This window comes from Pseudomonas sp. RIT-PI-a (assembly GCF_001187875.1).
GTDB classification, from domain to species: Bacteria; Pseudomonadota; Gammaproteobacteria; order Pseudomonadales; family Pseudomonadaceae; genus Aquipseudomonas; species Aquipseudomonas coleopterorum.
Genome location: NZ_LGIR01000032.1, coordinates 115344 through 172075, shown reverse-complemented (window position 1 = coordinate 172075; position 56732 = coordinate 115344). Strand labels below are relative to the sequence as shown.

Genomic DNA, 56732 nt, shown 5'->3' with positions numbered 1-56732 from the left:
ATCGAAGCGCTGTGGCCAGTCACCAAGTACTTCCCCTCGCCCGGCGGCAGCGATGAATACGTGCATCTGTACCTGGGCCGCTGCAGCAGCGAAGGCGCGGGCGGCCTGCATGGGCTGGAGGAGGAGGGCGAGGACATCCGCGTCAAGGTCTGGGCGTTCGACGATGCCCTGCAGGCCGTGCGCGACGGTCGGATCATCAACGCGGCAGCGATCATCGCCATTCAATGGCTGGCGCTGAACCGCGACGAAGTCAGGGGGCTGTGGTCGTGAGTCCGTTGCGCGAGCGCTACCGCGTCGATCTGGTTGGCTTGCAAGCCGCCTGCGAGGCCAATTATGCGCGACTCATGCGGCTGTTGCCGGACATGCGCAGCCAGCAGTTGTCGCGCCGCATCGCCATGACCCAGGCCGACCAGATGCTCGGCGTGCTGACCCTTGAGGTGATGCTGGCCTGTCCGTACACCACCACCCTGCGCGTGCGCCAGGAACACAGCCTGCCCTGGCTGCCCGTGCCGCAGATGGAAGTGCAGGTGTACCACGATGCGCGCATGGCCGAGGTCATCAGCGCCGAGCATGCGCGTCGTTTCCGCAGCGTCTATCCCTATCCCAACGAGGCCATGCACCAACCCGACGAAAAGGCCCAGCTCAACCTGTTTCTCGGCGAATGGCTCAGCCACTGCCTGGCCTGCGGCCACGAGTACGAAGCGGTGCGCTGAGCGCCGACCGGCCCCTGGCGCTGGCCCCTGCATTGCCCTCGTCATCCGGGCTGCGCATAATTCCTCGATCAACCCCTGCCTGGAGACGGCCTTGTCGAGCCCATCTGATCGCGCTGTCGATGCCCCGGTGCTGCTCGTGCAGCTGTCCGACAGCCACCTGGTGGCCGAAGCCGACGGAGCCATGTTCGGCCTGAATACCCGGCAGAGCCTGGCGCAGGTCGTCAGCCAGGTGCAATTGGAACAGCCGCACATCGATTTGCTGGTCGCCACCGGCGACCTGTCTCAGGACGGCACGCTGGCTTCCTACCAGGCGTTTGCCCAGGCTACAGCGGGCATTGCCGCGCCGATGCGCTGGCTGCCCGGGAATCACGACGAACCGGCGGTCATGCAGCAGGCCGCGCAGGGCACGCAGTGGCTGGAGCCGGTGGTGGACATCGGTGCCTGGCGAGTGACACTGCTCGATTCCGCCATCGCAGGTTCGGCGGCGGGTCATCTGGCCGACGAGCAGTTGCAGTTACTCGAACGGTCGCTTGCCGAGGCACCGCACAAGCATCACCTGGTGTGTCTGCACCATCATCCGGTGTCCATCGATAGCTCCTGGATGGAGCCCATCGGCTTGCGCAACCGGCATGCCCTGTTCGAACTGCTCGCCCGCTTTGCGCAGGTGCGGGGCGTGCTCTGGGGGCACGTGCATCAGGAGATCGACCGGCAGGCTCATGGCGTGCGCCTGTTGGCATCGCCCTCGACCTGCATCCAGTTTCTGCCGTGCAGCGAGGACTTCGCCCTGGATGACCGTGCGCCGGGCTACCGCTGGCTGCGTCTGATGCCGGACGGACAGATCGAAACCGGCGTCTCGCGCCTGGCGGACTTCAGCTTCACCCCGGATCTGGACGCGGCGGGTTATTGATTCAGGGGCGGTAGCGTGGCCTTCGCGGGCAGAGCCCGCTTCCACAGGGTTTCGTGCCAGGATTGTGGCTTGCCGGAGCGGAGCGGGCGGCGAGCCTTCTGGTTACGAAGGCCGCACCGCCCATATACCGACGCACCAACACCCCAACAGCATCCCCGACAAGGTAAACTGCGCGCCATCTCTATGCCCGGAGGCCCCCATGCCCGGTTCGATCCTCTACATTCATGGTCTGAACAGCTCGCCGGATTCGCAGAAAGCCCGCCAGTTGAGTGCGCTGATGCAACGCATCGGCCTGGCTGATCAACTGCGCGCGCCCGCCTTGCACCACCATCCGCGCCAGGCCATCGCCCAACTCGAAGCGGCACTGGCGCAGCTCGACGCACCCTTGCTGGTGGGAAGCTCACTGGGCGGCTACTATGCGACACACCTGGCCCAGCGCTTTGGGCTCAAGGCAGTGCTGATCAACCCGGTGGTCAACCCGCACCGCCTGTTCGATGGCTACCTGGGCGAACAGACCAACCATTACACGGGCGAGCGCTGGCAGCTGACCCACGACCACGTCACGGCCCTGGCCGAGCTGGAAGTGCCGGCCCCCACGGACCGCGAGCGGCTCCAGGTGTGGCTGCAGACCGGCGACGAGACCCTCGACTATCGCCAGGCGGCGGCCTTCTACCAAGCTTGCAGCGTGCACATCGAAAACGGCGGCGACCACGGCTTCCAGGGCTTTGCGCAGAAGTTGCCGGCGCTGCTGGCATTCGCCGGCATCGACGCCGAGCGCCTGGATGGCATCGACCTTGCCCAGCTTTGATCACTCATTTCACGAACGACTGACGACGAGACCCCATGGCCAATCCCAGCGCTAGCTCCTATAACGCAGACGCCATCGAAGTCCTCTCGGGCCTCGACCCGGTGCGCAAGCGCCCGGGCATGTACACCGACACCAGTCGGCCCAACCACCTGGCCCAGGAAGTCATCGACAACAGTGTCGACGAAGCCCTGGCGGGCCACGCACGGTCGATCCAGGTCATCCTGCACGCCGACCACTCCCTGGAAGTGTCCGACGACGGCCGCGGCATGCCTGTGGACATCCATCCTGAGGAAGGCGTCAGCGGCGTCGAGCTGATCCTTACCAAGCTGCACGCCGGTGGCAAGTTCTCCAACAAGAACTACCAGTTCTCCGGCGGCCTGCACGGGGTCGGTATCTCCGTGGTCAACGCCCTGTCCAATCAGGTGCGGGTCAGGGTCAAGCGCGAAGGCAACGAGTATCAGATGACCTTCGCCGATGGCTTCAAGGCCACCGACCTGGAAGTCATCGGTACGGTCGGCAAGCGCAACACCGGCACCAGCGTGTACTTCGCCCCGGACCCGAAATACTTCGATTCCCCCAAGTTTTCCGTCAGCCGCCTCAAGCATGTGCTCAAGGCCAAAGCGGTGCTCTGTCCCGGCCTGCTGGTCAGCTTCGAGGACAAGGGCAGCGGCGAGAAGGTCGAGTGGCATTATGAAGACGGCCTGCGTTCGTACCTGATCGATGCGGTCACCGAATTCGCCCGCCTGCCGGACGAGCCGTTCTGCGGCAGCCTGGCGGGCAACAAGGAAGCCGTGGACTGGGCGCTGCTGTGGTTGCCCGAAGGCGGCGACAGCGTTCAGGAAAGCTACGTCAACCTGATTCCGACGGCCCAGGGCGGTACCCACGTCAACGGCCTGCGCCAGGGCTTGCTCGATGCCATGCGCGAGTTCTGCGAGTTCCGCAACCTGCTGCCGCGTGGGCTGAAGCTGGCGCCCGAAGACATCTGGGAACGCATCGCCTTCGTCCTGTCGATGAAGATGCAGGATGCGCAGTTCTCCGGCCAGACCAAGGAGCGGCTGTCCTCGCGTGAAGCCGCAGCGTTCGTGTCCGGCGTGGTCAAGGATGCCTTCAGCCTGTGGCTCAACGCGCATCCTGAATTGGGCATGCAGCTGGCCGAGCTGGCGATCAGCAACGCCGGGCGCCGCCTCAAGGCAAGCAAGAAAGTCGAGCGCAAGCGCATCACCCAAGGCCCGGCATTGCCCGGCAAACTGGCCGACTGTGCCGGCCAGGACCCGGCCCGCTCCGAGCTGTTCCTGGTCGAAGGTGACTCGGCAGGTGGCTCGGCCAAACAGGCGCGGGACAAGGAATTCCAGGCGATCCTGCCGTTGCGCGGCAAGATCCTCAACACCTGGGAAGTGGACGGCAGCGAGGTCCTGGCCAGCCAGGAAGTGCACAACATCGCCGTGGCCATCGGCGTTGATCCCGGTGCCGCCGATATCAGCCAGCTTCGCTACGGCAAGGTGTGCATCCTCGCCGACGCCGACTCCGACGGCCTGCACATCGCGACTCTTCTCTGCGCGCTGTTCGTCCAGCACTTCCGTCCCCTGGTGGACGCCGGGCACGTCTATGTCGCCATGCCGCCGCTGTACCGCATCGACTTGGGCAAGGAGATCTTCTACGCCCTGGACGAGGCCGAGCGCGATGGCATCCTCGACCGCCTGGTGGCCGAAAAGAAACGCGGCAAGCCGCAGGTCACGCGCTTCAAGGGCCTGGGGGAGATGAACCCACCGCAGCTGCGCGAAACCACCATGGACCCCAACACCCGCCGCCTGGTGCAACTGACCCTGGACGACTTCGCCGGCACCACCGAGATCATGGACATGCTGCTGGCCAAGAAACGTGCGGGCGACCGCAAGGCGTGGCTCGAGTCCAAGGGTAATCTGGCCGAGGTGCTGGCTTGATCGCAGCGCTGCTGACAGCCCTGTTCGCCCTGGCCCTGCCGACGCTGGCCGAGGCGTCGGCGCAGCCCGCTGTGCCCGAATTGACGTTGATCGGCGAGCATGCGGTCGATGGCATGCCCGCGGGCAATCTGTCCGGTCTGGCGCTGTGCGGCAAGGCGTTGTGGGCCGTGTCCGACCGCGAAGACGGGACGGTCTATCGCCTCGATACCTCGACGCCCGTCTGGCAGGCGAGGGCGGTGACGTTCAAGGCACCGCCGGTCCCGCCCAGCGGGCTGCCCGCTCGTCTGCGCATGAGCAGTTGGGCCGCGTCTTTCGTGCGCGGCGGCGATCTGGATTTCGAAGGCATCAGCTGTGATGCCCAAGGCAACCAATACCTGGTCAGCGAAGCCCACGTCGCGGTCTTGCAGATTCCCGTTTCAGGCGAGCCGAAATGGTTGCCTCTGGATCCGACGCTGGTCAGTCAGGCGCGCGCCAGCCACTTGCTGTTGCACTTCAATGCCCTGTTCGAAGGGCTGACCGTCACCCCGGCCGGCGACCGCCTGTGGCTGGCCGCCGAACGTCAGCAGCGCGGTCTGTTGGCTGTTCGCAAGCGGCCGGTGAGCTGGAGCTGCGAGGGGCGTTGCGTGCTGCTCGCCGAAGGCGGTGCGGAAACGCTGCCGGTGCAGGTGCCTCGCACCAGGACCATGCCGCGCGACTTCGCTGACCTGGCCTACTTCGACGGCAAGCTGTTCACCCTGGAACGCAATGCCTACCGCATCTGCCGCCGAGACGCCGATACGGCGAAGCGGGAACGTTGCTGGTCGTTCGCCGCCGAAGCCCTGTTGCCCGCGCGCCGCTATGATGCGCCCTACGGCCTGACCGAAGCGCTGAGCGTGGACGCCGACGGCGCCTGGATCGGCACCGACAACAACCAATGGGCCCGCGCCGATGGCGAACGCCGTCCGGTGGTCTGGCGCTTCGCAGCCCCGGCCGGTGGCTGGAGTGCGGCACCATGAGCCAGGCGGCACCCGGCAAGCGGGCGGGCAAACTGCTGATGCTGCTGGCCTGGGCCGCGGCGTTGTACCTGGCCACGCAGTTCTTCGGCGACTGGGAACAGCGTCGGGAAAATCCCAATGCCGTGCCGGTGTCCCAGCACGGCGACGGCTATGTGGAAGTGCAGCTGGCCGGCAATGGCCAGGGACACTTCGTCAGTGGCGGCTTCATCAACGGCCAGCCGGTGCAGTTCATGCTCGACACCGGCGCCACCGATGTGGCGATGCCCGAAGCCGTGGCGCGCAAGCTTGAATTGACGCGCGGGGCACCGGTGCTGCTCACCACCGCCAATGGCAAGACCCAAGGCTATCGCACCGAGATCGCCAGCCTGCAATTGGGCGACATTCGTCTGAGCAATGTCCGCGCCCTTGTAGTGCCGGGCTTCGAAGGCAACCAGGTGCTGCTGGGCATGAGCGCCTTGAAACAACTTGAATTCACTCAGCGCGGCGGCAACTTGTTGCTGCGCCAGACCACGAAACGATGAGGCTTGCATGAGCGACTCCCTCGATCTCAGTCTCGACGGCGTAGAACGCCGCTCCCTGGCTGACTTCACCGAACAGGCCTACCTCAACTACTCCATGTACGTGATCATGGACCGCGCCTTGCCGCACATCGGCGATGGCCTCAAGCCGGTCCAGCGACGCATCGTCTATGCCATGAGCGAGTTGGGGCTCGACGCCGACGCCAAGCACAAGAAATCCGCGCGCACCGTGGGTGACGTGCTCGGCAAGTTCCACCCCCATGGCGACTCGGCCTGCTACGAAGCCATGGTGCTGATGGCGCAGCCGTTCAGCTATCGCTACACCCTGGTCGATGGTCAGGGCAACTGGGGCGCGCCGGACGATCCCAAATCCTTCGCTGCCATGCGCTACACCGAAGCGCGCCTGTCGCGCTATTCCGAAGTGCTGCTCACCGAACTGGGCCAGGGCACTGCCGACTGGGTACCGAACTTCGACGGCACCCTGGACGAGCCTGCGGTGCTGCCGGCGCGCTTGCCCAACATCCTGCTCAACGGCACCACCGGCATTGCCGTGGGCATGGCCACCGACGTGCCACCGCATAACCTGCGCGAAGTGGCCAGCGCCTGCGTCCGCCTGCTCGACGAGCCCAAGGCCACGGTCGAGCAGTTGTGCGAGCACATCCAGGGTCCGGATTATCCGACCGAAGCGGAAATCATCACGCCGCGCGCCGAGCTGCTGAAGATCTACCAGACCGGTCGCGGTTCGGTGCGCATGCGCGCGGTGTATCGTCTGGAAGACGGCGACGTGGTCGTCACCGCTCTGCCGCACCAGGTGTCCGGTGCCAAGGTGCTGGAACAGATCGCCGCGCAGATGCAGGCCAAGAAGCTGCCGATGGTGGCCGACCTGCGTGACGAATCCGACCACGAGCATCCGTGCCGCATCGTCATCATTCCGCGCTCCAATCGGGTCGAAGTCGACGAACTGATGCAGCATCTGTTCGCCACCACGGATCTGGAGTCGACCTACCGGGTCAACGTCAACATCATCGGCCTCGACGGCCGCCCGCAGCTGAAGAACCTGCGCGCGTTGCTGGTCGAGTGGCTGGAGTTCCGCGTCAACACCGTGCGCCGCCGCCTGCAATTCCGCCTGGACAAGGTCGAGCGCCGCCTGCACCTGTTGGACGGCTTGCTGATTGCCTTCCTCAACCTGGACGAAGTGATCCACATCATCCGCACCGAGGACCATCCCAAGGCACGCCTGATCGAGCGTTTCGCGCTGACCGAGATCCAGGCCGACTACATTCTCGATACGCGCCTGCGCCAGCTCGCGCGTCTGGAAGAAATGAAGATCCGTGGCGAACAGGAAGAACTGGCCAAGGAACGCGCCAAGCTGCAGGCCCTTTTGGGCAGCGAGGCCAAGCTGAAGAAACTGGTGCGTGCCGAGCTGATCAAGGACGCCGAAACCTATGGCGACGATCGCCGCTCGCCGATCGTGGCGCGCAGCGAAGCCCGTGCGCTGTCGGAAAACGAGCTGATGCCCACCGAGCCGGTGACGGTAGTGCTGTCCGAGAAGGGCTGGGTGCGCTGTGGCAAAGGCCACGACATCGATGCCACCGGGCTGTCCTACAAGGCCGGTGACGGCTACAAGACGGCAGCGACCGGGCGCTCGAATCAGTTCGCGGTGTTCATCGACTCCACCGGGCGCAGCTACTCGGTGGCTGCCCACACGCTGCCCTCGGCCCGTGGCCAGGGCGAGCCGCTGACAGGCCGCCTGACGCCGCCACCGGGTGCGACGTTCGAATGCGTGATGCTGCCCGACGACGACGCGCTGTATGTCATCGCGTCGGACGCCGGCTACGGTTTCGTGGTCAAGGGCGAAGACCTGCAAGCCAAGAACAAGGCCGGCAAGGCGCTGCTCAGCCTGCCCAAGGGCGCCAAGGTGATCAACCCCCGCGCCGTGCCGGACCGTGAGCAGAACTGGCTGGCCGCCGTGACCACCGAAGGACGTCTGCTGGTGTTCAAGATCAGCGACCTGCCGCAGTTGGGCAAGGGCAAGGGCAACAAGATCATCGGCATTCCCGGCGATCGAGTCGCCAGCCGTGAAGAATTCGTCACCGACCTTGCGGTCGTTGCCGAAGGCTCGACGTTGGTGTTGCAGGCAGGCAAGCGCACGTTGTCGCTCAAGCCCGACGACCTCGAGCACTACCGTGGCGAGCGTGGCCGCCGTGGCAACAAGCTGCCTCGCGGTTTCCAGCGCGTCGACGCTCTGGTCGTGGAAACCCCCTGACTGCGAACCGCGTGCGGACGGCGGCATGGCTGCCGTTCGACGCAAGCACTGGAGTCAGGGCGCGGATTCACGGATGATAGGCCCTTTCGCGGCGCCGCCAAGCGGCAGCGTCCAGACGACTCGGTCAAGTATTGCTGTGGTTGCCGTGTGGCAGCCGCCTGGATGAAATGATGAAACTGTTGCGTCTTCCCGTGATTTTATTGCTCGGCGGCGTGCTGGGCCTGGCCGGATGCAGCACGCATCAACCCGTGGCCTTGTACCAGCTCGACAGCGGCAACCCCGGCCTGCCCAAGGAAAGCCGCGGCATGGCCGTGCTGCTGGGGCCGGTGTCGGTGGCCGACTACCTGCAGCGCGAAACGCTGCTGCAGCGCCAGGCCGACGGCAGCTTGAGAGCGTCCACCGACGGCCGTTGGGCCGGCAGCCTTTCCGCCGACATCGACCAACTGCTGTTGCGCCAGATGGCCTGGCGCCTGGACAGCCAGCGCGTGGTACTGGCGCCCACGCCCGCCAACTTCACGCCCGATGCTCAGGTGCTGCTGTCGATCACCCGGCTCGATTCAGGCAGCCGCCAGCCTGCGATCCTGGATGCCCAGTGGCGCGTCCTGGACCGTCGCGGACAAGTGCGCGACAACCGCATCGTCCACCTCGAAGAAAAGCACGACGGCGGCACCGCCGCTCAAGTCCAGGCGCAAGGGGTGCTGTTGCAGCGTCTGGCTGCGCAGTTGACCGCGGCGCTCAAACCGCTGGCCAACCAACCGGCACTGGTCGAAGAGCGCAAGCCAGCGCCGGCGCAGGTGCGCCGGGAAGAAGAAAAACCACAGATTCCGCTGGCGACCCCCATCCGTACCGACCTGGAAGTGTTCCGCTTCTAGAGCGACACCCAACAAAAAGCCCGCACTGGATGCGGGCTTTTTGTTGGGTGTTCAGCCGTAGTGGTAGCGACAGGCAAGCACCGTAAGCACATCATTGTCGTAGAAGTAGACCAGCCGGTGCTCCTTGTCGATGCGCCGCGACCAGTATCCGGTGAGGTCACCTTTCAGTGGTTCGGGGCGACCTATTCCCTTGAAGGGATCACGCAGGATATGGGAAATGAGGTTATCGACAGCTTCATGTTTACCGGGGTCATTCTCGGACCAGTGCTGATAGTCAGCCCAACCATTGGCAGTGAATGAAACGGCGACACTGGTGCGAGCTTTAGTCTTGTTCTGCTGCTTCTTGCTCTGCGACATTCAAGGAGATCTCCTTGGTGACGGCTCCCCCGGCCTTATGCTGAGCAATGGATTCGCGCAGGCGCTTGGCGTTCTCCGCTGAACCAAGCAGGTACAGGGTTTCCTCCATGGCGTTGTAGTCTTCCAGCGATAGGATGACTACGTGTTCACCACGCTGGCGGGTGATGACTGCCGGCTCGTGATCACGGCACACATCATCCATTGTCTGCTTCAAACCGGCACGGGCCTGGCTAAAGGTAAGTACATTCATGGATATCGATTCCTTCCCGGGAACATCCCAAGGGAGAACGCCAAGGCAGTGCATAGCATACCCCTGACGAGATCAGCCGCATCTGCGGCGAAACGGAAAGAGGCTGCGGCACAGCCGGCAGCCTCGTTCGGTCGAGCTGAAAATGTACAATGCTTTGTACAATGACGTCAAGTCGGCTGCCAGTCAGCCGATGCGTGCCAACTGCCGTTCCAGCAGCGACGGGTAGGGCTCCAGCAGGCGTTCGACGCAGCAGGCGCCTTCGGGGCTGGCGATCGAGCGGATGCGCGCGCGCTGGCGGATCAGCGGGTCTTCGCCGATCTCGCGTACCACCAGCAACAGGTTGCGGCTGTGCTGCGAGAGCGCCAGTGCATCCTGCGCCGATTCGGTCAGCAGCAGGTCGATGGAGTTCAGGCCATGGACCTCGTCGCTGAGCACCAGACCCAACTGCAATTGCAGGGTGATACCGCTGTCGGCGACCTGGATCTGCAAGGCATGACCCAGGGCGCGCAACAGTTCGCCACAGCAGATCGCATTGGTCAGGTAGTCATCGCCGCTGGTTTCGCTGTGGAACAGCATCAAGGTGCTGCCATCCTGGAGCATGTGCACTTCGCTCTCATAGAGCGAGGCGGCCTGCTGCAGGCAGTCGTGGTAGCGCTCCAGCAACTCTGCCAGGCGAGCCTTGGGCAGGCGCCGCAGTTGTTCCTGAGCACCCAGCTGCACCGCCAGCACGGCGCTGTCGGTGTGCACCTTGGCCACGGCAGTGACGGGTTGTTTGATCACCGCCACCGGAGTTTCGCGCAGATCCGCGAACGGATCGTCGCCGAAGTCTTCCTCGTCCTCGTCGGCCTGGATCTGACGCATGACCGGTTTCGCTGGCTTTGCGGCCAACGGCGGGAATGGGCCGGGCTTGCTGGCGGTGCGCACGGGCAAGGCTGGCTGCGGCTCATCGTCTTCGTCGATGTCGTCGGGTTCGACTTCGGGCTCACGGGGCTCTGGAGCCAACTGCGCGTGCAGCTGGCGCGCCAGATCGCCGATCTCGTCGGTGCGCTGGGTCGCCGGCGTGTACTCGTCGGGGTTGCGCAGCCAGACCCGCAACTGCAGCAGCGGCGTCGAGATGTAGCGACCCAGGCGCAGGCTCAGCGCCAACGCAAGCACCAGCAGGATCCCGGCCAGCACGCCCATGCTCTGCAGGCTGATGGTCAGCGGCTGCTGGAACTGATTCATGTCCAGGCTGATGCGAAGCTGTCCGGCCAGGGCGTCCTGGAAGTTGATCTTGGTCTCGTACAGCCCCTGGCTTTGCCCAAGCAGGCCACTTTTGGGGCGCTGGCCGGCTTCGGCAAGGATGCGGTTGTCCGGGCTGAAGATCGCCGCGTGTGCCACCAGTGGGTTTTTCACCAGGTTGTTGAGCAGCACGTTGAGGCTGAGGATGTCGTTGGACACCAGCAGCTCGGTGGCGGACGTGGCCGTCTGCGTGGTCAGGCTCTGGCCCACTGCATCGGCTTGCTCGTGCATGGCCTGCTTGAACTGCAGACCCATCACGCAGGCGTAGATCACCAGGGCGATGGCAACCAGCACGATGTTGGTGAACGCGATGCGCAAAGCCAGCGGCACTCGACGGTGACGCACGGCTCGGAAGATCAGCAGGAAGAAGTTGTCGGTTTTGACTGGCGTAGGCCGGTTCACTGAGCGCGGCTCTTTGTCCGTGAAGTTGGCGCGCAGTATAACGACCGCCCCCCGAGCGGCAAAGCGCTGCCTGTGCCCGATGGTCACCGAAAATGGTTAGAATGCGTTTTTTTTCATGAAACGGGGTGCCTCTTGCGCGAAATCGTCCTGATCAACATCACCGCTCAGGAGCAGTCGGGCATCGTCGATGCACTGGGCGACGTCCTGACCGCCGAGACCACCTTCAGCACCGCCCAGCACGCTGAGCCGGCAGACCACGTGGTCAGCGTGATGGGGCGCCAGGTCGGCTACCCGGCGCTGCGGCAGGTGATCACGCTGCTGGCCGAGCATGGCTTGTCGCTTTCGAGCCTGGAGCGCCTGTCAGCGGCCACGGGTGGCAATGCCTGTTTCGAGCTGTGCCTGAATGGCCCGTTGGAGCAGCCACTGCCATTGCGTGCCCAGGTACTCGAACTCAGCGCCGCGCTGGGTCTGGACATCGTCTACCAGCCCGAGTCGGCACAGCGCCGCCATCCGCGCCTGGCCGTGTTCGACATGGATTCGACACTGATCGAAGCCGAGGTGATCGACGAACTGGCCAAGGCGGCCGGCATCGGCGAACGTGTCGCGGCGATCACCGAACAGGCCATGCGCGGCGAGATCGATTTTCGCGCCAGCTTCAAGGCCCGTCTGGCGTTGCTCGACGGCCTCGACGTTGCGGTGCTCGATGACATTGGTGCGCAACTGCGCCTGAGCGAAGGCGCGGAGCGCCTGTTCGCCGAACTCAATCGCATGGGGGTAAAAACCGCCATTCTGTCCGGCGGCTTCACCTATTTCGCCAAGCAGTTGCAGAAGCGTCTGGGCATCACTTATGTCTTCGCCAACGAACTGCAGGTGGTCGACGGTAAATGCACCGGAGTGGCGGTCGAGCCCATCGTCGACGCCCAACGCAAAGCCGACCTGCTGCAGCAGTTGGCCCGTGAGCACGGTATCGACTTGAGCGAAACCATCGCAGTGGGTGACGGGGCCAACGACCTGGCCATGCTGGCCATTGCAGGGCTGGGCGTGGCGTTCCGTGCCAAGCCGCTGGTCCGCCAGTCGGCGCGTCAGGCCATCAGTGTGCTTGGGTTGGATGCGGTGCTGTACCTGCTCGGTCGCCGCGACTGAGCAACGATTCGTCTACAGATCTTTCCAGAGCGAAGCGAAGTCTTCTTCGGGCGCAACATCTTCGGCACCGGTCGACGTCGGTTTGGCCACCTCCAGCAGGTGGTATTCGAACTGATTGAAACTGCCGGTGCCGGCCATCCGCGTGCCCAGGCCCGCAGGCTGTTCCTCACCCTGGTTGTTGATGATGACCTTGTTGCCTTCCTGAAAAGGCATGCGCGGGGCGAGCAGGGAGGCAGGAATGTCGATGGCGCGTATCTCCGGCAGCAACAGGCCGCGCAGGAACTGGCTGTTCTGCTCGCTGACGCGCACCAGTTGCAGGCCGCACGGCTGGGCGTGCGGTGCCACCAGCTCGATGCCCATCTGCGTGCCGCCACTGCGCACCTGGCGAATCCAGCGCACCACGGCCACGCTCCAGCCCTGGGCCTGAGTGTCCTGGATGCCGACCATCTCACCGGCCTGCAGTTGCGGCGGAACCTCCTTGGGCCACGCCAGGCAGTAGCCACCGGGGCTGTGATTGACGATCTGCAGGGCATAGGTCGGGAAGTGCTGATCGTGATTGGAGGCATTGCCAGCGCTGCTGCCGTCGCCGCGCGGCAGGTCGTACTGGATCTCCTCGTAGTCGCCGTGGCGATCGCCCTCGGTCGGCCTGCTCCACGATTGCGTGGCAGCGCCCGGTACGAACTGTGCGCTCTGCGAAGGGCCAGGGCGCTTGAGGATCTCGCTGAAGGAGCGCTCGCCGCCAATGTAGTAATGCAGCGCGCTCATGCCGATGCACAGGCTCAGGTTGCCTTGGCCGGGCGTTCGGGTAAAAGTGCGTTCCGCCACATCGCCCCAGGCGGCGGCTACGTGCTGGAGCAGATCGATACTGAAGTTGCTGGGGATCAGCCGCGACTGCGCGCGCTGCTCGACCGGCAAGTCCAGGTAGGCCTTGATGGCCTGAACCAGGTCGCTCGGGTCGAGCCCGATCAGGTGCGGCAGTTGGTCGTCGCCATACAGGGTCTTGTAGCGGGGGCCGCTGTCTTCACCGGGCGCTATAGCGAACAGGCTCGAAGCCAGGCTGGCCGGCTGCACACGGACCAGGGGGCTCCACGCATCCAGCACTTCGGCCAGACGCAGGATCGCCTGCTGACGCATCTGGTTGCAGCGAGAGCTGCCCAGCAGCAACGAGGCGGCATAGCTTTGCTGAACGGTCGAGCTGTGGCCTGGGGGAGTCAGCGGATCGTTGATGGGAACGTTCTGCAACTGATGCGCCAGGGCTGCCTGATACAACTGATGCAATTCCAGCCAGACTCCATCGGGCACCGGACAGTACAGCAGACTGGCGCGCAGCACAGGCCCGTTCAGGCAGTGCAGGGCACGCTGTGCAGCGGTGGCCAGAAGGGTGGCCCGCTCCTTGGCAACACGATCCTTGGCAGCGGTTGCGGAGATACGCAGCACGATCTGCTTGTAGCCGATCGCCAGATGGTTCTGCAGGGCCTGGCACAGGTTGGCGACCTTGCGCGAGCGTTCGTCGAGCACGATGGACTGGTTGAGGAAGTGTCGTTCCAGGTGCTTGCAGACGAAATACACCTCGGGCCTGAGCAGCTCGAGCAGTTGCAGGCGATTGTCGCTGGGCGTGAGCAGCTGGTTGAGCTCGCCCAGGCCCTGGTACAGCAACCGGGCGGTTTCCCCCAGATTGGCCTTGGGCAGCGTGGCAATCCAGCGTTTGAGGTCGCGCGGGGTCGCTTCGCAGAAGGTCAGGCTCAACTGCGATGGCGTCGGAGCGCGCAACAACAGATGGGGGCGTGGCGACATCGGTCGTTTCCTGGTTCGACTCAGGTCATCGTGCGACAGCGTGAACGATGACGAAAGACAGGCCATTCATTTGGCCGTATGCGAAGACTCTAACAGCATTGGATAACGGTCGCAGCCTCGATGTCGCCAAGGCTGCGCCGTGCCAGCCGCAAGCGGCTCAGATATCAGACAACAGTTGCAGGTGTCGCTGGCGCCACGTCCTGCGCAATGGCCGGGCGCCCCAGGCCTTGACCCATGTTCACGGGTGACAGGTTGGCCAGGTGGTGAGCCCACTCGACCTGTTCCGGGCCGAACAGCATGACCACGGTCGAACCCAGTTTGAAACGGCCCATCTCGGCGCCTTTTTCCAGATGGATCGGCGCCCGTGCCGCTTCGTCGTAGCGAAAGGTCTTGAGTTCGCGCTTGGGCGGCGTTACCAGACCGGCCCAGACGGTTTCGATCGAGGCGACGATCATCGCACCCACCAGCACCATGGCCATCGGCCCGCGCTCGGTGTCGAAGATGCACACCACGCGCTCGTTGCGCGCGAACAGCTCGGGGACGTTCTCGGCGGTGGTCTGGTTGACCGAGAAGATACGCCCTGGCACGTAGATCATTTCGCGCAGGGTGCCGGCCAGCGGCATGTGCACTCGATGGTAGTCACGTGGCGACAGGTAGATGGTGGCGAACTTGCCACCCATGAAGGGCGCTGCGTTGGCTGGATCGCCGCCCAGCAGCTCGAGCACGCTGAAGCTGTGGCCCTTGGCCTGGAAGATGCGACCGTGTTCGATGGTACCCAGCTGACTGACGGCTCCGTCGGCTGGGGAGAGGATCGCACCGGGCGTTGGGTCCAGTGGACGTGCGTCGGGTTTCAGGGCGCGGGTGAAGAACGCGTTGAAATTCTCGTAGGCGCTCAGGTCCTCGACCTCGGCCAGGGACATGTCGACATCGTAGCGCTTGGCGAACCAGCGGGTGAACGCATCCTTGAACCAGCGCGAACGACATTCGGCCACACAGCCGGCCAGGCGCGAGAGCAGGTGATGGGGCAGCAGGTACTGACTGATGATGAACAAGCGATCTTTCATTGAGTGTCCTTAAACTTCGATAGGGGTGTCGGGGTGGTTGCCCCATTCGCCCCAGGAACCGGCATAGCCCTTGACGCGTGGATAGCCCAGCGCCTTGGCCACCAGATAGGTGAAACCAGAGCGGTGATGTGTCTGGCAGTGCGTGATGATTTCCTTGTCGGCGGTGATGCCCAGGCCATCGAGCATAGGTGCGACGTCGCTGCGAATGCGCAACTGACGCGCCGGATCCATGGCCGCGGTCCACTCCAGGTTGATTGCGCCGGGAACGTGCCCTGCCTTGGCTGCCAGTACCTTTTCACCGGTGTATTCCAGCGGGCCGCGGGCATCCCAGATGGCCAGGTCGGCGGCGCCCAGACGGCTCTGCAGATACTCGCGGGTGGCGATGGGCTCGTCGTGCAGGGTGAGCGGTACCGGACCGCCTGCGCTGGCCGGTGTGTCCTGGCTCAGCGGCAGGCCGGCGGCCTCCCAGGCCAGGATGCCGCCGTCGAGGTAGTGATAGCGTTCATGGCCGATGACGTCGAGCAGCCAGATGAAGCGCCCGGCCCAGCCGCCGCCTTCATCGTCGTAGACCACATAGGTCGCCTCGGGCGTATGCCCCAGCTCACCGAACAGCTGTTCCAGGGACGACAATCCAGGCAGCAGCCCCGGCGCCGGCGGCTGGCCCAGCTGGGTACGCTTGGGATCGACGAAATGCGCCCCGCGAATGTGCCCGGACGCGTAGCGTGCTGCGCTGGTCAAGTCGACCACGATCAGGTTGACGGCATCGAGCCGGGCGTTCAGCTCATCGGGCTCGATCACCAGGGGCAGGCCGGAAAAGTCAGGCATTCGGGTCTCCAGACGAAACGGAACGGCGATTGTAGCGCAAGCCTCAGCGGCTGCGGTTGGTAAAGGTGTCCAGGGCGCGCTCGATGCACTGCGCACTCTTGCCGAAGCCCTGCACGCTGATCTCGGAGAACGGGCGCCCGCCCTGGTCGGCCACCAGCAGCGTATGCACTCGCCCATCGACACCCAGCGAGCGCAGCAGCAGGTGCTCACCGCGGAACAGCGCGCGCAGGGTCGCCGGCAACAGGGCCTGCAACTGCGCGCTGTTGGCGGTGCCCATGCGCAGTTGCGTCGGTTGCGCGAGCAGCCGCTGCAGCAGGCCGTTGTGCTCGATGCCTAGGCTCAGCGCCGCGACTTCCTTGGGCAGCCCGGCGCTCTGGTGCACGCGCAGGCTGCCGTGATTGCGGTCGACCATCAGCAGCAGCACGCGCTGCATGCCGCACGCCAGCAGGGCATCGCGCGCGCAAGTGGTCAGGTGCAAGGCATTGTTGAACGGGGTCGGCGTGGTCAGCAGTTGCGTGCACAGCTGCCGCCAATGCGCCAGCGCCTCTTCGCTCGGTGCCGGGGCTGGATCGGTGTCGGGCGCCGGACCCTTGTGTGGTGGCGGCCACAGCAGGTTGCGTGCCGGATGCCACAGGTCGGCGGCGCAGTGCACCCGCGCACTGTGCACCGCGTGTTGATGGACCTGCTGCTGAACCTGTTCCAGCGGCACTTGCAGATACAGGCAGCTCAGGTACTGCCAGCGCTGCAGGTGCGGCGTGAACCAGCCCTGTTGCGCGGCCAGGGCCAGGCCGTTGGCCATCAGAATGGTGTTGGCGGGCTGGTTCAACCAGCGCCGCAAGGCCGGCTCGTCGTCCAACTGCTGTTGCTGGCGCAAGCGATGCTGATTGTCGCGGGCAATGTGCAGCGCCTGCACCAGCGCCCGACGTTCCGCCAGCAGCAGCCGATAGCCATGCAGCACCCAGGCGGGCAGGCGCCATTTCTGCGCCAGTGCCTGACACAGCACCAGCAACGGCACACCGAACAGCTCCTGCTCGACCTTGACCGCCGCTTCGCCTTCACCGGTGACGCGCCGCTGCCATTCATCGAGCAGCTCGGGGTAGGTCGCCGCCAACGGCCACAGCGGCGAAAGAAACAGCAGGCTGCCCCAGTGGATTTCCTGCCACAGCCGCGCCAGCCTTGCGGCGAACAGACCATTGGCCTGCTGGCTGGCGTGCTGGCTGATCATCTGCAGTTGGCGCAAGGTCAGGGGCATCTGCTGCGGCTCCTGGGCCGGCAGGCGCATCAGCAACTCTTCGGCCCGCGACAGGCCCAGCCGGTTCAGTGCCACTTCAAGGCTTTCCGCCGGCTCCGTCAGGCTGTTGCTGGCATGCCGGTTGGCCTCGCGCATCACGCTCAGGACCAGCGCCGGACTGTGTTGCATCAGGTCGGCGATGTCGCGCAGCGAACGGCGTCGATCCTTGATCGCAGCGCGAACCTTGTCGTGGTACAGCTTAGGAATGGGCAGACGCACGCCGTCGAGCAGTGCGAGCCAGGTGTCTAGGGTTTGAGGCTTGGCGTTGGACACTATGCTTATCCTGATGCATGCCTGAATGCAGGCCGACTACACGAACGGACCAAACTGGCTTTTGAAAACCGCTGCCTATAGTCTGGCGCAGTTCTGCCGATAAGGAGAACAACAGATTCCACACCACCTTTTTCGTCCTTGAACCCGACTTCTGAAGTGTTTTTTATCCATGGCTAAAATCATTGGCATCATTGTCGTGTTCGCGAGCGTGCTGGGCGGATACGTTCTTTCACATGGTCAACTGGCCGCCCTGGTCCAACCCTTCGAGGTGATGATCATCGGCGGTGCGGCCCTGGGCGCGTTTCTGCAGGCCAACCCCGGCAGCACCACCATGATCGTGCTGAAGAAGTCGTTGAAGATGTTCAAGTCGCGCTTCAGCCATGCCTACTATCTGGAAGTGCTGAGCCTGCTGTTCGAGATTCTCAACAAGAGTCGTCGCGAGGGCATGATGTCCATCGAGGCCGACATCGAAGATGTCGCCGCCAGCCCGATCTTCGCCAAGTACCCCACCATCCTCAAGGACGAGCAGATGATCGCGTTCATCTGCGATTACCTGCGCATCATGTCGTCGGGCAACATGGCGCCGCACGAACTCGAAGGCCTGTTCGACATGGAACTGCTGAGCATGAAGGAAGAGCTCGAGCATCCGTCCCACGCCGTGACCGGTATCGCCGATGCGCTGCCCGGTTTCGGTATCGTTGCGGCGGTATTGGGCATCGTGGTGACCATGGCGTCGCTGGGTGACGGCGACAAGGCGGCGATCGGTGGTCACGTCGGCGCTGCACTGGTCGGTACCTTCCTGGGGATCCTGGCGGCCTACGGTTTCTTCGGCCCGCTGGCGACCTGCCTGGGCCACGATGCCAAGGAAGAGCTGAACGTCTACGAAGCCATCAAGGCGTCGCTGGTGGCTTCGGCTTCGGGCATGCCGCCGTCGCTGGCCGTGGAGTTCGGTCGCAAGGTGTTGTACCCGGCGCACCGTCCAAGCTTCGCCGAACTCGAACAAGCCGTACGCGGGCGCTGATTCATGGAAAACAACCAGCCCATCATCGTCAAGCGGGTCAAGCGCTTTGGCGGCGGCCACCACGGTGGCGCCTGGAAGATCGCCTTCGCCGACTTCGCGACGGCGATGATGGCGTTTTTCCTGGTGCTCTGGCTGTTGTCCAACGCCACACCCGAGCAGAAGATTGCCATTGCCGGCTACTTCAAGGACCCGATCGGCTTCTCCGAAAGCGGCACGCCGTATGTCATCGACCTGGGCGGCTCTCCGCAGCTCTCGCCCGAGAAAACCCTGAATCCGGACGTCGAGGTCTCGCCGCCCAAGCCCGAAACCTCGAACCAGGTGGAAGCCGAACAGGCCCAGCAAGTGGCTGAGCAGGTCGAGAAGGAACGCCTGGAACTGCTGTTGCAGGAGCTGCAGAACAAGGTCGACGAAAATCCCCAGCTGCAGAAATTCAAGGACCAGATCCTTTTCGAAATCACGCAGGACGGCTTGCGCATCCAGATCACCGATGCCGAGAACCGGCCGATGTTCGACCTGGGCAGTGCGCGGCTCAAGCCTTATTTCGAGGACATCCTGCTGGCCATGGCCGACACCATCAAGGCGGTGCCGAACAAGATCAGCATCAGCGGCCATACCGACGCCAAGCCCTACGCCGGCAGTGCGTCGGGCGGCTTCGGCAACTGGGAGCTGTCGTCCAACCGCGCCAATGCCGCGCGCCGGGCCCTGGTGGCGGGCAGCTATCCGGAGGATCAGATCGCTCGCGTGGTCGGCTATGGTTCATCGTCGCTGTTCGACCGCAAGGATCCGCTGAACTCCATCAATCGCCGCATCGACATCGTGGTGCTGACCAAAAAGGCCCAGCGCGACATCGAAGGCGATCAGCCGGCATTGGAAGCGCCCAATCCCGGTACGGCCCCCGGTGCTGCGCCACCAGGCGCTTCGATCGGCGACCCCAGCGCACCGGTGCAGCCGCGCGAACTGCAGCAGCGCCTGAACCTGTTCGAAGACGGCTCGGCCAAGCTGGTCGAGCCGGGCAAGCCTGCGCCCTGAGACGAAAAGCCCGTTAGAAACCCCGGCCGATGCGTTCGCGCAGGCCCCTGTGGATATCTCGCGCTTGCACCGGCAGCGGCGTCTCGCGCTGGGCGGTCGGCATGCGCATGGCCGCCTCGCGGTGATAGGCCTCGATGAGGAAGTCCAGCTGCTGCGGGCGCGTCAGGGTCGGCCAATGCGCCAGGTATTCGGGCAGTGCCTGATCGCCCAGCCGATACAGGCACAGGCGCCGATCCCACGAGGTGGCCTCGCCGATGCAGAACGGTATCCACCAGCGCCGCGCGCTGCAGTGCGAGATCATCAGGATCACGTGGGTGCAGTCGCGGATATGCGCAGTGAGCGTTTCGGTGACGTGCAGCGTGGTCAACGAATCGAAGTCCATCACGTCCATGCCCACCTCGATCCCGGCCCTGCGCAAGTATTTCCTGATCCGCAAGGCCTGGGGTAGATCGACATGCTGATAGCCAATGAACACGCTCATCGCCCAGGTCCGCCGGCAATGAATCGAGCAAGTCGCAGGCAAGCAACGGGCAGGTGGGACATGGAAAGCCTTCATCGTGGGTGTTGAAGGCTGAAAGATTGTTCAATGCCGTTTAAGCGGCAAGGGATGTCATCGAAAAGAGACAAGCCCTACTGCTGCCGGTAATTATCCTTACAGACGAAGCCTATAGCTTCTGCACCAGCGCACGCACGGTGCCGACGATGCGCTCCACTTCGGCACGGTTCAGGGTCAAGGGTGGCAGCAGCCGAATGGTGGTGCCCCGGGTCACGTTGATCAGCAGGCCATGCTCTTGTGCGGCCCGCTGCATCAGTTCGCGGCAGGGCCGGTCCAGCTCCACACCGATCATCAGGCCCAGGCCCCGGACGGCTTTGACGGCAGGCATGCTTCCCACTTCGCTACGCAGCCGTTCGAGCAGCGCGTGCCCCTGGCGCGCGGCGTTATCCAGCAGTTGCTCGCGCTCGATGATGTCGAGCACCGTACAACCGACCCGGCACGCCAGGGGGTTGCCGCCAAAGGTGCTGCCATGGCCTCCGGGCTGGAACAGGCGGCCCACGGTCGCGGTGGCCAGACAGGCACCGATCGGAATGCCATTGGCCAAGGCCTTGGCCAGAGTGACCACATCGGGCTGGATGTCGGCATGCTGGTAGGCAAACCATTGACCAGTGCGGCCGATGCCGGTCTGGATCTCATCGAGCATCAACAACCAGCCGTGACTGTCGCAATGCTCGCGCAAGGCCCGCAGGTAGGATGTCGAGGCGACGTGCACACCGCTTTCGCCCTGGATCGGCTCGAGCAGCACCGCCACGATGCGCTGGCCGAATGCCTGGGTGACAGTGGTCAGCGCATCCAGATTGCCGAAGGGAATCTTGATGCAGTCTCCAGGCAGTTGGCCCAGGCCGGCGCTTAGGTGCGCGCCGTCACTGGCCGCCAGGGTGGCCAGGGTGCGGCCGTGAAAGGCGTTGTCCATGACCACCACCAGGGGCTTGGCGATACCGCGGCTATGTCCCTGCAAACGGGCCAGCTTCAACGCGGTCTCGTTCGCTTCCGCGCCGGAATTGTTGAAGAACGCCAGGGCGAGACCGGACTTCTCGGCCAGCTTCGCGCCCAGCCGCTGTTGCCAGTCGATGGCGTACAGGTTGGAGGTGTGCAGCAACAGCCCGGCCTGCTCGACGATGGCGGCCACCACCTCCGGATGGCTATGCCCCACGTTGGTCACCGCCACCCCGGCCAGCGCATCGAGGTACTCGCGACCGGCGATATCCCACAGGCGAGTGCCGCTACCATGGCTGAACGTCAGCGGCAACGGTTGATAGGTGGGCATCAGGTGGCTTGCGCTCATCATGGAAGTCTCGGCGGTAAAATGAATGCGCAGTATTCCTTTCAACCCCAGGTGGATAAATGGCGTTAAGCTGGATGCACCTTTCACCCGGAGTTGATAATGGACCTGTTCCAGGCGATGCAGGTGTACGTAAAAGTGGTGGAGCTGGGCACCATGACTGCAGCGGCCAAGGCGTGCGATCTGTCCACGACCATGGTCAGCAACCACTTGCAGGCACTGGAGCAGCGTCTGGGCGTGAGCCTGTTGCTGCGCACCACGCGCCGCCAGCAGGTGACCGACGCCGGGCAGGCCTACTATCAGCGTTGTCTTGAGGTGCTGGGGCTGGTTGCCGATTCGGAGCGCTGGGCCGAACGCGCCCAAGGCACTGCGCAGGGACTGTTACGCATCACTGCGCCGCCGACCTTCGGCGCTGAGTGCCTGACACCCGCACTGGCGGGATTTCTCCAACGTTATCCACAGATCAGCGTCAGTCTCAGCCTCAGTGACCAGGTACACGACATGCTCGACGGGCAGTTCGACGCCGCACTACGGCTGGGCAATCTCGAACCCTCGACCTTGATCGCCCGTCCGCTGGACGACTATCGATTGAGTATCTGTGCGTCCCCGGACTACCTGCGCCGCCATGGCACGCCTTGCGATCCCGAGGAGTTGGCTGCGCATGAGTGCCTGCAATTCATGTACAACCCGGGCGATGAGTGGCGCGGGACGCAGAAACGCTGGTCCATGCAGGGGCCGGATGGATCGATTGGCGTCGAGGTGCAAGGGCGACTGGTCACCAACAGCAGCGCGGGACTGCGTCAGGCCGCCCTGGCGGGCATGGGCCTGGTCATGCTCCCTGATGTGCTGGTGCGCCGTGACCTGGAAGAGGGGAAGCTGGTCCAGGTGCTGGCTCGATACGCACTGCCCGGCAGACCCATGCACCTGCTTTATCCACAGGCGCGCTACCGTTCGCCGAAGCTGCGCGCCTTCGTGGACTACATCGTCCAGGCGCTGGGGCCTCAGGACAGGACCGGTCAGTAGGTGTCCTGGGTCAGGCTGGCGATGATCGAGCGGTAGCTGTTCATGCGCTGTTGCTGCACACGGCCGTCTTCCAGCGCCCCAAGCAGGGCGCAACCCGGTTCGCGGTCATGCTTGCAGTCGCGGAAACGGCAGGTGCCCAGCAGGTCGGCGAACTCGATGAAGCCGGCCTCGACATCCGCCCGGCTGACGTGGCCCAGGCCGAATTCACGGATGCCGGGTGAGTCGATCAGCTCGCCGCCGCCCGGGAAGTGGAACAAGCGTGCGGTGGTGGTGGTGTGCGTGCCCTGGCCGGACCATTCCGACAGCGCACCCACCCGCGCCTGCACTTCGGGCAGCAGGCTGTTGACCAGCGACGACTTGCCCACCCCCGACTGACCGACGAACACGCTGATATGGCCGTCCAGACGTGCCTGCAACTGCTGCATGCCATCGCCTTGATGCGCCGATACTTCCAGCAATGGATAACCCAACTGTCGATAGACCGCCAGCAGCGCGTTGAGCGCGGGCGCGTTCTGCTCGTCGATCAGGTCGGCCTTGTTCAGCAGCAACAGGGGATGGATGCCGGCGTGTTCGGCGGCCACCAGGTAGCGGTCGATCAGGTTGGCATGGGGTTCGGGCATGGGCGCGAACACGATGACGATCAGATCGACGTTGGCTGCGACCGGCTTGAGCTGCCCGCGGCTGTCGGGACGGCACAGTTCGGTGCTGCGCGGCAGCTGCGCGACGATGACCCCGATGCCTTGGTTGCCGGCGCGCCAGACCACCTTGTCGCCGGTGACCAGCGAGGGCAGGTTGGCCCGCAGATAGCAACGGCAGACCTGACCGGCGTGCTCGCCTTCCAGTGCTTCGACTTCCACCTGAACACCGAAGTGGGCGATGACCAGCCCTGTCTGCTCTGGGCCCAGATCGCCGCCTTCGAGGGTCTCCAGGGCCTGGGACTCGCGCTTGGCGGCGCGTGCGGCGCGCTCGCCCTGGATTTTTTCGATACGCCAGTTCTGGCGGCGGTTCAGTTGGCGTTTGGCCATGTGTGTTCCGTGTAAATGAGTTCAAGCGTGAACGAAGGCGGGATACTAGCACGCCCGGCTACGCTAGACTGCGCAGCTACGCCGAGGAGACCCCCAATGCAGAACCCACAGAACCTGATCTGGATCGACCTGGAAATGACCGGTCTGGACCCGGACCATGACGTCATCATCGAAATGGCCACCATCGTCACCGATAGCGACCTCAATACCCTGGCCGAAGGCCCGGTCATCGCCATCCACCAGAGCGACGAGATCCTGGCCGGCATGGACGAGTGGAACACCCGCCAGCACGGCGGCTCGGGCCTGACCCAGCGCGTTCGCGAAAGCACCGTCAGCATGGCTCAGGCCGAAGCACAGACCATCGCCTTTCTGGAGCAGTGGGTGCCCAAGGGCAAGTCGCCGATCTGCGGCAACAGCATCTGCCAGGATCGCCGCTTCCTCTACCGACACATGCGTGCGCTGGAAAACTACTTCCACTACCGCAACCTCGACGTCTCGACCCTCAAGGAACTGGCCGCGCGCTGGGCCCCCGAGGTCAAGGACAGCTTCAAGAAGGGCAGCACTCACCTGGCCCTGGACGACATCCGCGAATCGATCGCCGAACTGCAGCACTACCGCAAGCACTTCATCAAGTTCTGACGCCCGTAGAACCCCGCAGTGAAAACGAAGCGGGCGGCGATCCCTCTGCCCGCGAAGAGGCCGGTGTGGGAGCGGGCTCTCAGCCCATGACGAGCCCTTTGTGGGAGCGGGCTCTGCCCGCGAAGAGGCCCTCGAGCCAACCTCCCTCAATACACTCGACGCCGCCGTGCCTGCATGGCACTGGCGATATCGGCAGCCAGTCGCGCGGTATCGGCCTCGGCCAGATTACCGACACTGACGCGCACCGCCGGCCCACTCTGCAATCGAAACGGACTGCCTGCCTGGACTGCCCAGCCTGCGGAGGCCAGGGCCTGCACCGTCGATGTTTCGTCAATGACCGGTAGCCACAGGTGCAGGCCTTCGCTTGAGCTGGACAGGCTCACACCCATGAGTTCGAGTGCCTCGACCAGCGATTGTCGACGGCTTCGATAGGCCGCACCCACTTCCGTCAAGCGGCCCGCTTGCAACATCCTGCTCCACAGATGGGCGGTCAGTCGCTGCAGCAGCAGGCTGACCCAGCGCGGCCCGACCCGCTGCTGGCGTTGCATCTCGCCATGCAGGGACGCGCTGGCGCCCGCAATCGAGACGCGCAGGTCGGGCCCGATGAACTTGCTGGTCGACAGCACATAGAGCCAATGCTGCGGAGGCGGTTGCAGGTCGATGGCCGGGGCCTGGCTCAACGGCCCCCAATGATCGTCGATCACCAGCAGCGTGTGCGGTGCGTCCTGCAAGGCCGCTGACCATTGCTGCCAGCGCGGGGTATCGAACGAGCAGCCGGTCGGGTTCTGTGCACGGGGCGTCAATACCACGGCCGCCGCACCACGCAGCACCTCCGGCGCCGGGGCCACCGCGCCATGCTCGTCCATGCTCAATCCCCCTGGCTTGAGCTGTAGTCCGGTCAGCAGGTCGCGCAACGGTGGCCAGCATGGGTCTTCGATCAGCACCGTGGCGCCCGGGCGGCAGCGTGCACGAAGCGCTCTCTCGACCGCATCCAGCGCGCCGCAATACACACCCACCTGCTCGCTGGGCAGTTGCTGGCTGTCGAGCCAGTCGCGGGCCAGGCTCGACAACTGCGGGTCATCGCCGAACGGGTCGAAACCACTCTGGGTGACGTTGCGCAGCAGCCATTCGGGATCGGGCGCTGGCAGCAGCGAGGCATCGAGGTTGCCGCTGGCCATGTCGTACAGCCCTTCAGGAAGCACGAAGCCGTACTCGACAATTTCCGAAGCCGGCGCGCTGACCCGAGTCCCGCGACGCCCGTGGGTCACCACGATGCCGCTGTCACGCAACCTTCTGTACGCCGCCGCGACGGTATTGGGGCTGACCTTTAGCTGCACGGCCAGGTCGCGCACCGAAGGCAGTGAAGCGTTTTGAAGCAAATCACCTTGGCGTATCTGCCGCTCAATGGCCTCAGCGATCTCGACGGCAGTGGACGCATTCGTCAATAATGTATTCATACATTCATATTATTGTATTGGTACATAAATGAAAAGTGCGTTGGTAGTGCGGCATCTTGCCTTCGAAGACCTGGGCAGTCTGGCCCCGGTGCTAAAAGCCGAGGGGTATGAAATCGAAATAATAGAAGCGCCACTGCACCCGCTGGCGTCCCTCGATGTGATCTCGGCAGACTTGTTGATCATTCTGGGCGGGCCCATCGGCGCTTTCGATGAGGCGCTGTACCCATTCCTGCTGGACGAGCTCGAACTCATTCGCCAACGCCTGGAAAGCGGCAAACCTTTGTTGGGTATCTGCCTGGGCGCACAGCTGATCGCCCGCGCCCTGGGTGCGGGCGTCGCTGCCATGGGCCACAAGGAAATCGGTTTCGGCCCCATCACGTTGACTGACGCCGGACACAACTCTGTCCTCGCGCCCTTGGCACAGGGAACCCCCGTGTTGCACTGGCACGGCGATCAGTTCGACATCCCCGCTCAGGCTGTGGCGCTCGCCGCCACCGACGCCTGTCCCCATCAGGCGTTCAGCCTGGGCAATCAGGTCCTGGCCCTGCAATTTCATCTCGAGGTGGCACCGCAGATGCTCGAAGCATGGCTGGTCGGCCATGCCAACGAGCTGCATCAGCAGCGTATCGACCCCCGCGAACTGCGCGCCCAGGCGCAGGCACTAGGCTGCACAGGCGCACAGGTAGCCAGCGTGATCCTGACCGACTGGCTGGCACGGCTGCGATGAGTGAGGAGCTGCCCACCATCGAATTGCGGCACGTGCTCGCCGGCACGTCGCGCCCCTTCACGCGCCCAGGCAGTTTCACCGGCATCGACAAGGTCCTGCTTCCCGGGCCGGTTGAAGTGGGAACACTGGGAATCATGGGCGATGAGCAGGGGGATCGCCGCATTCACGGCGGCCCCGACAAAGCCATCCACCATTATCCGTTCGAGCACTACCACGCATGGAAGCGGCTCATCGGCGAGCATCCACGCCTGGCACAGCCAGGTGCATTCGGCGAGAACCTGTCGACTGTCGGTGTAGACGAAACCCAGGTGTGCCTCGGCGACATCTTTCGATGTGGCAGCGTGTTGCTGGAAGTCAGCCAGACCCGGCAGCCTTGCTGGAAGCTCAACGATCGCTTCGAAGTGAGCGATATGGCCTTGCGCATGCAAGCCAGTGCGATGACCGGCTGGTATTACCGGGTGCTCGAAAGCGGTGCCCTGCAGGCAGGCGACCCCATCGTGCTTCAGGATCGCCCAATCCCTCGGTGGCCACTGCGCAAAGTCATCGCGCTGTTGTACGAGCGCTCGCTGGACTTCGATGAATTGAGCCAATTCGCGCAGTTGCCGCTCGTACCTTCCTGGCGCGCACTGGTGGAGCGACGCCTGGCAACGGGCCAGATCGAGAACTGGGCCAGCCGAGTGCTGGGTCCCCCTCCTGGAGAATAGAAACCATGCAGCACTTTCGCGTCATCGTTCAATTGCACCGGGCGTACTGGTGCCAGTTCGATATCGAGCATGCCGCTGCCGAGCATGCATTGGCAGATGTAGTCCGCCGCTTCCCCGAAGGCGAGGGCTACACCCTCGATATACAACGCAAGACGGGTGAGCGCCGGCTGCTGGAATCCACGCCCGACGGGATTCGGTTGCTGTATGCGCAGGGCATGTTTGCAAAGACTTGAATGCCAGTAATGGCGTCATTGGTTGAACATCACAGGTAAAGAGGTACGCAGCACGTGAATATGGAAGTTGGTCCGCAAAGCCATGATGGCGTCAGGAACATGCTGGAGAAGTTGTCTTCTTTATGGGACGTACGGGCAGCAGTCAATAATGATGCGACCCCGTACAGTGAATTGCTCTTCGAGCACGGCAGGTTGGACTTTAGCGAGTCGCTCGTTCCTTTTCGAAGCCATCCAAACTGGCAGGCGGCTTCGGCTGAGATGAAATCCAGATGTCTGTCCTACGGCTGGATTATCTATAACCTCAAAACCATCTATATCGAATGCGACATCGTGACACCGGCCTGCGAGGACATCATCAAAAGGCCGCCTGTCGAGTCTAGCAACCGTGACATCCTGCAACGCGTGATGTCGGAGGCGCTGCTCGATGAAGCGCTCCATACCAAGATGTCGGTCACGGCATGCAATTACATCTATCTGAACCGAAAGCTGCCCTATCTCGATTTCACTGATTTCAATCTTATCCGCTGGCGAGATCAGATATTGGCCACGTGCACGGCTGAGTGGCAGCGGCGGCTGACTCGATTCGGTATTGCCTGTGCTAGCGAAACCTTGATTACCGACTATCTCAAAACCTTGTCCGAGGATGATTCCATCCAGCAGGTGTGCCATGAGGTAACCCGCACTCACGCAGTGGACGAGTGGAGTCATTCAAGCGTTTTCAGCTTTGTGGCGTGCGATATCGTTCATACGCTCAGCGTTCGCGAGCGGGCGTACTTGCAGGCGGTCATTGCCAAGACCGTGGAGATGTTTGCCGACAACGAAATGGGTGCCTGGGCTCAGGCACTTTCTCTGGCCGGATTCCAAGGCCATGAAGCCATGCTGGTGGATTGTTCCCGATCTAGCGAGGTAGAAGTTTACACGGAGTCGGTTTTCAGTCTGCTCGCACGTATAGGTCTGGAATAGATGGCCCTTTCGGTCAAGGAAGGCCCCACTGCTCAGAAGCCTCTTGAGCCAGGTTTTCTGCGCTGTGATGTGGCGTGCGATATTGCCGAGAACGCAAGAAGGTTCGTTCTCACGGTACTTAATGAGCAACAGGCAGAGGAGTGTGTCCCAGGTCGGTATCTGATACTGGAATACGCAGACGTGAACGGCCATGTGCGTAGGGCCTGCTATTCGATAGTGGCATGCCCTGGGCCGCTGCAAGTCGAGATAATTGTCCAGCGTGTGCCTTCCAAGGGAGTTTCAGAGGCGATGTTCGGTCATCTGATGGTCGGCGCTCTGGTGCGCTGCGTGGGCATTGCAGGGGACATCACCGCACAGCAGCTGTCCGGCTTCGATAGCGTGGCGCTGTTGGCCGGTGGTATCGGTTTTACCTTGCCCTTGGCATTGATACGCGAATTCAGGCATCGGGTACGGCAAGGTGGCCCAGTGCCTCGGACCACTTTGCTGTTGTGCACGCCCTCTCTGGACACTGTACCTTGCCTCGCCGAACTCATGATTCTGGAGCTTGCCGAGCGCTGGTTCACCTTGCGCATCCATATAACCCGTCAGTCGTTGTACCAAGACAATGGATGCTTGTTGCGAGGGCGGCCAAGCCAGGCCGCACTGGATGCTCTGCAAGCGCCGCAGGGTGTAGTGATTTGCGGTAGCCAGGCATTTGCCGACCAAATGCACCGGGCCATGACGATTCGACATGGTGCTGCCCGGTACTTCATCGAAGCATTCAGCTCGTCCGACTCGCCGCTGCCCGCGGCTCAGGGCAACACTGGAACGGTGCGTTTGAAGATACCTGCGGCAGGTGTCGAGTTCGACGCGGTCCAGTCGTTGACGCTGCTTGAGCAGCTGGAAGCCCAGGGCCAGAAAGTGCGCAGTCAATGCCGTGCTGGAATCTGTGGTGCCTGCAAGATCAAGGTTCTGAATGGCGAGTGTCGTCGCGACGCGGATTTCGCCCTGAGTGCGAAGGAGCGCGCAGATGGATACGCCTTGGCGTGCTGTACTTATCCTATGGGCAATGAGCTCACTCTGTGCATCTAGGCCTCGTGAAGCGGACAGCACATGGGGGCGCCCGGTATGATGGGCGTCCACCGCGGCACCCATGTTCCACTTCATACCGCGCCCATCACACTACGTGTCTTCTGTCCTCCGGTTCCCATGCTACTGACCCTCTACCTCATCGCCATCACCGCTGAAGCCATGACCGGTGCCCTTTCCGCAGGACGACGTGGGATGGACTGGTTCGGCGTGGTGCTGATCGCCTGTGTGACGGCATTGGGCGGCGGGTCGATGCGCGATGTGTTGCTGGGTCACTACCCGCTGACGTGGGTCAAGCACCCTGAATATCTGGTGCTGACCAGTGTTGCGGCGTTGGTCACGATCTTCATCGCGCCGCTCATGCGCCGCTTGCGGTCGTTGTTTCTTGTGCTCGATGCGCTGGGGCTGGTGGCGTTCACGCTGATCGGCACCATGACCGCGCTGGAGCTGGGTCACGATTATCTGGTGGCGTCCATCAGCGGCATGATCACCGGGGTGTTCGGCGGTATCCTGCGTGACATCCTCTGCAACGACATTCCCCTGGTGTTCCGCCGTGAGCTGTATGCCAGCGTTTCATTTGCCTCGGCCTGGTGCTTTCTGGGCTGCACCTACCTGGAACTGGTGCCGATCCAGGCGCTGTCGATCACCTTGTTCGGTGGCTTCCTGCTGCGCCTGTTGGCGATCCGTTTCCACTGGGAAATGCCCAAGTTCGTCTACGACGACCGTTGAGCATGGGCCGCCAGGGCCCATTCGACGTGTTCGCGGACCAGCTCGCTGGGGTGTTCGCGGCGCGTCTTCAGAGCTTCGAGTACCGGAATGCTCGATGGTGCGTTGCCCAATCCCACTGCCAGGTTGCGCAGGAAACGCTCGTAACCGGCGCGGCGCAGGGGCGAGCCTTCGGTGCTGCTCAGGAAGCGCTCTTCATCCCACAGGAACAGCTGGGCCAGCTCGGCGTTGTCCAACTGATGCCGCGGCTGGAAATCGCCTTCGCCCGAGGGGCGAGCGAAGCGGTTCCAGGGGCAGACGATCTGGCAGTCGTCACAACCGAACACGCGGTTGCCGATCAGCGGCCGCAACTCCGTGGGAATGGGGCCCTTGAGCTCGATGGTCAGGTAGGAAATGCAGCGGCGGGCGTCCAGCACATAGGGCCCGACGAAGGCAGCGGTGGGACAGATCTCCAGGCAGGCCGTGCAGCGTCCGCAGTGTTCGCTGGCGTGCGCCTCATCGACCGGCAACGGCAGGTCGACGAACAGTTCGGCGAGGAAGAAGTAGCTGCCCGCCTTGCGGTTGAGGACCAGGGTGTTCTTGCCGATCCAGCCCAGCCCCGCCTCCTGCGCGATGGCTTTCTCCAGCACCGGTGCACTGTCGACGAAGGCGCGAAAGCCGAACGGGCCGATGTCCTGCTGGATGCGCTCGGCCAGGTGCTGCACCCGTTTGCGGATCAGCTTGTGGTAGTCGCGACCCAGGGCATAGCGCGAGACGTAGGCTTTTTCCGGCTCGGCCAGGCGTTGCGCCATGTGCGTGTCGCCAGGCAGGTAGTCCATGCGCAGCGAAACGACGCGCAAGGTGCCGGGTACCAGTTGCTCGGGGTGTGAGCGCTTGCTGCCGTGGGCGGCCATGTAGTCCATTTCGCCATGGTAGCCAGCCTCCAGCCAACGTTGCAGGTGTTGTTCATGCTCGGCCAGGTCCAGGCCGGCGATGCCGACTTGCTGGAAACCCAGTTCGCGCCCCCATTGCTTGATGGAGAGCGCCAGGGCCGGAAGGTCGATGGTGAGAGCAGACATGCGAGCGAGGAAACCGGTGCGGAGGTGGGTATAATTCTGCCAGACATCGACAGCAAAGGTTCAAGCATGCCGCCAGACACGCAAATACCCGACGTAGTGCACAGCCAGCCAGCGGCCCCCGTGCCGCTCACCCCGGCCACCTTGCCAGCCCTGTCGGCGCGGCCGATGGATGCGCACAAGGGCATGTACGGCCGTGTGCTGGTGATCGGCGGCGACCACGGCACCGGCGGCGCGGCACTGCTCAGCGCCCAGAGTGCCCTGCGCAGCGGGGCCGGCATGGTCTCGCTGGCCACCCGCGGCGAGCACGTGGCGCCGGCGCTGGCGCGCCTGCCGGAAGTGATGGTGGCCGATATCGCCTCGGCCAATCAGCTCCTGCCAATGGCCGAGGCCGCTAGCGTGCTGGTGGTCGGGCCCGGCCTGGGCCAGGCCGGTTGGGGGCGCAGCCTGCTGTCGGTGGCGGCCAGCCAGGACAAACCCCAGGTGTGGGACGCCGATGCGCTTAACCAATTGGCTCAGGGCGCCGCTACGCTGCCCGCCGATGCGGTACTGACCCCGCATCCTGGCGAAGCGGCGCGGCTGCTGGGCATTTCTACTCAGCAAGTGCAGGCAGATCGCCCGGCGGCAGCCCGGCGCCTGGCCCGGCAATACGCGGCGGTGTGTGTACTCAAGGGCGCCGGCAGCCTGATCGCGGCGCCCGACGGTCGCCTGGCGATCTGCGAGCACGGTCATCCGGCCATGGCCACCGGCGGGCTGGGCGATGTCCTCGCCGGGCTGATCGGCGCACTGCGTGCCCAGGGTCTGGACGGCTTCGATGCGGCGTGTCTGGGCGTATGGCTGCACGCCTGTGCCGGAGAACGGTCGGGCGAGGGCGGCCGCGGCCTGGCCGCCAGCGATCTGATCCCTGCCATTCGTCAGTTGCTCGAGGAGCATTACCCGTGTCAGAAGTAGAGATTTTCATCGAGGGCGAGGACGCGATGGTTGCGTTCGGTGCACGCATGGCAGAGGTCACTCAAGGCCATGGACTGATCTTTCTGGAAGGTGATCTGGGCGCCGGCAAGACCACCTTTTCCCGGGGCTTGATCCGCGGCCTCGGGCACGTCGGGGCGGTCAAGAGTCCGACCTTCACCCTGGTCGAGCCTTACGAAATCGGAACTATAAAAGCCTTTCACTTCGACCTGTATCGCCTTGTTGATCCTGAGGAATTGGAGTATCTGGGCATCCGCGACTACTTTGAAGAGGACGCCTTGTGCCTGATCGAGTGGCCCCAGCAGGGTGCGGGCTTTTTGCCAAAGCCTGACCTGACCATTACCATAAGCCCGCAAGCGGCCGGAAGGCTGTTGAAGTTATCGCCACAGGGCCCGCGCGGTGTGTCCTGGTGTGCCGCTGTGGCACAGAAATCCAAATAATTTGATGGGGTTAGGTATGCGCATTCGCGCGCTGGTCGCGGTCGTTGGTCTGATGTTGACGGGTTTTGTCGTCAATGCCGTGGCCGCTACACAAGTCAAGAGCGTGCGCTTGTGGCGAGCGCCGGACAATACCCGGCTGGTCTTCGACCTCACCGGCCCGGTCCAGCACAGCGTGTTCACGCTCACATCGCCCGACCGGCTGGTGATCGACATCAACGGCGCCACTGCGTCCGCCCCGCTCAGCGTCGCTCCAGGCGACTCGCCCGTTACCAGCGTGCGTTCGGCCCAGCGCACGCCCAACGATTTGCGTGTGGTGGTGGACCTGAAAAAGGCCGTCACCCCAAAAAGCTTCACCCTGGCGCCCAACCAGCAATACGGCAACCGACTGGTGGTCGACCTGTTTGACTCGGCCGCCGATGCCGAACCAGCGCCGCCTCAGCCGGTCGTGGCCACCACACCGGCGGTGCCAGTCACGCCAACGCGCCCAGCTATCAAACTGACGCCAGTGCCCAGCGGCAAGCGCGATATCGTCATCGCCATCGATGCCGGTCATGGTGGCGAAGACCCCGGCGCTTCGGGCCCGCGAGGCCAGCACGAGAAGGACGTGGTGTTGCAGATCGCCAAGGAACTGCAACGCCAGATCAACGCCGAACAAGGCTTTCGTGCCGAGCTGACGCGCACTGGCGACTACTTCATCCCGCTGCGCGGACGTACCGAAATTGCCCGCAAGAAGGGCGCCGACCTGTTCGTTTCCATTCACGCCGACGCCGCGCCGTCCTCGGCTGCCTTCGGTGCCTCGGTGTTTGCGCTGTCCGAGCGCGGCGCCACCTCGGAAACCGCGCGCTGGCTGGCCGATACTGAAAACCGTTCCGACTTGATCGGCGGTGCTGGCAACGTCAGCCTGGACGACAAGGACCGCATGCTGGCCGGTGTACTTCTGGACCTGTCGATGACCGCTTCGCTGACCTCCAGCCTCAACGTGGGCCAGAAAGTGTTGAGCAACATCGGCCAGGTAACGCCGCTGCACAAGCGTCGTGTCGAGCAGGCCGGGTTCATGGTGCTGAAATCGCCGGACATCCCTTCGATCCTGGTGGAAACCGGATTCATCTCAAACTCCAATGAAGCCAACAAACTGCAGAGCTCGGGTCACCAGCAGGCTCTGGCTCGCTCCATTCGTACCGGTGTGAAGCAGTTCTTCCAGCAGAATCCGCCGCCAGGGACCTACATGGCCTGGCTGCGTGACACCGGCAAGATCGCACGGGGCCCCAGCACCCACGTAGTGCGTCCCGGCGAAACGCTGGCCATGCTGGCCGCGCGCTACGACCTGGGCATCGCCACCCTGCGCAGCGCCAACGACCTGAAGACCGACGAACTGAAAATTGGCCAGGAAGTCACTATTCCCAGCACTGCCCTGGCGTCCCAGTAATGACTGAATCGGCCCGTATCGAGCTGCTCAGCCCGCGGCTCGCCAACCAGATCGCCGCCGGCGAGGTGGTCGAACGCCCAGCCTCGGTGATCAAGGAACTGCTGGAAAACAGCCTGGACTCGGGCGCTCGCCGCATTGACATCGAGGTCGAACAGGGTGGCGTCAAGCTGCTGCGCGTGCGCGACGACGGCAGCGGTATCTCCGCCGACGACCTGCCCCTGGCGCTGGCACGCCATGCGACCAGCAAGATCCGTGACCTTGAGGATCTGGAACGGGTGATGAGCCTGGGCTTCCGTGGGGAAGCGCTGGCCTCGATCAGTTCGGTGGCCCGTCTGACCCTGACGTCGCGCACAGCCTCTGCCGACCAGGCCTGGCAGGTCGAAACCGAAGGTCGCGACATGGATGCCCGCGTGCAGCCTGCCGCGCACCCGGTAGGCACTTCGGTCGAGGTCCGCGACCTATTCTTCAATACCCCGGCGCGGCGCAAGTTTCTCAAGACCGAGAAGACCGAGTTCGACCACCTGCAGGAGGTCATCAAACGCCTGGCGCTGGCGCGCTTCGACGTCGGCTTCCACCTGCGGCACAACGGCAAGAGCATTCTCGGCCTGCACGAAGCGCATGACGAAACCGCCCGCGCCCGAAGGGTCGCTGCGGTTTGTGGCCCGGCGTTTCTCGAACAGGCGATGCCGATCGAGGTCGAGCGCAATGGCCTGCGTCTGTGGGGCTGGGTCGGTTTGCCGACGTTTTCCCGGAGTCAGGCCGACCTGCAATATTTCTTCGTCAACGGTCGAGCGGTGCGCGACAAGCTGGTCGCCCATGCGGTGCGCCAGGCCTACCGCGATGTGCTGTTCAATGGCCGTCATCCGACCTTCGTTCTGTTTCTGGAAGTGGATCCGGCGGTCGTCGACGTCAACGTGCACCCGACCAAACATGAAGTGCGCTTTCGCGACGGGCGCATGGTGCATGACTTCCTGTACGGCACATTGCACCGTGCCCTGGCCGACGTGCGTCCCGAAGACCAGTTGGCAACCGCGCCGACGCAATCGCAGGCGCCGCGACCCAGTGGCGCGCAGGCCGGCGAGTTCGGTCCTCAGGGTGAAATGGGCCTGTCGGCGAATCTGCTGCAGCCGCCCATGGCTGCGCCGCAGTCGAACGGTGGTTCCGGTGGCGGTTACTCGTACACGCCGCGGCCGACCGCCGCCTTGCCGGTGGCCGAGGTGCAAAGCGCCTACCGGGAATTCTTCGCGCCGTTGCCGACCGCAGGCAGCAGTACCGCACCGATCCCGAGCCTGCCGCAGAGCCAGGGTGACATTCCCCCGCTGGGTTATGCCCTGGCGCAACTGAAGGGCATCTACATCCTGGCCGAAAACGCACAAGGGCTGGTGCTGGTGGACATGCATGCGGCCCATGAACGGATCATGTACGAGCGCCTGAAGATCGCCATGGCCAGTGAGGGACTGAGCGGGCAGCCGTTGCTGGTGCCCGAGTCGCTGGCCATGAGCCAGCGGGAAGCGGACTGCGCCGAAGAACACGCGACCTGGTTCCAGCGCCTGGGCTTCGAGTTGCAGCGTCTGGGGCCGGAAACCGTGGCCATCCGCCAGATTCCGGCGCTGCTCAAACAGGCCGAAGCCAATCGCCTGGTCAGCGATGTCCTCGCCGATCTCATGGAGTACGGCACCAGTGACCGTATCCAGGCACACTTGAACGAATTGCTGGGTACGATGGCCTGCCACGGGGCGATTCGCGCCAACCGGCGGCTGGCCCTGCCGGAGATGAACGCCCTGTTGCGTGACATGGAAAACACCGAGCGCAGCGGCCAGTGCAATCATGGCCGACCGACCTGGACCCAGATGGGCCTGGACGATCTGGACAAACTCTTCCTGCGCGGGCGTTGATCGATGAGTGGCCTACCTCCGGCGATCTTCCTCATGGGACCCACCGCCGCCGGCAAGACCGACCTGGCCATCGAGCTGAGCAAGGTGTTGCCCTGCGAGCTGATCAGCGTCGACTCGGCGCTGGTCTACCGCGGCATGGACATCGGCACCGCCAAGCCGTCGCCCGCGGTGCTCAAGGCCCACCCGCATGCCTTGATCGACATCCTCGACCCTGCGCAGAGCTACAGCGCCGCCGACTTCCGGCGCGACGCCCTGCAAGCCATGGCGCAGATCACCGCGCGCGGCAATATCCCGCTGCTGGTCGGCGGCACCATGCTGTATTTCAAGGCGTTGCTAGAAGGGCTGGCGGACATGCCCAGCGCCGACGCCCAGGTGCGCGCTGACCTGGAAGCGCAGGCCGCCCGCGAAGGCTGGCAGGCATTGCACGACCAGCTCGCGGCGGTCGATCCGGTGTCCGCCGCGCGCATTCATCCCAACGATCCGCAACGCCTGATCCGGGCGCTGGAGGTGTATCGCGTAAGTGGTTCGAGCATGACCGAGCTGCGCGCGCGACAATCTGCGCAAAGTACCGAACCAGGCGCATTGGCAAGCGGGCAATTGCCCTATACTGTGGCCAACCTGGCCATCGCGCCCGCCGATCGCTCGGTGCTGCATGAGCGAATTGCCATGCGTTTCGAACAAATGCTGGAACAAGGCTTCGTCCAGGAGGTCACTGCCTTGCGTGCTCGAAGTGACTTGCATGCTGGGCTCGCGTCTATACGAGCGGTGGGCTATCGGCAAGTCTGGGATCATCTGGATGGCAAGCTGACCGAGGTGCAGATGCGCGAACGCGGCATCATCGCCACTCGCCAATTGGCCAAACGGCAGTTCACCTGGTTGCGCGGTTGGGCCGATCTGCACTGGCTCGACAGCCTGGCGGGCGACAATCTGCCTCGCACCTTGAAATACCTGGGCTCGGCCTCCATATTGAGCTGAGTCCCGCAATTGCCGTCTATCCTTGGGTCTGACGGTCAAAGCCTTCATCTTTTTACAGCTTTTCCACTATTGATCCTTAAAGGAGTGCGGCACATGTCAAAAGGGCATTCGCTACAAGACCCTTACTTGAACACCTTGCGTAAAGAGAAGGTCGGCGTCTCGATCTATCTGGTGAACGGTATCAAGTTGCAGGGCCAGATCGAATCGTTCGACCAGTTCGTCATCCTGCTGAAGAACACTGTCAGCCAGATGGTCTACAAACACGCGATTTCCACAGTTGTACCGGTGCGTCCGATTCGTCTGCCAAGCGCGACCGAATCCGAGCAGGGCGACACCGACCCAGGTAACGCTTGATAGGAGTCTGCCTTGTTCTTTGAGCGCCACGGTGGTGGTGAACGAGCGATCCTCGTTCATCTGGATGGTCAGGACCCTGAGGCGCGCGAAGACCCGCAGGAGTTTCAGGAGCTGGCCATCTCGGCCGGCGCCGAAACTGTCGCATTCGTCAATGTCGCCCGTCATCGGCCCAGTGCCAAATTTCTGATCGGCAGCGGCAAGGTCGAGGAACTGCGTGATCAGGTCAAGACCGAACACGCGGATCTGGTGATCTTCAATCACACCCTCACACCCAGCCAGGAACGCAACCTCGAGAAGATCTTCGAGTGCCGCGTGCTGGACCGTACCGGTCTGATCCTGGACATCTTTGCGCAACGCGCCCGTACCCATGAAGGCAAGCTGCAGGTCGAACTGGCCCAGCTCGAGCACATGAGCACGCGGCTGGTTCGCGGTTGGACTCACCTCGAGCGCCAAGGTGGCGGCATCGGCCTGCGCGGTCCCGGGGAAACCCAGCTGGAAACCGACCGGCGCCTGCTGCGTGTACGCCTGCGCCAGATCAAGCAACGCCTGGAGAAGGTCCGCAGCCAGCGCGAGCAGGCTCGGCGGGGGCGTCGGCGTGCCGACATCCCGTCGGTGTCCCTTGTGGGCTACACCAACGCCGGCAAGTCGACCTTGTTCAACGCGATCACTCGTTCCGAGGTGTACGCAGCCGACCAGTTGTTCGCCACGCTCGATCCGACCTTGCGCCGGCTCGAGTTGAACGATCTGGGGCCGGTGATTCTGGCCGACACGGTGGGCTTCATACGCCACCTGCCGCACAAGCTGGTCGAAGCGTTTCGCGCCACCCTCGAAGAGTCGAGCAACTCCGACCTGCTGCTGCACGTGATCGACGCCCATGAGCCCGAGCGCATGGCGCAGATCGAGCAGGTCATGGCGGTGCTCACCGAGATCGGCGCACAAGGCTTGCCGATCCTCGAGGTGTATAACAAACTCGATCTGCTCGAAAACGTCGAGCCGCAGATACAGCGCGATGCGGACGGCAAGCCGGTCCGGGTCTGGGTATCGGCGCGCGACGGTCGCGGTCTCGAGCTGGTCAAGCAGGCGGTCGCCGAACTGCTGGGCGAGGACCTGTTCGTCGGGACGTTGCAGCTGGGCCAGAAACTGGGCCGTCTGCGTGCCCAGCTGTTTTCGCTGGGCGCGGTGCAAAGCGAAGCGCATGATGAGCAAGGTGGCAGTCTGCTGGCAATCCGCCTGCCACGTGCGGAACTCAATCGCCTGGTCAGTCGCGAAGGCATGGAGCCCGCTGAATTCATCGAGCAACACACTTTGCAATAAAAGCCTGACGTGGCAGCTGTGCTGTCGTGTCGGGCATTCTGTAGCATTGGTCGGCGCGCCGTGGGTGCGTCTTTGCTTTATCAGATGGAGAGCGCTATGGCTTGGAATGAGCCGGGTGGCAACTCGAACAATCAAGATCCTTGGGGTGGAAAACGCCGTGGAGGCGACCGCAAGGGGCCACCGGATCTCGACGAGGCCTTCCGCAAACTGCAGGACAGCCTGAACGGTCTGTTCGGTGGTGGAAAGAAACGCACAGGTGGTGGTGGCGACGGGGGCGGCACGTCCAAGGGCGGTGGTCTCGGCCTGTTGGGCATCGGCCTTGCCGTGCTCGGCGCTATCTGGCTGTACAGCGCGGTGTATGTGGTGGACGAGCAGGAACAGGCCGTTGTACTGCGCTTCGGCAAGTACTACGAAACCGTGGGTCCGGGTCTGAACATCTACTTCCCGCCGATCGACCGCAAGTACCTGGAAAACGTCACGCGCGAGCGTTCGTATACCAAGCAGGGCCAGATGCTCACCGAAGACGAGAACATCGTCGAGGTGCCGCTGACCGTGCAGTACAAGATCACCAACCTGCAGGATTTCGTCCTGCGCGTCGACCAGCCTGAAATCAGCCTGCAGCACGCCACCGACAGTGCGCTGCGCCATGTGGTGGGTTCCACCGCCATGGACCAGGTGCTGACCGAAGGCCGCGAGCAGATGGCTGGCGAGATCAAGGAGCGCCTGCAGCGGTTCCTCGACACCTACCAGACCGGTATCACCGTCACCCAGGTCAACGTACAGAGCGCGGCAGCCCCGCGTGAAGTGCAGGAAGCCTTCGACGACGTGATCCGTGCCCGTGAAGACGAGCAACGCTCGCGCAACCAGGCCGAAGGCTATGCCAATGGCGTGATTCCCGAGGCTCGCGGTCAGGCCCAGCGCATCATCGAAGATGCCAACGGCTACCGCGACGAAGTGGTTTCGCGTGCCAAGGGTGAGGCCGATCGCTTCACCAAGCTGGTCACCGAGTACCGCAAGGCGCCCGACGTGACCCGCCAGCGTCTGTACCTGGAAACCATGCAGGACGTCTACAGCAACACCAGCAAGGTGCTGGTGGCCAGCAAGGAAGGTCAGAACAACCTGATCTACCTGCCGCTGGACAAGATGGTCGGTGGTGACCGCAACAACAGCAGCACGCCTGCCGCCAGCACGCCGTCATCGGCGAGCGACGCCGCCGGCGCCCGCGCCGCGGCCGACCTGCAGCAGCAACAGCGTGAAATGCGTTCAAGGGAGAGTCGCTGATGGGCAATAAATCTGTGATCGCCCTGATCGTCGCCGTCGTTCTGGCGGTGGCAGCATGGAACTGCTTCTACATCGTGGCGCAAACCGAACGTGCGGTTCTGCTGCAATTCGGCCGCGTGGTTCAGGCCGATGTCCAGCCTGGCCTGCATGTGAAGCTGCCGTACGTCAACCAGGTGCGCAAGTTCGATGCGCGGCTGATGACCCTCGACGCGCCGACCCAGCGGTTTCTGACCCTGGAGAAGAAAGCGGTGATGGTCGACGCCTATGCCAAATGGCGTGTGAAGGATGCCGAGCGCTACTACACCGCCACTTCCGGCATGAAGCAGATCGCCGACGAGCGTCTGTCGCGTCGTCTCGAATCGGGTCTGCGTGACCAGTTCGGCAAGCGCACGCTGCACGAAGTGGTATCGGGTGAGCGGGATGCGTTGATGTCCGACATCACCACCTCACTCAACCGCATGGCCGACAAGGAGCTGGGTATCGAAGTCATCGACGTGCGCGTCAAGGCCATCGACCTGCCCAAGGAAGTCAACCGCAGCGTGTTCGAGCGCATGAGCACCGAGCGTGAGCGCGAGGCGCGCGAGCATCGTGCCAAGGGTAACGAGCTGGCCGAAGGTATCCGTGCCGATGCCGATCGTCAGCGTCGCGTCCTGCTGGCCGAAGCCTATCGCGAGTCCGAGGAAGCGCGTGGTGACGGTGACGCCCAGGCCGCAGCCATCTATGCCCAGGCCTATGGTCAGGATCAGGAGTTCTACTCCTTCTTCCGCAGCCTGCAGGCTTACCGCCAGAGCTTCGCCAACAAGAGCGACGTGATGGTGCTCGACTCCAAGAGCGATTTCTTCCGCTTCATGGAGAAGTACAAGCCCTGATCGGCTTTCCCCGCCGGGCGGTTTAACCGTTCGGCGGGGTGAACGATCGGCAAAACGTGTGTATGATGCGGCAGCCGGGAAATTCCCGGCTTTTTTGCGTCTGCAAGATCGATTGGCCGATTCATAGGCCCGGTTTATGAGGACATTGCCCCGCGACGTGCTTGCGGTGGGCGATTTCTGCTTCACTCAAGGCTAGCCCGACGGCAGGCCACCCGGATCATAGGGGAAAGGCGTAATGGCAACGGTAGACCGCTGGCTGCTGCCAGATGGCATCGAAGAAGTACTGCCGCCTGAGGCTGCGCGCATCGAAGTCGCGCGGCGCCAGGTGTTGGACCTGTTCCAGAGCTGGGGTTACGAGTTCGTCGTGACTCCGCATATCGAATACCTCGAGTCGCTGCTGACCGGCGCCGGCCAGGACCTTGACCTGCGCACTTTCAAGGTGATCGACCCGCAATCGGGTCGGCAGATGGGTTTCCGTGCCGATATCACGCCCCAGGTGGCGCGTATCGATGCGCATACCTTGCGTCGTGAAGGGCCGAACCGTCTGTGCTATGCCGGCAGTGTCCTGCATGCGCAGCCTCGCGCCCTGTCCAGCTCGCGCAGCCCTATCCAGTTGGGTGCTGAGCTGTATGGCGATGCCAGCCCCAGCAGCGACGTGGAAGTCATCAGCCTGATGCTGACCATGCTCGAAATGGCCGATGTGCCAGACGTGCACATGGATCTGGGGCATGTCGGTATCTACCGTGGCCTGGCTCGCGCGGCGGGCCTGTCGGGGGATGTCGAGCAACAGCTGTTCGATGCCCTGCAGCGCAAGGCCATCGACGAAGTGATCACCCTGACCGAAGGGCTGCAGGCCGATCTGGCCGAGATGCTGCGAGCTCTGGTCGGGCTGTGTGGCGGGCGGGAAGTGCTGGCCCAGGCCAAGGTACGCCTGGCCAATGCCCCGGCGGCGGTGCTGACCGCGCTGGACGACCTGCTGACGATCGCCGAGCGCCTGGCGTTGCGTTTTCCGCAATTGCCGCTGTACTTCGACTTGGGCGAACTGCGCGGTTATCACTATCACACCGGCGTGGTGTTTGCCGTGTTCGTTCCAGGCATGGGCCAGTCCATCGCTCAGGGCGGCCGCTACGACGACATCGGCGCGGATTTCGGCCGCGCTCGCCCGGCTACCGGATTTTCCACGGACCTCAAGTCCCTGGTCACCCTGGGCCAGGCTCGAATCGAACTGCCGTGCGGTGGCGTCTGGATGCCCGATAGCACTGATGCAGCACTGTGGCAGGCGGTCTGCCAGCTGCGCCGCGAGGGCCAGCGCGTGGTCCAGGCCCTGCCGGGCCAGACGATCGAGGCTGCTGGCGAGGCAGATTGCGACCGTCAATTGATTCAGCAGAACGGGCAATGGCAAGTGCTGCCACTGGCCTCTTGAGTATTCCTGCCGGCCGCTGCCGGCACCAAGTTTGCGCGAATGAGGACAAGTGTTATGGGTAAGAATGTCGTAGTCCTGGGCACCCAATGGGGTGATGAGGGCAAAGGCAAGATCGTTGATCTGCTGACCGAACATGCTGCCGCGGTAGTGCGCTATCAAGGCGGTCACAACGCTGGCCACACACTGGTGATCGACGGCGAGAAAACCGTCTTGCACCTGATTCCTTCGGGCGTGCTGCGCGAAGGCGTGCAGTGCCTGATCGGCAACGGCGTGGTCGTTGCACCCGACGCTCTGATGCGCGAGATCACCAAGCTGGAAGAGAAGGGCGTACCGGTGCGCGAGCGCTTGCGTATCAGCCCGTCCTGCCCGTTGATCCTGTCCTTCCACGTGGCGCTGGATCAGGCCCGTGAAAAGGCCCGTGGCGAGCTGAAGATCGGCACCACCGGTCGCGGCATCGGTCCGGCGTACGAAGACAAGGTTGCACGTCGCGGCCTGCGCGTGGGCGACCTGCTCAACATGCCGCGCTTCGAAGACAAGCTGCGTGAACTGGTGGATTACCACAACTTCATGCTGGTCGGTTACTACAAAGAGCCGGCCATCGAGTTCGAAAAGACCTTGGCCGAGTGCAAGGAATACGCTGAGCTGCTCAAGCCGCTGATGCTGGACGTGACGGCCGAGCTGCACGAACTGCGTCGCGCTGGCAAAGACATCATGTTCGAAGGCGCCCAGGGTTCGTTGCTGGACATCGACCACGGCACCTACCCCTACGTGACCAGTTCCAACACCACCGCAGGTGGCGTGGCGACCGGCTCCGGTGTAGGCCCCATGTTCCTGGACTACATCCTGGGCATCACCAAGGCCTACACCACCCGTGTAGGTTCGGGGCCGTTTCCGACCGAGCTGTTCGACGAAGTCGGCGCGCACCTGGCCAAACAGGGCCATGAATTCGGCGCAACCACCGGCCGTGCCCGTCGCTGTGGCTGGTTCGACGCTGTCATCCTGCGCCGCGCGATCGATGTGAACAGCATTTCGGGCATCTGCCTGACCAAGCTGGACGTGCTCGATGGTCTGGAAACCATCAATATCTGCATCGGTTACAAAGACGCAGAAGGCAAGGACGTTGCCCCTACCGACGCTGACAGCTACGTCGGCCTGCAGCCGGTGTACGAAGAAGTGCCGGGCTGGACCGAGTCGACCGTGGGTGCCAAAACCCTGGAAGAACTCCCGGCCAACGCCCGTGCCTACATCAAGCGTGTCGAAGAGCTGATCGGCGCACCGATCGATATCATCTCGACCGGTCCTGACCGCAACGAAACCATCGTGCTGCGTCATCCGTTCGGCTGATAGCGGTTCGTGCATCAAAGCAAAAGGCCCTTCGGGGTCTTTTGTCGTTTCAGGGACAGGTCGGCCGTCCGGCACGGCGTTTGCTGTGTGATTCCGAATCAGGTGCCAGTATTACGATGGCGTCAATAAAAAGGGATTCACATGTCCGCTGTCCTTTCTCTTCTGCGCAGCCGCTTGCTGCGTCCGGTTTTCATTGCCTTGGGTATCGCTCTTTTGGTGCAGGTGCTGGCCGCCATTGCGCTGACCCGAAGCACCGTCACTGCACTTGAAGCCGACCTGGATCAGCGCATGGCCCAGGACAGCCAGCGGCTGACAGGGGAGCTGCAAAGCGCCAGTGCGGAGGTGTCATCCGGGCTTGAAAGTCTTTCCGCGAACACGCGTCAGCGCCTGAGTGCCGGTTTATCGACACGCCTGACCCAGGAACAGGCGCAGATTCGAGCGACCCTGGACAAGGATCTGCAGGATTCGGCCACCGATATGGCCGAGCTGCTGGCCTCGGTCGCGCCGCGGGCCATGTGGGACAACGATGTACCGACGCTGTCCGAGTTCGCCCGCCGCGCTCAGCGCAATCCCAACGTGCTGTTCGTGATCTACAACGACGCGCAGGGCGAGCACCTGACCCGTTACCTGAATCGCGACAACCCGATCAACCAGGCGCTGATGGCCAAGGGAGCCGGTGAGCGTGCTTTGGACAAGGTGCTCGATGCGGCCAGGAATGATCCGGGGGTGATCTATGTCGAAGCCTCGATCAATCCCAACGGCGTGGAGATCGGTCGTGTATTGATGGCCGTTTCGCGCACGGGCGTCGAAGCGCAGGTGGCCGAACTGGACAAGCGTTTTGCTGCGCTGATTGCCAGTGCCGGGCAACTGGTGGGCGAAAGTCTGCAAGGCGCCTCGACCGAAAGCGCCAAGGCTCTGCAGGCCCGTCTGCAGTCGGCGGAATCGGCGGCAGCGACCATGCAGGCCAATACCCACAGCACTGTGCAGGACGCTGCGGCGCAGTTGCGCTGGCGCATCGGGCTGTGCCTGGCCCTGGTAGGGCTGGCCATGCTGGTGGTGCTGGCCGCCGTGCTGGGCCGTCGTGTGGTGCATCGCCTGCGCCTGCTGGTCGGCGCGCTGGATGACTTGGCCGCAGGTGAGGGCGACCTGACCAAGCGGGTGGCGATTCACAGCCGCGACGAGATCGGCGACATGGCGTCGGCCGTCAACCGTTTCGTCGACAAGCTGCAGCCCATCGTTCGCGAAGCGGGTGAGGTGGCGCACAAGACCGGGGTCGAGATCGGCAGCATGGCCCAGCGCAACGCTGGCGCCGACGATGCCGCTCAATTGCAGCGCGATGAAGTGGCGCAGAGCCTGCAGGACTTGTCGCAGATGGCCGATGAGGCCCAGGCCGAGAGTCAGGCGATGCAGTCGGCCTTGCAACAAGTGGTGGAGATCCGTCAGGCCACGGACGACAACACCCGGGCCTCGCAACAGGTCGGCGGCTTGATCGAAGCGTTGGCCGGGCAGGTGCAGAGTGGGTCCAAGGTGATCGAGCGATTGGCCGAGCAGAGCCAGCAGATCGAGGTGGTGTTGACGGTGATCCACGGAATCGCCGAGCAGACCAATCTGCTGGCGCTCAACGCCGCCATCGAAGCGGCACGAGCCGGTGAAACCGGACGTGGATTCGCCGTGGTGGCCGACGAGGTGCGTGCGCTGGCGAGCAAGACGCAGAGTTCGACCGGCGACATTCAAGCCCATATCGGCGCTTTGCAGGCCGGCGCGCGCGAGGCAGTGGCGGCCATCGGCCAGGCCGGACGTCAGGCGGACGAAGGTCTGGCGGTGCTGCGCGACAGCGCGCGGCTGCAGCAGGCGGTGCAGACTTCGGTGGAGCAGGTACACGCGGCGATCGGCCTGGCGACCCAGGCCGCCGAGCAGCAGGCCCGCGGCGCGCAGGCTGTGAAGGGCAGGGTGCAGGTGATTCATGCGCAGGCAGAGAAAGCGGCTTTCGCCGTGCAGCAGACCACGGCCAGCAGCCGAGAGCTGGACAAGCTCGCGGCCCAGCTGAAAGCCAGCCTGGGTCAGTTCCGCGCCTAGATGCCCGCCTGTAGGAGCGGTCATAGGCCGCGAAAGGCGCATTGCGGTCTACCTGACGAACCGCGTTGCCCTTTTCGCGGCCACGGACCGCTCCTACAGGAGGGCCTAACGTGTGTGGCTCAGGTACATGCGAGTCGTGAGCAGGTACACCGGCACCCCGGAGATCAGGATCAGCAAGGCCGCATAGGGCGCGGCAGCGGCGAACTCCATGTTCGAGGTGTGTGACCACACTTCGGTTGCCAGGGTGGTCATGCCGGTGGGGGCCAGAACCAGCGTGGCGGTGAGTTCCTTCATGCCGTCCAGGAACACCAGCGCGAATGCCGCCGCCATGGCCGGGAAAATGATGGGTAACGTCACCCGGCAGAACGCCGTGAAGGGCGTAGCACCCAGCGTGCGCGCGGCTTCTTCCAGCTGGGGCGCAGCCTTGTTCAAAGCATTACGGACAGGCGCCTGCGCCAGGGGCAGAAACAGCAGTGCGTAGGCCAGCAACAGCAAACCTGTGGTTTGGTACATCGCCGGAACGTAGTGCAGGGCGAAATACACCAGGGTCAAGGCGATCACCAGTCCGGGCAGTGCATGCAGCAGGTACGGCAAACGTTCCGCCCAGATCGCCAAGCGGCCGCGATGGCGCACGACCAGCAAACCGACGGGCAATGCCAATGCCAGGCACAACGCCGCACCACCCAACGCCAGTGACAGCGAGGTCAGCAACGCCTCGCCAATGGCCGCCACCGGAAAGGCGGCCGACGATCCTTTCACCAGCCAATACCCCAGCATGCCCAGCGGCACGCCACTGCCGACGGCCACCAGCAGCAGGCAGTACAGCTGCGCCACTACACACCACGGCCCCAGCCGCAACGGTGTTGCCCGGCGGGCTGCGCCTTGACCGGTACGGATGTGGCGCGCGGTACCCCGCACCCTCAGCTCCAGCCACAGCAGCAACAGGCACAGAACCAGCAGCAGCGCCGACAGCATTGCCGCATTGGTATTGCTGAACTCAAGCTCGAACTGTTGGTAGATCGCTGTGGTGAAGGTCTGCAATCCCATGATCGACAGCGCGCCGAACTCCACCAGCATGTGAAGCGCGATCAGCAGTGCCCCGCCCAGCACCGCAGGCCACAGCAGCGGCAGGGTCACCTTGAAGAACACACCGGTGCGGTTCTGCCCCAGCGTACGGGCTGACTCTTCCAGCGAGGTATCCAGATTGCGCAGCGTCGCCGCGACCGGAAGAAACACCAGTGGGTATTTCGACAGCGTCATGACCAGGATGGCGCCGCCCAACCCCTCGAATCCAGAGCTCAACGAAACCCAGGTGAAGCCGCTGACGAAGGCGGGGACCGCGAACGGCAGGCACAGGATCACGCCCCAAAGCCGCCGACCGGCCAGGTCGCTGCGCTCCAGCAGCCAGGCCAGGCTCACACCGATCACCACGCAGGCCGCGGTCACCCCAGCCATCAACATCAGGGTGTTGCCCAGCAAACGCAGGACGTAGGGGCGCCAGAGCAACCTGATCGCTTCGTGCAAGCCGGCCTGCCACGCTTTGAGGCCGACGTAGAGCAGGGGTAGCAGGCTCAGTCCGACCAGCAGCAGGACGGGCGCGAGCACCCAGATCGAGGGACGCTTGCGCCGCCCCGTGGCACTGACAGGGGGGGTGATCAATTCAGGCCGACGTCCCGTTCCATGTCCAGGGCGTCCTCGGCATTGCCGATGTCAGCTGGGGTGATCGCAGGTGCCTGCAATTCGTCGAATGGCTTGAGGCCACGGTCAGAGACCATGCCTTTGTGCAGCGGGTATTCAGCGGTAGTCTGGGTGATCACGCGCTGACCCTCTTCGCTGGCCATGTAGGCGAGCAGTGCCTGGGCCTCGCGTGGATGCTTGCTGGACTTGAGGACCGCAGCCGAGGAAATGGTGATCAGGCCGCCGGCGTCGCCGTTGCTGAAGTAGTGCAGCTTGGAGTCGAGTTGGCCTTTCTCGCGCTGCAGTGCGAACCAGTAGTAGTTGTTCACCAGCACGGTGGCGATTTCGCCGTTTTCCACTGCCTTGAGGGCGACCATGTTGTTGGTGTAGGTCTTGCCGAAGGCGCGCAGGCCGGTCAGCCATTCTTCGGCAGCTTCTCGCCCGTGCAGCTTGATGATGGCAACGGCCTGCTCCTGGAAGGCGCCGCTGGTCGGTACGAAGCCGACCTTGCCCTGCCATTGCGGTTCGGCGAATTCCAGCACCGTGTCAGGCAGGTCCTTTTCGTCGATCAGCTTTGGGTTGTAGGCCACTACCCGTACGCGAGCGGTCACGCCTATCCATGAGCCGTCCTTGGCGACGTACTCGGGCGGAAGCATGTTCAGGGTGCTGTCGTCGGTCTTGGCCAGGAAGCCTTTTTCGCCCAGGTTGTTCAGGGGCGGGGATTCTTCGGTGTAGATCAGGTCTGCTGGAGAGCGTTCGCCTTCCTCCATCACCTGGCTGGCCAGTTGATTGCTGCTGCCCTTGCGGACATTGACGTGAATGCCGGTCTTGGCCTCGTAGGCCTTGGCGATGGCTTCGCCGATTTCCTTGTGCTGACCGTTGTAGAGGGTCAGCTCGACCTTGTCGGCGGCCTGCGCCAATGGAGCGACCAGGGCGGTGCTCAGCAGGCATGCAGCCAGTGCACGCAGCAGGGACCGGGGGTTTCGAGACGTCATGGACTACTTCCTTACGGCAGGGCAGCGGAATCTTGAAACAATTGTAAACGATATGGGTTCTCAGGTGCTCATGCGCCGTGCGAGCCCGCCGTAGGAGCGGTCATCGGCCGCGAAGGGTGCGCCGTGGATACGGAGAGGGCACGGATTTTCGAAACCCGAAAACGCAAAAACCCGCTTTCGCGGGTTCTTGTGAAGAATTGGTGCCCAGAAGAAGACTCGAACTTCCACGACCGTAAGGTCACCAGCACCTGAAGCTGGCGTGTCTACCAATTTCACCATCTGGGCAGCATCAGCAGCGTTGTACGCCGTTGATGGGGCGCACTATACGGCGGCCTTTTTGATCTGTAAACCCCTGTTTTGATTTTGTTAATTCAAATCATCGTGCAGGGGGCGCGGAGGCCTGAAACGCAAAAACCCGCTTTCGCGGGTTTTTGTGAGTGACGCAAGATTGTTGTAATCTCGTGTCCTGAATTGGTGCCCAGAAGAAGACTCGAACTTCCACGACCGTAAGGTCACCAGCACCTGAAGCTGGCGTGTCTACCAATTTCACCATCTGGGCAGCATCTGCAACGCTGTGCGTTGTCGATGGCGCGCACTATACGGAGCGCTCTTTGTGCTGTAAACCCCTTTGGCAAGAAAAATCGACTAAAATTCTGCAGTGGCGTCCCGGACACTGTTTTCGACCTCGGGGCAGGGCTTTTAACTGGCAGGCAGCGCCTGAAATTTCCCGTTTCAATACGCGTATGCCAAACTAACGCCTATATAGACAAGGTGAATTCTCTCTAATGGCCGATTGGCAGACCCTCGATCCCGAGGCCGCTCGTGAAGCGGAAAAATACGAAAACCCCATTCCCAGCCGCGAGCTGATCCTCAAGCACCTCGACGAGCGCGGCCCCCCCGCCAGCCGCGAGGAGCTGGTGGACGAGTTCGGCCTCACCACCGAGGACCAGCTGGAAGCCTTGCGCCGCCGTCTGCGAGCCATGGAGCGCGATGCGCAATTGATCTACACCCGCCGTGGCACCTATGCCCCGGTGGACAAGCTCGACCTGATCGCCGGCCGCATCAGCGGCCACCGCGACGGTTTCGGCTTCCTGATTCCCGACGATGGCAGCGACGACCTGTTCATGAGCCCGGCGCAGATGCGTCTGGTGTTCGACGGCGACCGTGCCCTGGCCCGTGTTTCCGGCCTGGACCGTCGCGGCCGCCGCGAAGGCGTGATCGTCGAAGTGGTGTCCCGTGCCCATGAAACCATCGTTGGCCGCTACTTCGAAGAAGGCGGCATTGGTTTCGTGACCCCGGACAACCCCAAGGTGCAGCAGGAAGTGCTGATCACCCCCGGTCGCCACGGCGCCGCGAAGATCGGCCAGTTCGTCGGGGTGAAGATCACCCACTGGCCCACCGCACGGTTCCAGCCCCAGGGTGACATCGTCGAAGTGCTGGGCAACTACATGGCCCCGGGCATGGAAATCGATGTAGCCCTGCGCACCTACGACATTCCCCATGTATGGCCCGAGGCCGTGCTCAAGGAAGCCGCCAAGCTCAAGCCTCAGGTGGAAGACAAGGACAAGGAAAAGCGCATCGACCTGCGCCACCTGCCGTTCGTCACCATCGACGGCGAAGACGCCCGCGACTTCGACGATGCCGTCTATTGCGAAGCCAAGAGCAAGCTGCGCCTGTTCAATGGCGGCTGGACTCTGTACGTCGCCATCGCCGACGTTTCCAGCTACGTGAAGCTGGGCTCGGCACTGGATGCCGAGGCACAGGTGCGTGGCAACTCGGTGTACTTCCCCGAGCGCGTGATCCCGATGCTGCCCGAGCAGCTGTCCAACGGCCTGTGCTCGCTGAACCCCAAGGTCGACCGCCTGGCCATGGTCTGCGAGATGACCATCTCCAAGACCGGCGAGATGACCGACTACAGCTTCTATGAAGCGGTGATCCACTCTCACGCGCGTCTGACCTACAACAAGGTCAGCACCATGCTCGAGCACTCGCGCACCAGCGAGGCCAAGGTCTTGCGCGGCGAGTTCGGCGAAGTGCTGCCCCATCTCAAGCAGCTGTATGCGCTGTACAAGGTGTTGCTGTCGGCTCGTCATGTGCGTGGCGCCATCGATTTCGAGACCCAGGAAACCCGTATCGTCTTCGGCTCCGAGCGCAAGATCGCCGAGATCAAGCCGACCGTGCGCAACGACGCCCACAAGCTGATCGAGGAATGCATGCTGGCGGCCAACGTGGCCACCGCCGAGTTTCTCAAGAAGCACGAGATTCCGGCCCTGTATCGCGTTCACGACGGCCCGCCGCCGGAGCGTCTGGAAAAACTGCGTGCCTTCCTCGGCGAGCTTGGTCTGTCGCTGAACAAGGGCAAGGACGGTCCATCGCCAAAGGATTACCGTGCGCTGCTGGAAACCATCCAGGGTCGCCCGGATTTCCACGTGATCCAGACCGTGATGCTGCGCTCCCTGAGCCAGGCGGTGTACAGCGCCGACAACCATGGCCACTTCGGCCTGAATTACGAGGCGTACACCCACTTCACTTCGCCGATCCGTCGCTATCCCGACCTGCTCACGCACCGGGCGATCCGCAGCGTGATCCACTCCAAGCAGGACACCCCGCACGTCAAGCGCGCCGGTGCTCCGACCATTCCCAAGGCGCGTATCTACCCGTACGACGAAGCCGCGCTGGAGCAGTTGGGCGAAGAGTGCTCGATGAGCGAGCGTCGGGCCGACGAAGCCACCCGTGACGTGGTCAACTGGCTCAAGTGCGAGTTCATGAAGGATCGCGTTGGCGAAACCTTCCCGGGCGTGATCACGGCAGTGACCGGTTTCGGCCTGTTCGTCGAGCTGACCGATATCTTCGTCGAAGGCCTGGTGCACGTCACCGCGCTGCCGGGCGACTACTACCATTTCGATCCGATCCACCATCGCCTGGCCGGCGAGCGCACCGGGCGCAATTTCCGCTTGGGCGACACGGTCGAAGTGCAGGTCATGCGGGTCGACCTGGACGAGCGCAAGATCGATTTCGGCATTGGCGAAGCGACGCTCAATCAGCCGATCGGTCGCAAGAACCGCAAGGCCGATGCGCCAGCGGGCAAGCCTAAAAGCTACCCGACCACGCCTGCCGTGGAAAAAACCGTTGCCGAGAAGCCAGCTGCTTCGGCCAAGCGCAACTCGGCACCGAGCAAGCGCAAGGCCGAAAGCGACGAGGTCTACCGGGCATCGGACGCCGCGGCCAAGAATGCCGAAGTGCGCAAGAGCCGGGAAATGAAGAAGGCTTTGCTGGCCGACGCAGCCAAGGGCGGGTCGGCCAAGGCCAGCAACAGCCGCAGCAGCGCTGGCAGCAGTGCTGGAGGCGATTCCAAACCGAGCAAGCATCGCAAGGGTCCGTCTAAGTCGGGCAGCCGCAAACCCAAGGCCAAGTCATGAGTCAGCTGGAAAAGATCTACGGCGTGCACGCCGTGGAAGCGTTGTTGCGTCATCACCCGAAACGGGTCAAGCAGATCTGGTTGTCCGATGGCCGCAGCGAGCCGCGGGTACAGACCTTGGTCGAACTGGCCACGCAGAATCGCATTTCGGTGGGCCAGGCCGAGCGTCGTGAGCTGGATGCCTGGGTCGAAGGCGTGCATCAGGGCGTCGTGGCGGAAGTCAGCCCCAGCCAGGTGTGGGGCGAGGCGATGCTCGATGAGTTGCTCGACCGCACCGACGGCCCGCCCCTGTTGCTGGTGCTGGACGGCGTGACCGATCCGCACAACCTGGGGGCCTGCCTGCGCACCGCCGATGCGGCCGGAGCGCTGGCCGTGATCGTGCCCAAGGACAAGTCCGCCACCCTCACGCCGGCCGTGCGCAAGGTGGCCTGCGGCGCGGCGGAAGTGATTCCGCTGGTGGCGGTGACCAACCTGGCACGTACCCTGGAAAAGCTCCAGCAGCGTGGCCTGTGGGTCGTGGGCACCGCTGGCGAGGCGGAAGTCGAGATCTACCAGCAGGACCTGACCGGGCCTACCATCCTGATCATGGGGGCTGAGGGCAAGGGCATGCGCCGCCTGACCCGCGAGCACTGCGACTATCTGGTGAAACTGCCGATGGCCGGCAGCGTGAGCAGCCTGAACGTGTCGGTCGCGACCGGGGTGTGCCTGTTCGAAGCGGTTCGGCAGCGTAACGCCAAAAAGAAGTGATCCGACCGAGCTGGCCCCTTCGCGGGCAGAGCCCGCTCCCACACATATGACCGATATGTGGGGCGGGCGGCGAGCGCTCCGCCCGCGAATGCGGTGGCAGAGACATTGCCACCGCTGTTCAAATATTCACCAATCCTCTTGCTTCCCCCCAACCCCTTCTCTACAATTGCGCCCCTTGCCGTGATGGCTGGCGCACTTGTGCGCATTTACCGGCGCACCACCCAGCAAGACACACAGTGTCATTCACTCCTTGTCTGACCGCTCTGGCGGCAGGCTACAACCCGTAAGGAGCATTCATGCGTCATTACGAAATCATCTTTCTGGTCCACCCGGATCAGAGCGAGCAAGTCGGCGGCATGGTTGAGCGTTACACCAAGCTGATCGAAGAAGACGGCGGCAAGATCCACCGTCTGGAAGATTGGGGCCGTCGTCAACTGGCCTACGCCATCAACAACGTTCACAAGGCTCACTACGTGATGCTGAACGTTGAGTGCACCGGCAAGGCCCTGGCCGAGCTGGAAGACAACTTCCGCTACAACGATGCCGTGATCCGTAACCTTGTCATCCGTCGCGACGAAGCCGTCACCGACCAGTCCGAGATGCTCAAGGCAGAAGAAAACCGCAGCGAGCGCCGTGAGCGTCGTGACCGTCCTGAGCACTCTGACAACGCCGATGGCGATGACAGCGACGCCAGCGATAACGCTGACGAGTAATCCACGGACCTTTTGAGGAGCCCATTACATGGCACGTTTCTTCCGTCGTCGTAAATTTTGCCGCTTCACCGCTGAAGATGTGAAGGAGATCGACTACAAAGATCTCAACACTCTGAAAGCCTACGTATCCGAAACCGGCAAGATCGTTCCAAGCCGTATCACCGGTACCAAGGCTCGTTATCAGCGTCAGCTGGCCGTCGCTATCAAGCGCGCCCGCTTCCTGGCCCTGCTGGCCTACACCGACAGCCACGGCCGCTGAGACCGGGTTGTCGACAAGTAGTAAAAGGATAGATACGCATGCGTGCCCTGGCTGATTTCATCATGCGCGGTCGCATGCAGGCCACACTGGTTGTGGTCGGATGTGCGGCATTGCCGCTGTTGTTCTGGTTGAGTGCTGCCGCAGCGTGCCTGGTGTACCTGCGGCGCGGCATGAGTGACGCTTTTGGCGTCCTCGTCTGGGCTCTGCTGCCGGCTCTGGCCTGGTGGTATTTCGGCGAACCGCGCACCTTGATGGTGTTGCTGGGCGCGCTGGGGCTCGCGGCGCTGTTGCGCGCGGGATGGGCCTGGAATCGCGTGCTGCTGGCCAGCATAGCGCTGGGGCTGGTGTACGGAGTGTTGTTGGGTGTGGTGTTTCGCGAACCCATCGAAGCGTTGGCGCAGGCGTTGAACGAACGCCTGCCGCAGATGCTCGGTGGTCTCTACCAGCAGATGTCGGTGGAAGAGCGGGCAAACCTCGGCAACCTCATTGCACCGGTACTCAACGGACTGATAGCGGCCCTGTTGCAAGTCGTCAGCGTGGCAGCCCTGATGCTGGGGCGTTACTGGCAGGCGGCGTTGTACAACCCGGGTGGTTTCGGCAGCGAGTTTCGCGCCATACGTATTCCACTCTGGCCAGCGGTCCTGCTGCTGGCGTGCATGCTCATTGGTCCGAACTTCGGACCTCAGATGGCCATGTTGACGCCGCTGTGCAGCGTACCGCTGGTGTTCGCCGGGCTGGCCCTGATGCATGGGCTGGTCAAGGCGGGCAAGCTGGGCAAGTTCTGGCTCGTAGGGATGTACGTCACGCTCGTGCTGTTCATGCAGCTGATCTATCCGTTGCTCGTGGTCCTGGCCATTGTCGACAGCCTGATTGATTTTCGCGGCCGAATCGGGCCGAAAGGCACCGATAGCGATTCCGCGAACGGTGAAGGTTAAAAGTTAAGAGGTTTATACCAAATGGAACTGATCCTGCTGGAAAAAGTCGCCAACCTGGGCAACCTGGGCGATAAGGTAAATGTTAAGGCCGGTTACGGCCGTAACTTCCTGCTGCCATTCGGCAAGGCTACCGCTGCGACCGCTGCCAACCTGGCTGCGTTCGAAGAGCGTCGCGCCGAGCTGGAAAAAGCAGCTGCCGACAAGAAGGCTTCGGCCGAAACTCGCGCTGCCCAACTGGCTGAGCTGGAAGTGACCATCACTGCCACCGCTGGCGACGAAGGCAAGCTGTTCGGTTCGATCGGCACCCACGACATCGCTGACGCCCTGACCGCCTCCGGCGTCGAAGTGGCCAAAGCTGAAGTGCGTCTGCCGAACGGCACCATTCGTAACGTTGGCGAATACGACGTAGCCGTGCACTTGCACAGCGACGTTGAAGCTACCGTACGCGTTGTCGTAGTAGCTGCATAAGTCGGCTGGCACCTCGGGTGCCAGGCGGTTTAACATCGGGCACGACCTGTTTACAGGCCGTGCCCTTTGTCTTTCTGAAGAAGCTGTTTTTCTGCAACCCTAATTCCAAGTGGCCATGAACGAGATATCCGCTCCCGAGCAATACGACCTGCAAACCGCTGCCCTCAAGGTGCCCCCGCATTCCATCGAGGCCGAACAGGCCGTGCTCGGTGGCTTGATGCTGGACAACAACGCCTGGGAGCGCGTGCTCGATCAGGTTTCGGACGGCGACTTCTATCGTCATGACCACCGCCTGATCTTCCGCGCTATCGCCAAGCTGGCCGATCAGAACACTCCGTTCGACGTGGTGACCCTGCACGAACAGCTCGACAAGGAAGGGCAGGGTACTCAGGTCGGTGGCCTGGGCTACCTGGGCGAGCTGGCCAAGAACACGCCGTCGGTGGCCAACATCAAGGCATACGCGCAGATCGTGCGCGAGCGTGCCACCCTGCGTCAGTTGATCAGCATCAGCACCGAGATTGCCGACAGCGCATTCAATCCGCAGGGACGCAACGCGGCCGAGATTCTCGACGAGGCCGAGCGGCAGATCTTCCAGATCGCCGAGGCACGGCCCAAGACCGGCGGGCCGGTGAGCGTCAACGACCTTTTGACCAAGGCCATCGACCGCATCGACACGCTGTTCAATACCGATGCGGCCATTACCGGCCTGTCCACCGGCTATACCGACCTCGACGAGAAGACCAGCGGCCTGCAACCGGCCGACCTGATCATCGTCGCCGGCCGTCCGTCCATGGGCAAGACCACCTTCGCCATGAACCTGGTGGAGAACGCCGTGCTGCGCAGCGAGAAGGCCGTACTGGTGTACTCGCTGGAGATGCCGGGCGATTCGCTGATCATGCGTATGCTCTCTTCGCTGGGGCGCATCGACCAGACCAAGGTACGTTCGGGACGGCTGGACGACGATGATTGGCCGCGGCTGACGTCGGCAGTCAACCTGCTCAACGATCGCAAGCTGTTCATCGACGATACGGCGGGCATCAGCCCGTCGGAAATGCGTGCGCGGACACGCCGCCTGGTGCGCGAGCACGGCGAGATCGGCCTGATCATGATCGACTACCTGCAGTTGATGCAGATCCCCGGCTCCAGCGGTGACAACCGTACCAACGAGATTTCCGAGATCTCGCGCTCGTTGAAAGCCCTGGCCAAGGAATTCAATTGCCCGGTGGTGGCGCTGTCGCAGCTCAACCGCTCGCTTGAGCAGCGGCCGAACAAGCGTCCGGTGAACTCCGACTTGCGTGAATCCGGGGCGATCGAGCAGGACGCCGATGTGATCATGTTCGTCTACCGTGACGAGGTGTATCACCCGGAAACCGAGCACAAGGGTATTGCCGAGATCATCATCGGCAAGCAGCGTAACGGTCCGATCGGTTTCATTCGCCTGGCATTCATCGGCAAGTACACTCGCTTCGAGAACCTTGCGCCGGGCAGCTACAACTTCGACGACGACGAGTAGTGATTCTGCAGGTACGGCCCCTTCGCGGGTAGAACCCGCTCCCACAGGAGCTGCGTACAGCGCCCCCTCGCGGGTGGACCCCGCTCCCGCAGGAGCCGTGTGCAGCGCCGCTTCTTGTGGGAGCGGGCTCTGCCCGCGAAAGGGTCACTGCGGTTGATCAGGTCTACCGGATAAATATCTTCGCCGCCTATTTCCGACTAAAGCCATCGGAATTGGTTGTTTTTTGTGCTATATTCCGCGCCCGCGATTTTTCATACGGTCATCGACATGCAAGCAGCCAAGCCGCTTTTTGACTATCCCAAGTACTGGGCCGAATGCTTCGGCCCAGCGCCTTTCCTGCCCATGAGCAGGGAGGAGATGGATCAGCTTGGCTGGGATTCGTGCGACATCATCATCGTCACCGGTGATGCCTATGTCGACCATCCGTCGTTCGG

At 63.2% G+C, this 56732-nt stretch carries 53 protein-coding genes, 2 tRNA genes and 1 pseudogene (2 of these 56 cut by a window edge); 40 read left to right on the top strand and 16 right to left on the bottom strand.

All coding sequences use genetic code 11. From position 1 onward, the window contains the following. The 9 genes from AC788_RS18780 to AC788_RS18740 all read left to right on the top strand — a co-directional run. Positions 1-270, top strand: partial view of an NUDIX domain-containing protein gene (locus AC788_RS18780; RefSeq protein ID WP_049862069.1) — the final stretch only. Its footprint begins 348 nt before the window's first position; the window shows 270 of its 618 coding nt (coding positions 349-618); its start codon lies beyond the left edge, outside the window; the stop codon is at positions 268-270. After that, positions 225-713, top strand: coding sequence for a DUF1249 domain-containing protein (locus AC788_RS18775; RefSeq protein ID WP_376787043.1), 489 nt, complete (start codon positions 225-227; stop codon positions 711-713). The genes AC788_RS18780 and AC788_RS18775 overlap by 46 nt, the downstream gene beginning before the upstream one ends. A gap of 91 nt (positions 714-804) precedes the next feature. After that, positions 805-1620, top strand: coding sequence for a 3',5'-cyclic-AMP phosphodiesterase (gene cpdA, locus AC788_RS18770; protein ID WP_049862067.1), 816 nt, complete (start codon positions 805-807; stop codon positions 1618-1620). Between the two features lie 199 nt (positions 1621-1819). Then, the gene (locus tag AC788_RS18765) at positions 1820-2428 is read left to right on the top strand and encodes a YqiA/YcfP family alpha/beta fold hydrolase (protein ID WP_049862066.1); all 609 of its coding nucleotides are present in this window, start codon (positions 1820-1822) and stop codon (positions 2426-2428) included. A gap of 35 nt (positions 2429-2463) precedes the next feature. Further along, positions 2464-4368: a DNA topoisomerase IV subunit B gene (gene parE, locus AC788_RS18760; protein WP_049862065.1), complete on the top strand. Its 1905-nt coding sequence runs from the start codon at positions 2464-2466 to the stop codon at positions 4366-4368. Further along, the gene (locus tag AC788_RS18755; RefSeq protein ID WP_442965553.1) at positions 4365-5363 is read left to right on the top strand and encodes an esterase-like activity of phytase family protein; all 999 of its coding nucleotides are present in this window, start codon (positions 4365-4367) and stop codon (positions 5361-5363) included. The genes parE and AC788_RS18755 overlap by 4 nt, the downstream gene beginning before the upstream one ends. Further along, positions 5360-5884, top strand: coding sequence for a retropepsin-like aspartic protease family protein (locus tag AC788_RS18750; protein ID WP_043191202.1), 525 nt, complete (start codon positions 5360-5362; stop codon positions 5882-5884). Before AC788_RS18755 ends, AC788_RS18750 begins: the two co-directional genes overlap by 4 nt. Positions 5885-5891: 7 nt before the next feature. Then, entirely contained in the window at positions 5892-8147 is a 2256-nt protein-coding gene (gene parC / locus AC788_RS18745; protein WP_049862064.1) for a DNA topoisomerase IV subunit A, read from the top strand. Between the two features lie 170 nt (positions 8148-8317). After that, positions 8318-9019, top strand: a complete 702-nt coding sequence (locus tag AC788_RS18740) for a PqiC family protein (protein WP_177327978.1) — start codon at positions 8318-8320, stop codon at positions 9017-9019. Between the two features lie 51 nt (positions 9020-9070). Here the strand turns inward: AC788_RS18740 and AC788_RS21475 are convergent, their stop codons facing one another. From AC788_RS21475 to AC788_RS18725, 3 genes are all read right to left on the bottom strand, one after another. Further along, positions 9071-9376, bottom strand: coding sequence for a Txe/YoeB family addiction module toxin (locus tag AC788_RS21475; RefSeq protein ID WP_082223709.1), 306 nt, complete (start codon positions 9374-9376; stop codon positions 9071-9073). Continuing rightward, on the bottom strand, positions 9342-9626 hold the full coding sequence (locus AC788_RS18730) for a type II toxin-antitoxin system Phd/YefM family antitoxin (protein WP_049862061.1): 285 nt from the start codon (positions 9624-9626) through the stop codon (positions 9342-9344). The genes AC788_RS21475 and AC788_RS18730 overlap by 35 nt, the downstream gene beginning before the upstream one ends. A 183-nt stretch (positions 9627-9809) precedes the next feature. Further along, entirely contained in the window at positions 9810-11309 is a 1500-nt protein-coding gene (locus tag AC788_RS18725; RefSeq protein WP_049862060.1) for a HAMP domain-containing protein, read from the bottom strand. Positions 11310-11441: 132 nt separating this feature from the next. Here AC788_RS18725 and serB point away from each other — a divergent pair, with 132 nt between their 5' ends. After that, positions 11442-12452, top strand: a complete 1011-nt coding sequence (serB, locus tag AC788_RS18720) for a phosphoserine phosphatase SerB (RefSeq protein WP_049862059.1) — start codon at positions 11442-11444, stop codon at positions 12450-12452. A gap of 12 nt (positions 12453-12464) precedes the next feature. Here the strand turns inward: serB and AC788_RS18715 are convergent, their stop codons facing one another. The 4 genes from AC788_RS18715 to AC788_RS18700 form a co-directional block, all read right to left on the bottom strand. Further along, positions 12465-14246 carry a hypothetical protein gene (locus tag AC788_RS18715; protein ID WP_049862058.1) on the bottom strand — a complete coding sequence of 594 codons (1782 nt, stop codon included), beginning with the start codon at positions 14244-14246 and terminating at the stop codon, positions 12465-12467. Positions 14247-14410: 164 nt separating this feature from the next. Next, entirely contained in the window at positions 14411-15310 is a 900-nt protein-coding gene (asd, locus tag AC788_RS18710; RefSeq protein ID WP_049862057.1) for an archaetidylserine decarboxylase, read from the bottom strand. Positions 15311-15319: 9 nt separating this feature from the next. Further along, positions 15320-16135: a rhodanese-like domain-containing protein gene (locus AC788_RS18705; protein ID WP_049862056.1), complete on the bottom strand. Its 816-nt coding sequence runs from the start codon at positions 16133-16135 to the stop codon at positions 15320-15322. A 43-nt stretch (positions 16136-16178) separates the two neighbouring features. Continuing rightward, on the bottom strand, positions 16179-17699 hold the full coding sequence (locus tag AC788_RS18700) for an HDOD domain-containing protein (protein WP_442965552.1): 1521 nt from the start codon (positions 17697-17699) through the stop codon (positions 16179-16181). 169 nt (positions 17700-17868) lie between these two features. On the opposite strand from AC788_RS18700, the gene motA reads away from it, so the two are divergent. Together motA and motB are read left to right on the top strand one after the other, a co-directional pair. After that, positions 17869-18720, top strand: coding sequence for a flagellar motor stator protein MotA (motA, locus tag AC788_RS18695; RefSeq protein ID WP_049862054.1), 852 nt, complete (start codon positions 17869-17871; stop codon positions 18718-18720). Between the two features lie 3 nt (positions 18721-18723). Continuing rightward, positions 18724-19749 carry a flagellar motor protein MotB gene (motB, locus tag AC788_RS18690; RefSeq protein WP_049862053.1) on the top strand — a complete coding sequence of 342 codons (1026 nt, stop codon included), beginning with the start codon at positions 18724-18726 and terminating at the stop codon, positions 19747-19749. A gap of 13 nt (positions 19750-19762) precedes the next feature. Here the strand turns inward: motB and AC788_RS18685 are convergent, their stop codons facing one another. Continuing rightward, positions 19763-20230 (bottom strand): toll/interleukin-1 receptor domain-containing protein, encoded by a 468-nt coding sequence (locus AC788_RS18685; protein WP_049862052.1) that lies wholly within the window; start codon positions 20228-20230, stop codon positions 19763-19765. A 184-nt stretch (positions 20231-20414) separates the two neighbouring features. Then, complete coding sequence (locus AC788_RS18680; protein WP_049862100.1) at positions 20415-21590, bottom strand: aspartate aminotransferase family protein; 1176 nt, start codon at positions 21588-21590, stop codon at positions 20415-20417. Positions 21591-21689: 99 nt separating this feature from the next. On the opposite strand from AC788_RS18680, the gene AC788_RS18675 reads away from it, so the two are divergent. Further along, the gene (locus AC788_RS18675) at positions 21690-22610 is read left to right on the top strand and encodes a LysR family transcriptional regulator (protein ID WP_049862051.1); all 921 of its coding nucleotides are present in this window, start codon (positions 21690-21692) and stop codon (positions 22608-22610) included. On the opposite strand, the gene rsgA is transcribed toward AC788_RS18675, so the two are convergent. Further along, positions 22604-23635, bottom strand: a complete 1032-nt coding sequence (rsgA, locus tag AC788_RS18670) for a small ribosomal subunit biogenesis GTPase RsgA (protein WP_049862050.1) — start codon at positions 23633-23635, stop codon at positions 22604-22606. The genes AC788_RS18675 and rsgA overlap by 7 nt on opposite strands. A 96-nt stretch (positions 23636-23731) precedes the next feature. Here rsgA and orn point away from each other — a divergent pair, with 96 nt between their 5' ends. After that, positions 23732-24274, top strand: a complete 543-nt coding sequence (gene orn, locus AC788_RS18665) for an oligoribonuclease (protein WP_049862049.1) — start codon at positions 23732-23734, stop codon at positions 24272-24274. A 146-nt stretch (positions 24275-24420) separates the two neighbouring features. Here orn and AC788_RS18660 read toward each other — a convergent pair whose 3' ends face one another. Further along, entirely contained in the window at positions 24421-25731 is a 1311-nt protein-coding gene (locus AC788_RS18660; protein ID WP_049862048.1) for an aminotransferase class I/II-fold pyridoxal phosphate-dependent enzyme, read from the bottom strand. Between the two features lie 28 nt (positions 25732-25759). Between AC788_RS18660 and AC788_RS18655 the strand changes: the two genes are divergently transcribed. The 6 genes from AC788_RS18655 (at position 25760) to AC788_RS18630 (ending at position 30155) form a co-directional block, all read left to right on the top strand. After that, positions 25760-26458, top strand: coding sequence for a glutamine amidotransferase (locus tag AC788_RS18655; RefSeq protein WP_049862047.1), 699 nt, complete (start codon positions 25760-25762; stop codon positions 26456-26458). Then, entirely contained in the window at positions 26455-27162 is a 708-nt protein-coding gene (locus tag AC788_RS18650; RefSeq protein WP_049862046.1) for an MOSC domain-containing protein, read from the top strand. The genes AC788_RS18655 and AC788_RS18650 overlap by 4 nt, the downstream gene beginning before the upstream one ends. Before the next feature lie 5 nt (positions 27163-27167). Next, the gene (locus AC788_RS18645) at positions 27168-27395 is read left to right on the top strand and encodes a hypothetical protein (RefSeq protein WP_049862045.1); all 228 of its coding nucleotides are present in this window, start codon (positions 27168-27170) and stop codon (positions 27393-27395) included. Positions 27396-27455: 60 nt separating this feature from the next. Continuing rightward, positions 27456-28358 carry a diiron oxygenase gene (locus AC788_RS18640; protein ID WP_049862044.1) on the top strand — a complete coding sequence of 301 codons (903 nt, stop codon included), beginning with the start codon at positions 27456-27458 and terminating at the stop codon, positions 28356-28358. Next, complete coding sequence (locus AC788_RS18635) at positions 28359-29429, top strand: 2Fe-2S iron-sulfur cluster-binding protein (protein ID WP_049862043.1); 1071 nt, start codon at positions 28359-28361, stop codon at positions 29427-29429. It begins immediately after the preceding gene. 117 nt (positions 29430-29546) lie between these two features. Continuing rightward, on the top strand, positions 29547-30155 hold the full coding sequence (locus AC788_RS18630) for a trimeric intracellular cation channel family protein (protein ID WP_043191159.1): 609 nt from the start codon (positions 29547-29549) through the stop codon (positions 30153-30155). Here AC788_RS18630 and queG read toward each other — a convergent pair. Further along, positions 30140-31210: a tRNA epoxyqueuosine(34) reductase QueG gene (gene queG, locus AC788_RS18625; RefSeq protein ID WP_049862042.1), complete on the bottom strand. Its 1071-nt coding sequence runs from the start codon at positions 31208-31210 to the stop codon at positions 30140-30142. The genes AC788_RS18630 and queG overlap by 16 nt on opposite strands. A 141-nt stretch (positions 31211-31351) precedes the next feature. Here queG and AC788_RS18620 point away from each other — a divergent pair. From AC788_RS18620 to AC788_RS18565, 12 genes and pseudogenes are all read left to right on the top strand, one after another. Continuing rightward, positions 31352-32158: pseudogene (locus tag AC788_RS18620) on the top strand (NAD(P)H-hydrate dehydratase); the annotation flags it as partial. Continuing rightward, on the top strand, positions 32146-32616 hold the full coding sequence (tsaE, locus tag AC788_RS18615) for a tRNA (adenosine(37)-N6)-threonylcarbamoyltransferase complex ATPase subunit type 1 TsaE (RefSeq protein WP_049862040.1): 471 nt from the start codon (positions 32146-32148) through the stop codon (positions 32614-32616). The pseudogene AC788_RS18620 and the gene tsaE, both read left to right, overlap by 13 nt. 16 nt (positions 32617-32632) lie before the next feature. Next, entirely contained in the window at positions 32633-34042 is a 1410-nt protein-coding gene (locus tag AC788_RS18610; protein WP_049862039.1) for an N-acetylmuramoyl-L-alanine amidase, read from the top strand. Beyond that, positions 34042-35937, top strand: a complete 1896-nt coding sequence (mutL, locus tag AC788_RS18605; protein WP_049862038.1) for a DNA mismatch repair endonuclease MutL — start codon at positions 34042-34044, stop codon at positions 35935-35937. The genes AC788_RS18610 and mutL overlap by 1 nt, the downstream gene beginning before the upstream one ends. Before the next feature lie 3 nt (positions 35938-35940). Beyond that, positions 35941-36912, top strand: a complete 972-nt coding sequence (gene miaA, locus AC788_RS18600; RefSeq protein ID WP_049862037.1) for a tRNA (adenosine(37)-N6)-dimethylallyltransferase MiaA — start codon at positions 35941-35943, stop codon at positions 36910-36912. A 93-nt stretch (positions 36913-37005) separates the two neighbouring features. Beyond that, the gene (gene hfq / locus AC788_RS18595) at positions 37006-37266 is read left to right on the top strand and encodes an RNA chaperone Hfq (RefSeq protein WP_043191144.1); all 261 of its coding nucleotides are present in this window, start codon (positions 37006-37008) and stop codon (positions 37264-37266) included. Between the two features lie 12 nt (positions 37267-37278). Next, entirely contained in the window at positions 37279-38580 is a 1302-nt protein-coding gene (gene hflX, locus AC788_RS18590) for a ribosome rescue GTPase HflX (RefSeq protein WP_049862036.1), read from the top strand. 96 nt (positions 38581-38676) lie between these two features. Further along, positions 38677-39861 (top strand): FtsH protease activity modulator HflK, encoded by a 1185-nt coding sequence (gene hflK / locus AC788_RS18585; RefSeq protein WP_049862035.1) that lies wholly within the window; start codon positions 38677-38679, stop codon positions 39859-39861. After that, the gene (hflC, locus tag AC788_RS18580; RefSeq protein WP_049862034.1) at positions 39861-40730 is read left to right on the top strand and encodes a protease modulator HflC; all 870 of its coding nucleotides are present in this window, start codon (positions 39861-39863) and stop codon (positions 40728-40730) included. The genes hflK and hflC overlap by 1 nt, the downstream gene beginning before the upstream one ends. Positions 40731-40965: 235 nt before the next feature. Next, a complete protein-coding gene (locus AC788_RS18575; RefSeq protein WP_049862033.1) occupies positions 40966-42153 on the top strand; it encodes an ATP phosphoribosyltransferase regulatory subunit in 1188 nt (395 codons plus the stop codon). 54 nt (positions 42154-42207) lie between these two features. Next, positions 42208-43497, top strand: a complete 1290-nt coding sequence (locus AC788_RS18570; RefSeq protein WP_049862032.1) for an adenylosuccinate synthase — start codon at positions 42208-42210, stop codon at positions 43495-43497. A 141-nt stretch (positions 43498-43638) separates the two neighbouring features. After that, a complete protein-coding gene (locus AC788_RS18565; RefSeq protein ID WP_049862031.1) occupies positions 43639-45573 on the top strand; it encodes a methyl-accepting chemotaxis protein in 1935 nt (644 codons plus the stop codon). A 105-nt stretch (positions 45574-45678) separates the two neighbouring features. On the opposite strand, the gene AC788_RS18560 is transcribed toward AC788_RS18565, so the two are convergent. From AC788_RS18560 to AC788_RS18545, 4 genes are all read right to left on the bottom strand, one after another. After that, complete coding sequence (locus tag AC788_RS18560; RefSeq protein WP_152965769.1) at positions 45679-47232, bottom strand: ABC transporter permease; 1554 nt, start codon at positions 47230-47232, stop codon at positions 45679-45681. Next, a complete protein-coding gene (locus tag AC788_RS18555) occupies positions 47229-48245 on the bottom strand; it encodes an extracellular solute-binding protein (RefSeq protein ID WP_049862030.1) in 1017 nt (338 codons plus the stop codon). Before AC788_RS18555 ends, AC788_RS18560 begins: the two co-directional genes overlap by 4 nt. Positions 48246-48443: 198 nt before the next feature. Next, positions 48444-48530: transfer RNA gene (locus AC788_RS18550), tRNA-Leu, on the bottom strand. A gap of 187 nt (positions 48531-48717) precedes the next feature. Then, positions 48718-48804 (bottom strand) — tRNA-Leu (locus AC788_RS18545). Between the two features lie 226 nt (positions 48805-49030). On the opposite strand from AC788_RS18545, the gene rnr reads away from it, so the two are divergent. The 8 genes from rnr to AC788_RS18505 all read left to right on the top strand — a co-directional run. Further along, positions 49031-51664, top strand: coding sequence for a ribonuclease R (rnr, locus tag AC788_RS18540; RefSeq protein WP_049862029.1), 2634 nt, complete (start codon positions 49031-49033; stop codon positions 51662-51664). Next, entirely contained in the window at positions 51661-52410 is a 750-nt protein-coding gene (gene rlmB / locus AC788_RS18535) for a 23S rRNA (guanosine(2251)-2'-O)-methyltransferase RlmB (RefSeq protein WP_049862028.1), read from the top strand. Before rnr ends, rlmB begins: the two co-directional genes overlap by 4 nt. 296 nt (positions 52411-52706) lie before the next feature. Next, positions 52707-53123 (top strand): 30S ribosomal protein S6, encoded by a 417-nt coding sequence (gene rpsF, locus AC788_RS18530; protein WP_049862027.1) that lies wholly within the window; start codon positions 52707-52709, stop codon positions 53121-53123. Positions 53124-53151: 28 nt separating this feature from the next. Continuing rightward, positions 53152-53382, top strand: a complete 231-nt coding sequence (gene rpsR / locus AC788_RS18525) for a 30S ribosomal protein S18 (RefSeq protein ID WP_008368574.1) — start codon at positions 53152-53154, stop codon at positions 53380-53382. Between the two features lie 38 nt (positions 53383-53420). Continuing rightward, positions 53421-54317, top strand: coding sequence for a hypothetical protein (locus AC788_RS18520; RefSeq protein ID WP_049862026.1), 897 nt, complete (start codon positions 53421-53423; stop codon positions 54315-54317). A 21-nt stretch (positions 54318-54338) separates the two neighbouring features. Then, positions 54339-54785, top strand: coding sequence for a 50S ribosomal protein L9 (rplI, locus tag AC788_RS18515; RefSeq protein WP_043191123.1), 447 nt, complete (start codon positions 54339-54341; stop codon positions 54783-54785). Between the two features lie 115 nt (positions 54786-54900). After that, the gene (dnaB, locus tag AC788_RS18510) at positions 54901-56298 is read left to right on the top strand and encodes a replicative DNA helicase (protein ID WP_049862025.1); all 1398 of its coding nucleotides are present in this window, start codon (positions 54901-54903) and stop codon (positions 56296-56298) included. Positions 56299-56565: 267 nt separating this feature from the next. Beyond that, positions 56566-56732, top strand: partial view of a YgiQ family radical SAM protein gene (locus AC788_RS18505; RefSeq protein ID WP_049862024.1) — the 5' end (the start) only. 2137 nt of this gene lie beyond the right edge of the window; 167 of the gene's 2304 nt are visible here — the first part of the coding sequence; its start codon is at positions 56566-56568; the stop codon falls past the right edge of the window.

Coding starts and splice junctions, on each gene's coding strand:
- AC788_RS18775 (WP_376787043.1), top strand. CDS start 225: ATGGCTGGCGCTGAACCGCGACGAAGTCAGGGGGCTGTGGTCGTGAGT.
- AC788_RS18765 (WP_049862066.1), top strand. CDS start 1,820: ATGCCCGGTTCGATCCTCTACATTCATGGTCTGAACAGCTCGCCGGAT.
- parE (WP_049862065.1), top strand. CDS start 2,464: ATGGCCAATCCCAGCGCTAGCTCCTATAACGCAGACGCCATCGAAGTC.
- AC788_RS18750 (WP_043191202.1), top strand. CDS start 5,360: ATGAGCCAGGCGGCACCCGGCAAGCGGGCGGGCAAACTGCTGATGCTG.
- parC (WP_049862064.1), top strand. CDS start 5,892: ATGAGCGACTCCCTCGATCTCAGTCTCGACGGCGTAGAACGCCGCTCC.
- AC788_RS18740 (WP_177327978.1), top strand. CDS start 8,318: ATGAAACTGTTGCGTCTTCCCGTGATTTTATTGCTCGGCGGCGTGCTG.
- AC788_RS21475 (WP_082223709.1), bottom strand. CDS start 9,376: ATGTCGCAGAGCAAGAAGCAGCAGAACAAGACTAAAGCTCGCACCAGT.
- AC788_RS18730 (WP_049862061.1), bottom strand. CDS start 9,626: ATGAATGTACTTACCTTTAGCCAGGCCCGTGCCGGTTTGAAGCAGACA.
- AC788_RS18715 (WP_049862058.1), bottom strand. CDS start 14,246: ATGTCGCCACGCCCCCATCTGTTGTTGCGCGCTCCGACGCCATCGCAG.
- asd (WP_049862057.1), bottom strand. CDS start 15,310: ATGAAAGATCGCTTGTTCATCATCAGTCAGTACCTGCTGCCCCATCAC.
- AC788_RS18705 (WP_049862056.1), bottom strand. CDS start 16,135: ATGCCTGACTTTTCCGGCCTGCCCCTGGTGATCGAGCCCGATGAGCTG.
- motA (WP_049862054.1), top strand. CDS start 17,869: ATGGCTAAAATCATTGGCATCATTGTCGTGTTCGCGAGCGTGCTGGGC.
- motB (WP_049862053.1), top strand. CDS start 18,724: ATGGAAAACAACCAGCCCATCATCGTCAAGCGGGTCAAGCGCTTTGGC.
- AC788_RS18685 (WP_049862052.1), bottom strand. CDS start 20,230: ATGAGCGTGTTCATTGGCTATCAGCATGTCGATCTACCCCAGGCCTTG.
- AC788_RS18680 (WP_049862100.1), bottom strand. CDS start 21,590: ATGAGCGCAAGCCACCTGATGCCCACCTATCAACCGTTGCCGCTGACG.
- AC788_RS18675 (WP_049862051.1), top strand. CDS start 21,690: ATGGACCTGTTCCAGGCGATGCAGGTGTACGTAAAAGTGGTGGAGCTG.
- rsgA (WP_049862050.1), bottom strand. CDS start 23,635: ATGGCCAAACGCCAACTGAACCGCCGCCAGAACTGGCGTATCGAAAAA.
- orn (WP_049862049.1), top strand. CDS start 23,732: ATGCAGAACCCACAGAACCTGATCTGGATCGACCTGGAAATGACCGGT.
- AC788_RS18660 (WP_049862048.1), bottom strand. CDS start 25,731: ATGAATACATTATTGACGAATGCGTCCACTGCCGTCGAGATCGCTGAG.
- AC788_RS18655 (WP_049862047.1), top strand. CDS start 25,760: ATGAAAAGTGCGTTGGTAGTGCGGCATCTTGCCTTCGAAGACCTGGGC.
- AC788_RS18650 (WP_049862046.1), top strand. CDS start 26,455: ATGAGTGAGGAGCTGCCCACCATCGAATTGCGGCACGTGCTCGCCGGC.
- AC788_RS18645 (WP_049862045.1), top strand. CDS start 27,168: ATGCAGCACTTTCGCGTCATCGTTCAATTGCACCGGGCGTACTGGTGC.
- AC788_RS18640 (WP_049862044.1), top strand. CDS start 27,456: ATGGAAGTTGGTCCGCAAAGCCATGATGGCGTCAGGAACATGCTGGAG.
- AC788_RS18635 (WP_049862043.1), top strand. CDS start 28,359: ATGGCCCTTTCGGTCAAGGAAGGCCCCACTGCTCAGAAGCCTCTTGAG.
- AC788_RS18630 (WP_043191159.1), top strand. CDS start 29,547: ATGCTACTGACCCTCTACCTCATCGCCATCACCGCTGAAGCCATGACC.
- queG (WP_049862042.1), bottom strand. CDS start 31,210: ATGTCTGCTCTCACCATCGACCTTCCGGCCCTGGCGCTCTCCATCAAG.
- AC788_RS18610 (WP_049862039.1), top strand. CDS start 32,633: ATGCGCATTCGCGCGCTGGTCGCGGTCGTTGGTCTGATGTTGACGGGT.
- mutL (WP_049862038.1), top strand. CDS start 34,042: ATGACTGAATCGGCCCGTATCGAGCTGCTCAGCCCGCGGCTCGCCAAC.
- miaA (WP_049862037.1), top strand. CDS start 35,941: ATGAGTGGCCTACCTCCGGCGATCTTCCTCATGGGACCCACCGCCGCC.
- hfq (WP_043191144.1), top strand. CDS start 37,006: ATGTCAAAAGGGCATTCGCTACAAGACCCTTACTTGAACACCTTGCGT.
- hflK (WP_049862035.1), top strand. CDS start 38,677: ATGGCTTGGAATGAGCCGGGTGGCAACTCGAACAATCAAGATCCTTGG.
- hflC (WP_049862034.1), top strand. CDS start 39,861: ATGGGCAATAAATCTGTGATCGCCCTGATCGTCGCCGTCGTTCTGGCG.
- AC788_RS18575 (WP_049862033.1), top strand. CDS start 40,966: ATGGCAACGGTAGACCGCTGGCTGCTGCCAGATGGCATCGAAGAAGTA.
- AC788_RS18570 (WP_049862032.1), top strand. CDS start 42,208: ATGGGTAAGAATGTCGTAGTCCTGGGCACCCAATGGGGTGATGAGGGC.
- AC788_RS18565 (WP_049862031.1), top strand. CDS start 43,639: ATGTCCGCTGTCCTTTCTCTTCTGCGCAGCCGCTTGCTGCGTCCGGTT.
- AC788_RS18555 (WP_049862030.1), bottom strand. CDS start 48,245: ATGACGTCTCGAAACCCCCGGTCCCTGCTGCGTGCACTGGCTGCATGC.
- rnr (WP_049862029.1), top strand. CDS start 49,031: ATGGCCGATTGGCAGACCCTCGATCCCGAGGCCGCTCGTGAAGCGGAA.
- rlmB (WP_049862028.1), top strand. CDS start 51,661: ATGAGTCAGCTGGAAAAGATCTACGGCGTGCACGCCGTGGAAGCGTTG.
- rpsF (WP_049862027.1), top strand. CDS start 52,707: ATGCGTCATTACGAAATCATCTTTCTGGTCCACCCGGATCAGAGCGAG.
- rpsR (WP_008368574.1), top strand. CDS start 53,152: ATGGCACGTTTCTTCCGTCGTCGTAAATTTTGCCGCTTCACCGCTGAA.
- AC788_RS18520 (WP_049862026.1), top strand. CDS start 53,421: ATGCGTGCCCTGGCTGATTTCATCATGCGCGGTCGCATGCAGGCCACA.
- rplI (WP_043191123.1), top strand. CDS start 54,339: ATGGAACTGATCCTGCTGGAAAAAGTCGCCAACCTGGGCAACCTGGGC.
- dnaB (WP_049862025.1), top strand. CDS start 54,901: ATGAACGAGATATCCGCTCCCGAGCAATACGACCTGCAAACCGCTGCC.